Genomic DNA, 47987 nt, shown 5'->3' on the forward strand with positions numbered 1-47987 from the left:
TTATTATCTTTATTATCTTTATTATCTTTATTATCTTTATTATCTTTATTATCTTTATTATCTTTATTATCTTTATTGTCTTTATTGTCTTTATTGTCTTTATTATTCTGCTGTTTCTTTTTCTGCTTTTCCAACTCTTTGGCTATTTCTAGATTACTTTTAGCATCTTCAAAATCTGGTCTTTTTTCAATAGCTTTTTTATAAGTATCAATAGCTTCTTTATACTGACCAAGATGAGTTAAAGCATTACCTTGATTATAAAGACCTTTAGCAGAGCTATCTTTTTTAAACTCTTGATACGCATTTTTATAATCGCCTGACTTATAATATGAAGCTCCTTTCCAATCACTATTTTCAAAAGCTACAGCAGCTTTCTTAGTATTACCACTATCATAGTAGCTCATACCCTGCTGATCTTTAGTCTGCCATAAATCATCCCACTTACTAGCAAAAGAAAAGCTTGGTATTAGTATTAAAATAAATATTAATTTCTTTAACGACATATTCTCTCCAAAACACCTCTTCTAAAGATAAAAACACTCAAAATACTTAATACCCATATAATATAAATACCATCATCTTGCCAGAAAATATTAGTTGAATCCTGTTTTGATTTTTTTGCTCCAACTCCTATTTTTTCTGATAGTAAGCTTTTAATATCTGCATTATTATTCGTCAAAGTTACTAATTTTCCATCTCCTGAATCTGCTAAAGATTTTAATTTCACAAGATTAACACCAAAATATTGAATATTACCCTTATCATCTTTAAGGTAGTTACCTGTTGCATCTTTAGCTATTCCTCCTTTGGGAGTACCTATCGCATACACATCAGTTTTTATACCTTTCTGAGCTAAATCTTTTGCTTCACTTATTGCTTTAGCTGAAGGTGTTGAGTCTGTTACTAAGATTATTTGTCCTTCTGATGCTCCTGCCTGTTCAATAAGTTCAGCTGATTTTTTCAATGCTCTTGTTATATTGTGTCCGTGAACTGGAACAATATTTGAGTTTAATACAGGAACTAAATTCGCAACAGTTTTTGCATCTGAAGTTAATGGAGTAACTACAAAGGGCTCACTAGAAAACACTAACATCCCAACTTGACCTTCTTTTATTCTCTTTAATATATCAAGAATCTTATACTTAGCCCGTTCAAGCCTACTTGGAGATATATCTGCAGTATCCATAGATTGAGAAACATCTAGTGCAATAACCCTTGAGATGTCTTTTTGATAGATAGGAATATCTTTATGTTTATATGTTGGTCCAGCCAGTGCAAATACTGCAATTATCCATAAAAATAAAAATGCTAAAGGAATTAGAGTTTTATTTGTTTTTGAATCTTGACCTATAGTCACATGCTCAAGCAAATGACTATCGCAATACTTACTCCAGCTATTAGATTTTGCTGAATTTTTAAAAAGCAATATCGTCAATATTATAACTGGTATCAAAGCCAGAAGCCACCAAGGTCTTAATAAATGAAAATCCATTTAGTGTCCTCCTCTGCGTTTTAGCCAAATACCAGCAAGTACAAAACTCAAAATCAATGCTAAGCCTAAACTCCAAGGATAAAGATATGTAACTGGCCTAACTATAGTTTTATCTAAATTAATTGGCTCAAGCTTATCTATATCTTTATATATATTTTTTAAATCACTACTATTTTGTGCTCTAAAATACTGACCTCCAGTCATCTTAGCTATTTCCTGCAGAGTCTCCGTAGCTAAATCCTCAGATGTATTTACTAATCTTTTTCCAAAAGCAGTTTGGATAAGCATTTGTCCGCCACCAAGGGCTATCGTGTATATTTTTATCCCATATTGTTTAGCTATCTCAGCTGCTTGAAGTGGTTGTAATAAACCCGCGGTATTATCACCATCTGTAAGCAATATAATAGCTTTTGAATCATTTGGATACGACTCTAGTTTTTTGATAGATAGGCCAAGAGCATCACCTATTGCTGTATTTGGACCTGCTAATGCAATACTAGAGTCATCGAGCATTTTTTTAACTGTGGGAATATCAAATGTCAGTGGAGTTTGTAAATACGCTCGCGTCCCAAATAGTACAAGCCCAACACGATCACCTTTTCGAGTATCTAAAAACTGATTTGCTACTCGCATAACCAGATCAAATCTTGACTCCATTTTTCCATCAGGTTTTTTCATATCTTCTATAGCCATACTTCCTGAAAGATCTATAGCCATCATCAAAGCTCTACCACTTTGTGGCATACTAATCGGCTTACCCAACCATTGTATTCCTGATCCGGAAATAATCAAAAGCAGCCAAATAGCCGCTAAAATATATTTAAAATAGTTAGCTTTTGAAAAATCATGCGCACTGTGTGTACCTAACTGCGATTGCAACTGGTCAAAAAAAGGTGTCTTCAAAGCTGACTGTTGGTTATTTTTAGCTCGAGGAAAAATCCAGTAAATTACTACTGGTAAAATAACTAAAACAAAAAACCAAGGATATTCAATATTTATCATATGACTCTCCTCAACCACTTTTCAGCTACGACCATTATTTCCTCAAAGGTTGCTCTATCTAGCTCTGTAGGTTTATAAGTATTCTCAAGAAGTCTTGCTTTAGTGGTTTCAAAGCTCTTATCTTCTATTTTTGAATCTAGAAACTCTAACCATTTTTCACCATATAATGTCTTTATCTCTTCACTTGGAAATTTCTGCAATGCAACTCTTTTTAGATAAACAGAGATGCTCTCTAAAACATGTGTCGGATTATTTTTGTAAACACTATCTACTTCTTGTTTAAATTCATCTATTATTGAATTTTTATATAAATCTTTCTTTTGCTTTATTCGCAGAATAATTAAACCCAAAATAATTCCTAGAATAATTAAACCCAAAACGATCCACCAACCATATGCTAATGGCCACCATTGCGAAACTCTATCAGGTAAATAGATATCTTTTAATTGCTCTAGTAGACTATTACTTTTCATAATTAGCTACCCCATAATTTATTGTTTTAATCAAATCATCATTTGTAGCAACTTCTATGAAACCTGTTTTATTCTTACGTGAAAAATCCTGTATAGCATCATGCCTACTTTTATAAATATTCGTATAAACTTTATTTTGTTTTTTACTTGCTGAATCTAAAACTACTCTTTGCTTACCATTACTAAAGTAGTAAGTATCTAAACCTGGCAAATCCTTTTCTATAGGATCATAACTAAATACATTAATCACAGAGTTTTTATTGCTCAATAATTTAAGATACCTATTTGCCTCTTCATCAAAACTACTAAAATCACTTATTACGACAACGATACTACTGCTACGAATCTTTGCATAAAGAAATTTTAATGCTTCAGCTAATTTCCGATCAGAAGATATCTGATATTTTTTATCATCATTTGCAACGAAATTGAACATTTTAACCAATGATGATTTATCCTGTTTTGCTGGGTAGAAATTATAGCCATTATCATCAAAGATAATTCCACCTACCTTTTCATGAGCCTCCAATGCTCCAAAACCTATCAAAGCAAGAGTATTTGTAGCTTTGACACTCTTAAAACATTCTCTAGTTCCAAAGTTCATAGTATTGCTTTGATCTAATACAAAGTATAGGCTTCTATCCCTTTCTTCATGGTAAACTTTGGTATAAGGTTTGCCTAATCTTGCAGTAAGAGCCCAATGCATTAAACGAATATCATCACCAGGCTGATAATGTCTAACCTCATCAAAATCCATGCCTCGACCTTTTGCTCGAGAGAGCTTATTACCAGCATTTGTTGAATTTACTCTTTGGTTAGCAAATAGCTTAAGTGCTTTAGTTTGATATCGAAACCTTAAAAGCTCTTGGACATCAGGTCTAACACCTTTAAAACTCTTCATGTAATTACCTTTTTATGGAATAGGAACAACCTTTAATAATTCAGTAATAACATCATCTGTTGTTACACCATCGACTTCAGCTTCAAAAGTTAATAATATCCTATGACGTAACACTTCATAAACAACAGCATGAATATCACTTGGTGAAACATAATCATGTCCTATAAGCCAAGCATGTGCTCTTGCAGCTCTATCTAATGCTATAGTTCCTCTTGGACTAGAGCCAAATGCTATCCATTTTTTAATATTTTTATTATATTTTGAAGGGTCTCTAGTAGCTAATATCAACTGAATAATATACTGCTCCACCGCTTCAGAAATTTTAATATTCAACACTTCTTTTTGAGCTTTAAAAATAGTATCTTGATGGATATTTGGATGTTTAAGCTTATGTCCTAATGCCTCTCCTCTACTTATAGCTAAGATTTTTGCTTCAGTTGCTGGATCTGGATATTCAATCTTAACAAACATCATAAATCTATCTAACTGAGCTTCTGGCAATGGATAAGTACCTTCTTGCTCAATTGGGTTTTGCGTCGCCATTACCATAAACAAATCAGATAAAGGATATGTTTGTTTACCTACTGTGATCTGCTTTTCACCCATAGCTTCAAGTAAAGCTGATTGAACTTTTGCTGGAGCTCTGTTTATCTCATCAGCTAAAAGCAAATTATGAAATAAAGGACCCGATTGGAATTCAAAACGCTGCTGTTGAGGTACATAGATTTCTGTACCTGTTAAATCTGCAGGTAAAAGGTCAGGTGTGAATTGTACCCTATGATATGAGCAATCTATACTTTCTGACAACGTCTTAATCGCTGTTGTTTTTGCTAAACCTGGAGCTCCTTCAACAAGAAGATGTCCACCAGCTAACAATGCTATAAGCAAACGTTTATTTAAGTTTTCTTGTCCTACGACGCGATTATTTAAAAACTCTAATAGCTCTTCAAATTGACTATATACAGACATCGATTTCCTCCCAAATCGTAAAACTCTTGATTAGAAGTATAGGGGCTATTACCGCTTTTTCAAGAGTTTAAACATCATATAGTTAATTTACAAAAAACAAATACTATTATAAAATTCCTATCGAGCTTATGAAAAAGGAGTTAATTAAGATGAAAAAATTTAAACTTTTAATAGCAGTTGCATTTGTTTCTGCTTCACTTGCAAGCTGTTCAAACAATGCTAGCTTATCTAATGACCTTAATAATACAGGCGACTCTATTGTTAGATTTGTAAACGGGACTTTCTCAGCTCAAATAGACAATACTGATGTAAATAGTGTTTATAATGCTACTAAGCTAGCTCTAAACAATAGTAAAATCTATAACATCACAAATAGTTCTATACATGAGAAATCTGCTGATATATCTGGAACTTTTGCAACAGATAAGAATTACTTTAATGAGTCAGGTGTTGACAACTTCAGCGTTAGAATAGTTCAAGATCAAGGTAACATCATTAATATATTTATAAAAATAGGTAAACTTGGTGATAAACAAGCATCTGTTGACCTACTTTCAAACATAAGAACAAATCTAGGTTTATAGTTTAATGTCTTCTAATATACCTCGTGTACTTTCTATACAATCACATGTGGCCTATGGCTACGCTGGAAATAAAGCCGCAGTTTTCCCAATGCAAAAGCTCGGCATAGATGTATCACCCATATACACTGTTCAACTATCAAATCATACTCAATATGATTTTTTTAAAGGATCTTTTTTTAATGCTAACGACATTCAGAATGTAATAGATGGTATGATGGCTAATAACTTTTTATCTAAACAAGATGCTATCTTATCTGGATATATTGGAGATCTTGAAATAGCAAAAGTTATTGCTAATACGGTTGCTGAACTTAAAGAAGAGAGTCCTAGTAGTTTATATTGCTGTGATCCTGTTTTTGGTGACAAGTATGATGATCAAGAGCAAGGTCATATTTTTGCATCTGAAGATCATCCTAGTATTTTTCTAGAACATTTATTGCCACTAGCTGACATTATTACTCCAAATCTATTTGAGCTAAGTGTTCTTGGTAATACTGAAATTAAAGACTATAGCGATATTGCTAAAGCATGTGAAAAACTAATTAAAATAACAAAAAACAATGAACTAGTAATTATTGTAACCAGTGTATCGTTTAGTCACTCAAAAACTGGCATAGCAATATATAACAAAGGAAATTTTTCACATATAGAATCTCCTAAATATAAAGTTCAACCTAAAGTTAGTGGCTCTGGAGATATAACAGCAGCTATGTTTCTAAGCTATTTATTAAAAGGGAAAAGCCTTGATGAAGCATTGAAGTCAGTTACACAATGCTTAGATGGGATCTTTAGAGTGACTCATGAATTAGATACAGATGAGCTAGCTCTCATACAGGCTCAGGAGTATATTAAGTAATGCAACGCTATAGCAAAATCACAGATGTACAAAAGTACAAACGTGAAATTGTACTTCTAAAAAGTCGTCCTTGTGCTTATGGCAAATGCACATTCTGTGACTATATATTAGATAACTCTAAAAATATTGATGAAATTAATAGCATAAATTTTGAAGTCTTAGAAAATATCACTGGTGAGTTTGGTATATTAGAGATCATAAATTCTGGAAATATCTTTGAACTACCATTACAAACAAAAAATCGTATCAAAGAAATTATAAAAGAGAAAAATATCAAACTGCTTTTTGTCGAAGCTCACTGGATGTATAAAGATCATCTACATAAAATCAAAGATACTTTTGAAACTGAAATTTTTATAAAAACTGGGCTTGAAAGCTTTGATTATAATTTTAGAGAAAATCTTTTAAATAAAGGTTTTCATCATGACTCACCAGAGCAGTTAAGCAGGTTATTTGATTCTGTTTGTCTATTAATAGGTGTACAAGGACAAACTAAAGAAATTATTAGGAAAGATATTGAGATAGCAAAAAACCACTTCCAACATACCACTCTTAATCTATATGTTAATAACACAACCAATATCAAAGCTGATGAGAGTTTAAAGGAATGGTTCTTAGATGAATATAAGCATCTCTTTAATGATCCTCAATTTGAAATACTTGTCGATAATACAGATTTTGGTGTCGGTGATTAGTTTCTATATCATAATTTTAAGAAAGATGTTAATCTTAAATAATCTTTTATTAAAAAAATATTAAGTTTTACATGAAATATTCTGTTACAGAAATTTCTCAACAAATAAATGGGAAATTAATAAATCCATCAAATAAAGATGTCTTAATCTCAGGGTTGAACTATGCAACTCTTGCTAAGCAAGATGATTTAACTCTTATAAATAAATATGAGCACATAAGATTATGGGAAAATTCTAATGCCTCTGCGGCAATTGTTAGTGAAGATATAAGTAAAGATCTACTAGATATAAATGATAAACCTTTAATAATTGTAAAAAATGCAGATCTTGCAATGGCTATAACCCTAGAATTATTTTCTGAGCCTAATCCTGAACAAAATGGCATACACGAGAAAGCTGTAATAGATCCAACAGCTCAAATAGGTAAAAATGTATCTATTGGACCAGGAGCCTATATTGGTAAAAATGTATCTATTGGTGATAATACGATAATATACGCTAATGTATGTATTTATGACCAAACTAGTATCGGACAGAATTGCATAATATGGCCAAATGTAACAATTCGGGAAAGAACTGAAATAGGACACTTTTGTAGACTATATTCAAACTGCTCCATTGGGAGTGATGGTTTTGGTTATAGACCATCACAAGATGGTAAAAGTATTGTTAGAATACCCCATATTGGTAATGTAGTAATTGGCAGCTATGTTGATATTGGTTCTGGTACTTGTATAGACCTTGCAAAATACGGCTCTACTATAATTGGTGATTTTACAAAAATAGATAATCTAGTCCAAATAGGTCACAATGTTATCATTGGAAGAGGTTGCATGATCTGTGGCCAAGCAGGAATTAGTGGTTCAGTTACTATTGGCGACGGGGTTGTAATTGCTGGTAATGCTGGTATCAAAGATCATATTAATATCGGTAGTGGTGCTAAAGTTGGTGCTAAAGCTGGTGTTATGTGGGATGTCCCTGCAGGGGAGAGTCAAATGGGCTATCCTGCATACAAAGATAAAGAGCTAGCAAAACAATGGATTGCTATTAGAAAATTACCTGAAACAATGAAAAAGCTTAAAGCAATAGCAAAAAGCTTAAATATAGACTTATAACTCTAAGCTTACTTATCCAAAAGTTAAACAAATCAAAGTAATCACAACTATAGAAAATTTAAATACAGTTTTTGCAAAAACTCTATCTTCATCTTGTATGTATGACTTAGCAGATTTATATAACCAAAAAATCGCTATTAACATACATATAACAAATGATACCCGATCAGCCGTACCTAACATTGTTGGTAAAGCACATGATATTACAAACAAAACCAAATACATAAGCATAATTTTCTTTGTACATACTACACCTTTCACTAATGGTAACATTGGAAGATTAACTTTCTTATAGTCATCCATATATAACATAGCTATAGCAAATGAGTGAGGTATTTGCCAAAAAAATAAAATTAGAAATAATCCCAGAGCATTATAGTCTAAATGATTAACAACTGCTGTATACCCAGCCACTGGAGGAATAGCACCAGAGATACCACCTAAGATAGTAGCATGGATAGTGATACGCTTAGATACTGTATAAATACCCACATACACGATAAAGCCAATTATAATAATCCATAGAGTCAAAAGATTAACAAGATAGTACAAAACAGCACAGCTAAGTATCAACAATATTGAACCATAAATAGTCGCTTGTATAACTGAAATATCTCCAGTAACTAACGGACGATTTTTTGTGCGTACCATAGCACTATCAATATCTTTATCATAGATATTATTAAATACACAGCCTGCTGCAATCATTAAAGCAACGCCCAGCATCACATAAAAAAATAGTGCTAAATGTTCAACACCAATTTCTCTATGCGTTGCCAGTAGAAAGCCTCCAGTAAGAGTAATTAAGTTACCAAAAATAATACCTGGCTTAGTTAACTGGAAATATTTTTTAAAAGACATCATAAAAGAAATTTAATTAAGAATTACATCATCATGTCATACAAGTCAAACATGATCCACATAGTACCTGCAACCACAATTACTACAATAATAGCCGCAAATATAGCACTTATTAAATTCCAGCGCGCCTTAGAATCTGTATTAAGATGAAGGAAATATACTAACTGAATAAAAAGCTGCGCAACAGCTAAGATTGCCACGGCAATACATAATGCAACAGGAGGCAATAAGCTAAATCCAACCAGTACAAAAGCTATTGTTGTCGTTATAATAGATAACACAAAACCCATTATATAGCTTCTATAAGATCCGTATGCAGCACCAGTATCATGGTCATATAAATGTTCTTTAGTCATATTATACTGCTCCTAATAAGTAAACTATTGAGAATACAAATATCCATACGATATCTAAGAAATGCCAGAATAGTCCTAAATAAGTAAGCTTTGTCTTAGCCATCGGATTCATACCGTATTTTTTAAGCTGAAATATCATACTTACAATCCATAAAAGCCCCATTGTTACATGTAACCCATGAGTCCCTACAAGAGTGTAGAAAGATGATAAAAACGCACTTGATGACCAAGTATGACATTCCATTACTAGCTCATAAAACTCATATACTTCCATACATATAAAGCCTAGACCCAGAAAAAAGGTTACCCACAAGAATTTTATAACTTTACCAATATCATTAGAGTTACGGTTAAGCATTGCCAAACCAAATGTAAAGCTACTTACCAATAAAAGCATAGTTTCTACAAATACAAAAGGTAGATTAAAAATCTCGTGTGAAGCTACCCCACCAAAAGTGTGCTCATGAAAAACTGCAAACACTGCAAACAGTGTTGCAAAAAGCACACAGTCACTCATTATATAAATCCAAAAACCAAATACACTCTTAGAACCATCAAAATGATGTTCATGGTGATGATTTTCTACAGTTACTGTACTCATACGCGTAACTCTCCTTGTTGATTATATTTATTTTCAACATCTTTAACTTCATCAGCTTTCACATAGTAATCAATATTATAATCAAATGATCTATATAGAACTGTGCCTATCATACCAACTACACCTACTGCTACTAACCACCAGATATGCCATACTGCAGCAAAACCAAATACAAAACTAAATGCTCCAATGATAACTCCTACTGAGGTATTTTTTGGCATATGGATATCTTCATATTTTTTATCACTAGTCAGTGGTTTATTATCAACACCTAAACCTTTTTCTTTATGATCCCAATAAGCATCACGCTCTTCGACAACTGGATCATGTGAGAAGTTATAAAAAGGTACTGGTGACGGAATACCCCACTCTAAAGTACGTCCATAACCCCAAGCATCTGAACCAACACGATTTTTTTCTCTATCTTTAATACTTACAAGAATTTGTAAAACTTGGAATAAAATACCCAAACCGATAATCATTGCACCAACCCATGCAACAATTAGTAATGACTGATAACCAGTTGATGCTGAGTAATGATATAGTCTTCTTGTCATACCCATCATACCTAATATGTATAAAGGCATAAATGCAACAAAGAAACCTACTAGCCAACACCAAAAAGCATATTTACCTAAGCGCTCATTTAACTTAAAGCCAAATACTTTCGGGAACCAGAATGTAAGGCCTGCAAAAGCTCCAAATACAACACCCCCAATGATAACGTTGTGGAAGTGAGCGATTAAAAATACACTATTATGCATTTGGAAATCAACACCTGGCACTGATAATAATACACCTGTCATACCACCAACAGAGAAAACTATCATAAAACCTATAAGCCACATCATAGGTGTTGCAAATGTTATACGACCTTTATACATAGTAAATAACCAGTTAAAGATCTTAACTCCTGTTGGAATTGCAATAATCATTGTCATAATTCCAAAGAAAGCATTGACATTTGCACTAGCTCCCATTGTAAAGAAATGGTGAAGCCAAACTGTAAATGACAATATAGTAATAGCTATACTTGCCCAAACCATAGTTGTGTACCCAAATAGAGGCTTCTTAGAAAAAGTTGCTGCAACTTCTGAAAATACCCCAAACATAGGTAATACAAGAATATAAACTTCAGGATGTCCCCATATCCAAATAAGGTTTACATACATCATTTGGTCACCACCACCTGAAACTGTAAAGAAGTGCGTGCCAAAATATCTATCTAATGTTAGTAACGTCAAAGTTACTGTTAATACAGGGAATGCTGCTATTACTAAGATAACAGAACAAAGAGATGCCCATGTAAATATTGGCATTTTCATTAAAGTCATGCCTTTACAACGCATTTTGATAATGGTTACAAAGAAGTTAATACCTGTCATTAATGAACCAATACCCGATATCTGTAGCCCCCATATATAATAATCTGTTCCGACGGTTGGACTATAGGTCATTTCAGAAAAAGGTGGATATGCAAGCCATCCAGCATGAGCAAAATCTCCCACTAATAAAGAAACGTTTATTAGCATAGCCCCTACAACAAACAACCAAAAACTTAAAGAGTTCATATATGGGAAAGCTACATCTCTAGCACCAATTTGAAGAGGAATTACCCAATTCATTAATGCAAATACTAAAGGCATGGCCACAAAAAAGATCATAATCACGCCATGAGCTGTGAATATCTGATCAAAATGCTCTGGAATTAAATAACCTGTACTATCACCAGAGGCTAATGCTTGCTGAGTTCTCATCATTGCTGCATCAACAAAACCTCGGAACATCATAACTAATGCTACGATAGTATACATCGTACCTATTTTCTTATGATCGACAGTTGTAAACCACTCTCGCCATAAATAACCCCATTTTTTAAAATAAGTAATGCCTCCTAATAGTGCCACACCTCCAAATACAACACCAATAAACATCACAAGTATAATCAACTGCTGGCTTACTGGCTCGTATAGGTATGGAAACACTAAATGAGGATTACTTAGTTTCCCAATCAATGCTTCTAGCATACTTTTCTCCTATTTATAAACTACTATTTACTAATTACATACCATGGTTATGATGCATAGTGCTATGCATTGCTTGCCCATGATGCATACTATGCATTCCATTAGCCATACTTCCTGGCTCATAATTTGGCATCATATATGACATAACAATATGATTAAATAAATTCTTATCAACATGAGAGTAGTATGCTACTGGATTATTTATAGAATCTTTAACAAGATCTTTCCAGAAATAATCCCATGTCAATGATTGATGCTTACCATCTTTAACTTCTTTAACCCATTTATCAAAGTCTGTTTGGTTAGTCACTTTGGCATAAAACTGCATCTCAGCAAAACCTATACCTGTATAGTTTGCAGAAAAGCCTCTATATTTCCCTTCATGCTCAGCAATTACATGCAATTGAGTCGTCATACCTGTCATCGCATATATTTGCCCTGCAAGCTCCGGAATAAAGAAAGAGTTCATTGGTGCTGCCGATGTTATTTTGAAATTAATTGGACGATCTTTAGGTATTTCAATATAGTTAACTGTTGCTATACCATAATCAGGATAGATAAACATCCATTTCCAATTCAAAGCTACCACATCAATCTCTACAGGTTTCTTATCTGACTCTAAAGGTTTATATGGGCTAAGTGTGTGTGTTGTTTTCCATGTAACAATAGACAATATCAAAATTATTACAAACGGCACACCCCAACAGATTATTTCCAACTTATTACTATGACTCCAAGTAGGTTTATACTCAGAATTTGCTCCATCTCTATATTTCCAAGCAAACCAAAGTGTTAAAATAATAACTGGGATAACCACAAAAAGCATAATGACAGTCGCAAATATTAGCAAATGCTTTTCTTGCGATGTAATAACGCCCATTGGATTCCAAATACCACCTTTACAACTAGATAAAGATAGTACTCCCAATATACTTGCAAATATTAGTAAGTATTTTTTCCAATTCATCAACACATTCCTTTTAAATTATAATTACATATTAATTGTTTTATTTCTAAGCACATACTTTACCAAGTAAGTATAATAATATTACATAACTATGAAAAAAAACTCACTAATTAATAATTTTTTTCAATGTTTTAATATAGGTATATATTCGATATACTCATCAATATTTTATTACAAATAAATATTTTCAATGTATAACAAAGAATTAAGAACCACTATTAATATCTCTCTTATATATAGTTTTAGAATGATTGGACTATTTATTATTTTCCCAATATTTAGCTTGTATATTAATCATTTACAGTATGCAACGCCCTTTTTAATAGGCTTAGCCCTAGGTGTTTATGGACTAAGCCAAGCTATGCTACAGATTATATTAAGCATTTTGTCAGATAAATTTGGTCGTAAGCCTATTATTCTAGTTGGTTTAGTATTTTTTATTATTGGTAGCATTGTCGCAGCCTGCTCAACTACTATTTATGGAATAATAATTGGTCGAGCTATACAAGGTGCTGGGGCGATAGGAAGTACGCTAACTGCATTAGTTGCTGACTCTACAAAAGAAGAAAATCGTCTTAAAGCAATGTCTCTCATCGGAATGTCTATTGGTTTTTCATTCTTAATAGCTATGATGGTAAGTTCGATATTAAATAGCATTGTCGGACTATCTGGCATTTTTTGGCTAACTGCAATATGTGGAGTTATTAGTATATTTATATTAACAAAAATACCCACACCAAAAACACCAAGCTTCCATCATGAAGCAAAGCCTGTTTTAACACTTATTAAGCATATAATAACTGATAAAGAACTTCTTAAACTTAACTATGGCATATTCACTTTACATGCTACGCTTACAGCCTTGTTTATAGTAATTCCTCCTATTCTAACAAATGTATTACAAATATCTTCTGATTATCAGTGGCTTATATATCTTCCCGTATTAATCATCTCTTTCAGTATGATGTTTCCTTTTGTTATGATTGCTGAAACACAACGTAAAATGAGAAAATTCTTTATCCTTGCTGTTTTAATTTTGAGCTGCTGTCTAGGGCTTTTAATTATAGGCTACAAACATACTATAGTTTTAAGCATAGTTCTGACTTTTTTCTTTGCTGCATTTACATTCTTAGAGTCATGTCTACCTTCATGGGTATCAAAGATAGCTCCTGTTGGAAGTAAAGGAACAGCTATGGGTATTTTCTCAAGTTGCCAATTTTTTGGTATATTTATTGGAGGAGTAGCAAGCGGAATAATATTCCATAAATTTCACATATCTGGTGTTTTAACATTCTGTTCAATTTTAGCTCTTCTATGGTTTTTAGTCACATTAGTAATGGCCGAGCCAACTTATTTAAACTCAAAGGTTTATAAACTTGATAAAATAACTCCAGAACTAGAAAAAAAATTAAAAAAAATAATTTCATCTGAAAGTGGAGTATATGAATCTGTAATATGTTTGAAAGAAAATGCAATATACATAAAAATTGATAAAAAAGAGTTTGATGAAAATTTATTTATCAAAAAAATAAATTTTGTCTGTTAGATTAAACCCCTTATTGCATAAATCTGACTTAATTCTAACTCCATCCAGTTATTTCATACCCCTCATCCTTCATACAAAATCTTATAAAAATTTTTCATTTTCTTCTGTATTAGAAAAACTACTAATTGAATCATCATCTGCTATTGACCCAGCATTTGACTTACCGGACAAACCTCTACCCACAATTACTGCCAAATTTAAGGTTTCAAGGTCCAAAACCATTAGATCATTGTCTTTTTCATCACCTATCATGTTATCTTTAGCTTTCTTTTCACATATTTCATAATATTCTTAACAATCCATTTTAAAACGAGTTACTACTAAAAAAAATTTTATTGTTGCAATCATTAAAATACTTCCAAAAACCTTATCATGCATATAAATATTACTTTATCTCTCAACACTCTGTTCAATTGAAACTAAACTATACCATTTTGGTATAGTGAAATCCTTTATTTTCAATGCTTTCAGGCATATTTATTTTTTGATTTGAGCAATTAATATGTTACAATTTACGCGTATAGTTAAAGGTTAGGAAAAAATGACTAACTAATTGCAAGCCAGTTTTTCTTTCCTAATTTCTATTTTTAGAAAAAAGTAACCTTCGTTACTCGAATATCAATAAGGAGAAGCAACATTATGTTACCAACGCTCATGTCTGTTGACTTAGCAAGATTGCAGTTTGGTCTAACAGCATCATTTCACTTCTTATTTGTTCCTTTAACATTAGGACTAACGTGGATTTTATTCACAATGGAACTAATGTATATAAGAACAGGTAAAGAAGTTTATAAAGACATGGTGAAGTTTTGGGGTAAATTACTTGGAATAAACTTCGCTCTAGGAATTATCACTGGTCTAACCATGGAATTTGAATTTGGTACCAACTGGTCATACTACTCGCAGTCAGTAGGTGATATATTTGGTACTCCTCTAGCTATCGAAGGTATGGCAGCATTTATGCTTGAGTCAACTTTTGCTGGTTTATTCTTCTTTGGTTGGGATAAATTATCGAAGAAACAACATTTACTTTCAACATTCTGTTTAGCTATCGGATCTAGCTTCTCAGCATTACTGATTCTTGTTGCAAATGGTTATATGCAGCATCCAGTTGGTTCTGAGTTTGTAGCTTCAACGATGAGAATGGAAACAGTTAGCTTATTAGATGTATTCTTAAACTCTACTGCTCAATCAAACTTTGGGCATGTGATTACAGCGGGATACACTACTGGTGCAACTTTTGTTATAGGTATTAGTGCATACTACCTACTTAAAGGCCGTGATATTGCGTTTGCCAAGAGATCTTTGGCTGTTGGCTTAGGCTTTGGTATCGTAGCTTGTACTATGGCTATATTCTTTGGTGATGCTAATGGACAAGATGCTTGGAAAGTTCAACCATTAAAAATGGCTGCTATTGAAGCTGAATGGGATACTTCCCCAGCTCCAGCAGCATTTAATGCTATAGGATTTCCTGATCAAGAAGCTCAAAAGAATAATTTCAACATAGAAATCCCTATGGCTCTTGGTCTAATAGCTACACATACAACAACTGCCGATGTTCCTGGTGTTAAAGCTATACTGTACGGAGAGATGGTAAATGGTAAAAGAGATCCTAACCTAGCTTACTACAGAAATATCAAAACAGGTGAGACTGCTGATGTTTCCCCAGCTGTAGCTGCTGCTAACCCTCAAAAATATGAGAAAGTTCCTGCTGCTACTGTAATGATTAGAGATGGTGGTCTTGCTTATGCTGATCTTCTAAAATGGAGAGAGTCTGGTCACAAAGGTGATACTCCTGATAGTAGTTATACAAATTATAACAATCCTCAATATCAAAGATATATGGGCTTTGGTAAGCTACTTGTTCAAGTTGCTCAAGAGAAATATGGTAAGGCTGACTCTGCTTCAATCGCTAAATTAGCTAATAATCCAGAAATTGTAGAGCAAGTTGCAACAAATATGGTTCCTGATGTATGGGGTATCTTCTGGACATTTAGAATAATGGTAGGAATTGGTTTCTTACTATTTATACTAATGGTTGTTGGTTTAGTGCTTTTAGCTAGAAACTCTCTTGGCAATACTAAATTCAGTAAACTTTTCTTAAGAGTTATGCCTTGGGTAATTCCACTACCATTTATTGCTTGTGTATGTGGATGGTTTGTAACTGAGCATGGTCGCCAACCTTGGACTGTTTATGATCAGCTACCTACAAGCATAAGTTCATCAGCTTTAACAGCTGGTGATGTTGGTACTTCTATGCTGATATTCTTGCTGATAGATACTTCTCTATTTGCAGTATTACTATTCTTAATGTTTAAGTATGCAAAACTTGGACCTAGCTCACTAGGCTCTGGTAAGTATCACTTTGAACAAAATAACAAAGATAAATAAGGAGAGATAAATGTTATTAGATGTTTTACAAATTATCTCTTGGCTAGTTGTTGGGGTACTTATATTTTTAGTAGCTGCAACAGTTGGTTTTGACTTTGGTATAGGTATTCTTGCTAAATTTGTTGGTAAGAATGACTATGAAAAAAGAGCTATCATAAATACTGTAGGACCTACTTGGGATGGTTCTCAAGTTTGGTTTATTACAGCTGGTGGTGCAATTTTTGCTATTTGGCCACAAGTTTACGCTACAAGTTTTTCTGGTCTATATATAGCTATACTAGTTGTATTATGGGGTCTTTTCTTAAGACCACCTGCTTTTGAATATAGAAAGAAAATTGATAGCGATAAATGGAGAAACTTCTGGGACTGGATGCTTCTTCTAGGCAGTATTATTCCTATAGTTGTAATGGGTGTTGCTGTTGGTAACTTATATCTAGGTTTCCCAATATCTTATGATGACACAGCTAGACTAATTTATGGTACAGTAACTAATGGCCAATACCAGTCTATGTGGTTTACGTTATTAAACCTATTAACACCATTTGCTTTATTATTTGGTGTATTTGCTCTAAATATGGCTTTAATGCATGGCTCTACTTATGGAAAGCTTAGAACTGAAGGTGTGCTAAGAGACAGATTCAAAAGAATCAGTAATGTTACAGCTGTTATATATATAGTATTATTAATAGTTGCTGCGATATGGATATCTTTTATACCAGGCTATCAATACACTACAGATCCTAGCCTTGCATATGCATCAGATGCATTAAACCATGCTTTCACAGCTGGTCAGATAACATCTGCTCATTCATGGTACTACAACTTTAACCATGCTCATGTGTGGATGTGGTTTGCTCCAATCTTAACTTTTGTTGGTGCTATACTTGTTATCGTATTTAACAATAAAGATAAAGATGGCTCTGCATTCTTAGCAAGTTTAGCTTCACTACTTGGTGCAGTTCTAACTGTTGGTTTTGCATTATTCCCATTCATTATGGTATCTAATGTTGGTGACTATAAATATAGCTTAACAGTATTTAATGCTAGTAGTAGTCAACTTTCATTAATAGGTATTCTTGTAGCTGCAGTTATCATACTTCCAATAGTATTTAGCTATACATTCTTTGTATATAAGAAAATGTGGGCGAATGGTCGTAGAATATCTGCTGAAGAAATTAAAGCTCACTCACATGAGATGTACTAAAAAGGAGATTTATTATGTTTTATTTAGTATGGATAATTTCAGCATTTGCTGCCGTTGGCATAGGCTGTTTTGTTGCAGGTAAAATGGATAAAAGAGAAGACTAATACTTACAAATTTTACTATCAAATATTTTTTTCATCTGTTTATTAGTATAAAATCTAATAATCAATAACTTTAAATATAAATTAATTATGAGAAAGCTTTTCTATACAATAATTGTAAGCTTATTTTTTTTCACATTCAGCTATTGTGATATTGTCGTAGGAACTACAGGAGATTATCTTCCTTTTTCCAACTATGATAAAACAACTAATACATTTAATGGTAAAGACATACAGCTTATAAAAGAGTTTGCTAAAACTCAAAAAGAAAATGTTAAGTTTGTTAAAACTTCTTGGAAAACTGCTTCTGATGATCTTAAAGCTAATAAGTTTCAAGTTTTTGTAGGAGGTATGACCATAACTCCACAACGTCAAAAAGACTTTGTATTCTCTACACCATTAGCTACCTCTAGAAAAGCTGCTATGACGGACTGCAAAAATTTAAGTAAATACAAAAATTTTGAAGATATTGATAATTCAAAAACGTTAGTCATTGAAAATAGAGGTGGCACTAATGAAAGTTTCGCATTACAAATACTTAAAAATGCAAACCTTCTAATAATAAATGATAATAAATTAGCGATAAAATCAATAACTAATGGCTTAGGCAATATACATCCTAATATAATGATTACTGATAGTGTAGAAATTGCATATCAACATTCTATTAATCCACAAGTCTGCCAAATACCTGTTCAAATAGATAAAAGTAGTTCCTATAAAGCTTTTATGTTCAACAAAACACCGCAAGATAAGAAGCTAGCGAATCAGTTTAATCAATGGTTAAAAAATAATCCTGATATACTTAAAAAATATAATAAAGATTAATTAGCTTTATTGATATCATTCATTCTTTTTCTATTAAAAACCTAGTTCTTATTATGCGTTAGATAATATCCTAAAGATTAAATAAGGTATTAATATCGTGTGAGCTTAAATTATTTTCTACTTAAAAAAGACTCTAAATTTAAAATTACAGTAGCGATCAAACAAGTAATAAATGCCGGAATACTCCAATCTCCCATAACTATTCCTTGCAGAATAAGAACAATTACAGGCATCGTTGTAACAAAACGAGAGTATAAATAAGGCTTAAGTTTACATAAAGCGATTTGGCTAAATAATGTAGGCAAGATCATTCCAAGCATTGCCATAATAATAAATATTATAATAATATTAATAGAACATATTGAGACAACGGTAGCAACAATATCATTACCAAAAGTCAACCACAATACTAGAGAGATAAACCATAAAAAGAAAAGTCTAACAGAGAGTATCGCTGTGCTAGAAAAATTATGCTTAATAGAAAAATTAAAAGCTGCTATACGATATAACCCCGTAAAAACACCTGTTAATATACCACTTATAACACCAATAACAGAGCGCTCTGGCATAAACACAATACAAAGTATAATTGCAATAAAAGATAAACTAGAGCTTACAAAATTTGATAGAGAGATCTTCCTAGACATAATATTTACGTAAGCAAAAGCTGCAAGAAAATCTATAGTTATACTAAATCGTGCGGATGATTCTACTGTTGCAAGGTAACTAAAAACCCACATAAGTGACACGTATATTGAAACAAGAATAAAATCCTTTCTCTTAGCTCCTAATACAATACGGAAATTTTCTCGTAATCTTCCTCTACAAATTTCAATAAAATTAAAAAAAATTATTGCTATTGTACAGTTAAAAAATAAGACAAAGAATGCATTATAATCTTGTCCTAATTTATAAACTAAGATTTGAGAAGCAATAAAACTAATGATATAGAGATAAACATAGACTATTCCCATACAGCTTCTTTCCCTCATTATATTTTTACTGTGCCTTAATAGTGTTAAATCGCAACTCTATGCACATGACTATAATTAATAATAGATGTATCAATCATATTTAGGATTTATTATACGTAGAAGATTCTGGAACTATAGTTTTTACACAGCAACAATATAAATCTAAGTTTTAAATACTCATAATCAATTACACTATTATTTTTCAGCACATGCTATCATATGTAGATATTCCTAAACTGTATAAATAAACCATGCTTAAAGCATATCGTATCTCTTTGGTTTTTAGTGGTTTAATTGTATTGATAGGCTTAATGTCTATAGACTTTATAAGCCCTTCTTTGCCATATATAGAAAAAGACTTTGCCACATCACAATCAATACTAAAAAATAGTGTTTTAATATACATGCTTATTCTTGGAATCTTTCAATTACCATATGGCTTTTTAAGTGATAGATTCGGGCGCAAAAAGCTTGTTTTAATCTCTCTAAGCATAACAATATTAGGAATAATGATAACCGCATTTTCTCAAGAGATAATTTCTTTTTATATAGGAAGAATAGCAACTGCAATAGGTAGTGCTGGATGTGCTGTAATTAGCAGGTCTATAATTGCTGATGTTTCACACAATCCCAAAAGGTTAAAAAAATCATTCTCGATGTATGCTCTAGCAAGTCAAGTTTCCCCATGTATTGCACCTGTTTTAGGAGCGTTTATACAATCTATTAGTTCATGGAGATTCTCTTTAATTGCATTAATGCTTATAAATATTATAGCTTTTTTACTTATCCTTAGCTTGATGCCAGAAACCCTAAGAGTTATAAAATATAAGATAAACTTAAAAGATACTGTTAACAAATATCTATACTTCTTCAAGAATAAATACTTCTTTATTATGTGCTTATTTTCTGCGCTAGTATATGTCTATTCCATAAGCTTTTATAACATGCTCCCTTTTGTACTACATAACTTGCATATTAATGTTGTAACTAATGGTTTTATAAATAGTATTTATGCATTAAGCCTAGCTACTGGGGCTTTTTGTCTTCAACGTTATTTTTATAAGTATTCATCTGAAAAAATTCTTAGCATATTAATTAAACTATATTTAATTCACTTTATAGTCCTTATTCTAATATTAGAAATATATACAAATATTATCACTATAATAATTTTTGGAGCTGGTACGGCTTTTTTATGTGGTGTCGCAGCACCTTTGATACTATCAATGTGCATGCAAAACTTAACAAAAGATAAAGGCATAGCTAGTGCTACTCAAAGCTCCATAAAAATGTTCTTCACCGGAGTGGGACTGATACTTTTTTCATACATAAAACTTACAAATATGATTCAAATAGCTATTATATTTATCTGTATTGGGATTTTCGCTATTTTCTTATGGTCACTAGCAAAAAAATCTAGCCCAATTCAATAGGATCAATATCAAAATAAACTTTAATATTACTTTTAATGCTACCGCATATATTTTGATTAACCCATTTGATTAATAAGTTTATTTCTCTACGCTTTTTTGACGTAAGTAATAAACTATATCTATAAGTATTATTCTTTTTTAAATGTAGTGCCGGCAGTGGCTTGGAGATTTGAACACATTCATAATCTTTAAGCTTTAGATAAATATCATTTAACAAGTTTAAAACATCTTGTTCTTTTTTTGACTCTGCTATTATCTGAGCTTGATATGAATAAGGTGGATAACACGCATACCTTCTTTGCTCCAAAAGATAATCAAGAAATTTCAGATAATCATTATTTACTACCAAACTCAAAAGCTTATTCTCTGGTTGATAAGTTTGCAACAATATTGTACCAGGCTTATCAGCCCTACCTGCTCTACCTGAAACTTGAACTATCATCTGAGCTGTTCTTTCTATAGCATGAAAATCAGTACTATATAACCCAGCATCAATATTTATTAATCCAACTAATGTAATATTCTCAAAATGATGTCCTTTTGCAATCATCTGAGTACCGACAATAATATCAACCATATTATCATTAATCATCTGATTAATATTATGAAGATCATTAATGGTTTTTATATTTGATCTATCAAAACGGACTATCTTGTTATATGGAAACTTTGCTTCTAAGCGTGACTGAACTTTTTCTGTACCAGTTCCATAAGTAAATAACTCCTGTTCTCCACAACTTGTGCATGCTGTTACTAAAGGCTTACGAGAACCACAGAAATGACATTCTAAATACTGATATGGGTGAGTATGCAATGTATATGGCTTATCACATTTATCACACTCAACAGCTTCACCACAGCTTTTACAAACCAGAGCTTTAGCATAGCCTAGTTTATTTATAAAAACCAAAGATTGTTGATGAGATATGATATTTTGTTCCAAAAGATTAAAAAGCTTGTTACTGATACCATTATCTACAATACTTGATTTTAAATCTAAGAGCTGAATTTGATTTTTATGATTATTTAGAGCCCTATTTTGTAACTTCAGCAACTTATACTTACCAGTCAAACTATTATAATAGCTCTGAATTGACGGTGTTGCACTCCCTAAAATTACAGGAATTCCCAATTGACTAGCCCTAAATATAGCAATATCACGAGCATTATACCTAATTGTACTAGTTTGCTGTTTAAAAGAACTATCATGCTCCTCATCAATTATAACAATTCCTAAGTTTTTAAAATCTGCTAAAACTCCACTTCTAGTTGCAATAACAATATCTGCTTTACCTTGTTTTATCTTCAGCCAATTTGTAAGTCTTGCTTTTTCACTTAACTTAGAGTGTAAAGCAACAATATTTTTATGTGAAAATCTATTTTCAAAGCGTTTTATCGTCTGAGGAGTTAGGTTTATTTCCGGAACCATTATTAGCACTTGTTTTGTGCTATCTAAATATTTTTTTATAGTTTGTAAATAAACCTCTGTTTTTCCACTACCGGTAATACCATATAATAGGAAAACATTAAAACCCTTACTTGATAATATATTCTCTAATACATTACCTTGCTCCTCAGATAAATCTTTAGGCTTATCAACCTCTAAAGGCTTATAAGTTTCTTTTAGTTTATATGACTTTTTAAGAATCTTTTTCTCAAAAAGTTTATTAATAACGTATATAGAGCTTAACTGTTTTAAGTCCTCATACTTAATAGAATCATTTTGTTTAAAAAGATTAATAAAATCTTGTTGCTTAGGAGTTAGCTTATGATTTTCTAGATTTTTAGAATCAATATAGACATAAGTATCTTGCTGAGGCTTAATGATTTCACTTTTCAAAAAATCATTTGGTAATGCTAAGCGTATTGCACTGTATATATCACAGCAGTAATATTGTGAAATCCAAGTTATAAGTTTTTGTACATTTACACTTATAGGATTATCTATAAGCTTAATTATTGGCTTAACTTTCTCAATCTCATAATTAATTTTAATATCTTTGGCAATTATAAAACCTATTAATTGACGTTTACCAACATTAACTACTACCCTATCAAATAATCTAACATTCTCATTTGTGGTGTAATCAAGTTGATATAGTGGAGGAACTGCTAAAGCTACCTTTACGATCATTATGCAGATTCCACAATAGTTTTTGTATTTTTATGCCAAAAATAGAATCCATATACTGCTGTAATAAGAAAAATAAAATTCTGCAAAACTTGACCATATAATTGCTGCTGATACATTACAAAAACAAAATATAAATCAGAAACTATCCAAATTATCCAATTCTCCATGAATTTTTCTATAGTCATAATAATTGCTGTAAATGTAATACCTGTCAACAAACCAGTTGAAATAATATCCTGAGAATCTGTAAAATAATTAAATGCGATACAAAACACACATAAAGCAATAATATAGAGTAAATAACGAAAATAGTCTGATACTTTCATCCATTTTATAACATCATCACTATCAATACCTTGAGTACTCCATTTATACCACCCATAGCTAAAAAATATTACATACACCACCTGGAGTAAGACCAGCGAGTATGTACCTTTCATAGCAAATAAAAAAAGTAATATAACAGCCCCAACAATACCTAAAGACCAGGACCATACTTTTAATCTAGCAAGGTATATCGTGTACAAAACGTTTATTATAAGCGCTGAATAATCAAGAATTTTAAATAACATAAGCTATAACTACCCTTAAAACATTCATATAATTTTATATCAAGAGATTTTCAAATAATATAAGTTACAACTACCAACTTAAAAACACTCATATAATTTTATATCAAGATCTTTATATAAATCAGATTTTATAGTATTGATCTTCCTGATTGTACTGGTTTTAAAGTTAATTGTTGGATTAAATGCCAAATAAACCTTATATAGGCTAAGATCAAAAACATCACAATTTAAATAACAAATATCTTGTGCTGTAATTCTAATAATATTTGCTTTTTCTAAATCATATAAGATTTGCTTTACTTTATCATAATCAGCGACTGCAGCACTCTTATAAATATCAGAAATACTCATACCATTTTTTAATTCTCGCTGAACAATATGTAAATCCCTAAGAATATTAACACTTATGCTTAGATCATCTCTTTTAACTTCTTTTTTGAAATCTAAAGTGATCTTCATATACTGCATAGCTCTAATCATAACTGCGCCTAATAGAGTTATATGCCAAGTAATATAAACCCAAAGAATAAATATTGGAATCAAGGAAAGTGAGCCATAAATAACAGAATATGTAGGAACATAAAACATATATAGTGAAAAGACTTTCTTAGCAACTGAAAAAACTATAGCTACGAGAAATGCTGCAAGTAAAGCAACTCTTGAATTAATCTTTGTATTAGGAAGAATTTTATAAACTACAAAAAAACCACCCGTTAAAAAAATAAGCGACAAGAAATTTAATAAATATTGCTCAATACCAACTCCTTTAAAAAACCATGTCATTGATATAACATAAGTAGTCGATATAAAAACAAAACCCATTAATATAGGTCCCATTGTCATTAAAGCCCAATATACTAATAAACTTTGAATCATAGGTCTCTGTTTATTTACATAGAATATTTTATTTAATGTAATTTCTAACCTCTTAATCATCAAAAAGATTACTACTAATAGAACTATAACCGAAGTAATTGGTAAACTCGTCATCTTATCAGAAAGAGTAGTAATATATTGCTGAACAGTTGTGGCTGTTGCTGGAAGCATATTCTCAAATAAAAAATTCTGTAAACTATCTGAAAGCGAACTAAATGCATTAAAAGCATTCAAAATATTTATTATAATGAAAAAAGCTGGTACGATAGCAAACAAACTTGCAAGCGTTATCGATGCAGCTACTGTTGGGCACTCCTTACGGAGGTATTCCTTAAATACCCAAATCCAATAGTTTTGAAAAATAATTAAATATTTTTTACACAACCGAATATTAAACATAGAATACACAACATGAAAAACATACTAATACTATACTACAGCCAAGGTGGAAGTACAAAGAAAATGGCCCATACAATTGCTCTAGGTGTTGAAGCTTCTGGAGCAACTGCCATAATACGTACAATCCCAAATATCTCTGCTAAAACTGAAAAAGTTGATCCTATAATTCCAGAAGATGGTGACCTATATGCAACAAAAGAAGATCTTGCAAATTGTGATGGTCTTATCGTAGGTAGTCCAGCATATTTTGGTAATATGGCATCTCCACTTAAATACTTTTTAGAAATACATAGTGATTTATGGTTTAAAGGTAGCCTTATTGGCAAACCTGTTGGCTTTTTTACTGCTGCTTCTGGAATGCATGCTGGACATGAAAGCACTCTTCTATCGATGATGATCCCTTTTATGCACCATGGTTGCTTAATAGTGGGTGTCCCATATAGTGAACAAGCTCTAGAGCACACTCGTACTGGTGGAACTCCTTATGGTGCATCTCATCTAAATACTTTTTCTCCTAATAAAACAATGTCTGATGATGAAATAAAGATATGTAAAACTTTAGGCAAAAGGGTTGCTGAAATTGCTACTAAACTTTCAAAATAAGGATTATTTATGAAAAGAGTCTTTTATTTAAGCATTTTTCTAGTTAGTGTGGTCTTAACAAGTTGCTCAGGCACAGAGCCAAGCTATTCTGCAAGTTCTGTAGGCCAAGTTTCTCAAGTAGAGCAGGGTAAAATTCTAGATATTCAGCAAGTTAACGTAAAAGGCTCCAACAATGTTGGTGCTAGAGTTGGAGGACTAGCTGGAGGCCTTGGAGGTGCTCTTGCTGGAAGTGGTAACATATTCACTAGTATTGCTGGATCTATCGGTGGTGCTCTTGTTGGCGGTATCGCTGGTGGTGCAACAGAAGAAGCTGTTACGTCCTCAAAAGGATATCAATTTACCATAAAACTAAATAGTGGAAAAACCTTAGCAATACTACAAGAAAATAATAATAATCTCAAAATAGGTGATCAAGTAACTATCTATATGTCTGGAAATAACACTAGAATAGTTCCTGCTAAATCTAGTAAACCATAGCCAAACAAATAACTATATATTCCATAGCCATTTTATTTTATATATACTAAATCAATGATCTGTTTATTTTCTTTTTTATAGGACTTTTTTTGTATGTATAAACAAAAGGTAACTAAGCTAGGACTAAGTATATGGTTTATCTGCGCTTTCTTTTATGCTTTAGAATATTTTGTAAGATCTTCAACTGGAGCGCTACTTACTGAGTTTACACAAGCACCATATAATTTAACTATAGCATCAACTGCTTTATTTAGCTCATCATTCTATTGGGCATATATGATATCTCAGATACCAGCAGGGATTCTTGTTGATAGATTTGGTGTTAAAAAAGTTATGGTTGTAAGCTCAAGCATTTTTTCTATTGCGATGCTTATTGCTTCAGTCGCACATTCTGAAAAAGCATTAGTTATATATAGAGTTTTTGCTGGTTTTGGCGGTGGGTTTGCTATTTTATGTGCTATTAAATCTATATCAATATGGCTACCAAATAGACTTTTCCCTGCTTTTACAGGTATGACTCAATTTATATTATATATCGGAGCAACCCTTTCTGCTGCTCCTTTAGTATTTTTATCAAGCTTTATGAGTATTTCTGAGATTATGGCTATGATATTTATCATATCTTTTATTGTTTTATTACTAAGTATCTTTGTTATAAAAGTTCACCCAGACTACAAAAAAGAAAATAAATTAAATCAACAAAAAGGCAATGCTCTAAAAGACATAATAACTGTTTTACAAAATAAACAAATATGGCTTAATGGTTTTTATTGCTTCACTATCTATGGTACTACTGTTTTATTTGCTGATTTATGGGGTGTGAGCTACTTAACATTATATGGCTTCTCAAAAGAAACTGCTGGGCTTTGCACTTCTTTAATTTTTATAGGTGTGTGTATAGCTAGCCCACTATGGGGAATTCTAGCTTCTATAAAAGATGGTGAAAAAAGATTCCTAATGGCATCTCCTATAATAGGTTTTTTTGTTGTAACTTATCTAATCTTCTTTAATCATAATGTTACTATAGCTTTTATTTTATGTATTTTATTTGGAGCATCTCAAGCTGTTCATGTACTTAACTACTCAGCTCTTAGAAACACTGTATCTGCAACACAAATAGCCACAGGTCTTGCAATTGTTAATATGTTCCTACCTCTAAGTGGTGGTGTCTTACAACCTCTTACTGGTACTATTATTACTCATTTGAAACAAAACTTTGGATATTCTCCTTTAGAATCATTTCAAATAACTCTAATATTTATACCCATTCTCATGATCCTTTCTTTTATTATTGCTCTATTTATAAAAGATTCTAAGGACTAAAAAATATACTCCTTTACTCCATCTTTTTTTTATTCTATTATTTGTTCTACAATTTTCTAACAAAATAGAAATTCATGAAAAAAATTATCTTAATAATTATTGCTATTGTAGCCATAATTGGCTTACTTATGATGAACTTTGTTCCTAATAAAAAACCTGAAACAACCAAAGGCTCACATGATATAGATGTTGTCGCTGCAGAAAATCAATATGGAAGTGTAGCTCAACTTATAGGTGGTAGTAATGTTAAAGTTACAAATATCATTAATAATGCCGATGGCGACCCTCATACATTTATTTCTTCTGTGAAAAACGCCAAGTTGTTAGCAGATGCTGATGTGATCATATACAATGGTGCAGACTATGATTCATGGATACAGCCTATCCTTAAAAGTAATACTAATGCTGTAGTCATCAAAGTACAAGACCTTGTAGATTATCAAAAAACTTCAAAATTTGGCATAAACCCTCATCTTTGGTACAATCCAAAAACATTTCCTGCTTTAGCTACTAGATTAAAAGATGTATTCATCGAAAAAGATCCTGGTGATAAAAGCTTGTATGAAAAAAATTATGAAAACTTCAATCATAAATACGAAAAAGTATACCAACTAGTCGAGCAAATAAAACAAGATAACAAAGGCACTCCTGTTACGGCAACAGAGCCTCTTTTTGGATATATGGCAAATGCTCTTGGACTTGATATGAAAGGGCTCGCTTTCCAATGGGTAATAATGAATGATTCTGAACCAAGCCCTCAAATGATGATTAATTATCAAAAGCTATTTAATGATAAAGAAATTAAGGTTTTATTTTATAATCAGCAAGTTACAGATAATGTAACTCATAATATTCTAGAGCTAGCAAATAAGAATGAAATTCCTGTAGTAGGTCTCACCGAAACAATGCCAACTACTGATAATGCTATAGACTGGATGATAGATACATTACAGACAACAGCAACTGTTTTAGAACAATCGAAAGAGATAAAATGATTAAATGCTCAAACTTAGTTATTGGATATAATAAACCTATAACTTCACCTCTTAATTTAGAGATCCCAACTAATGCATGGGTTGGTATAGTTGGTAAAAACGGTATTGGAAAATCTACTTTCTTTAAAACTATTTTAGGTAAAATACCAAGTTTATCAGGATCAATAACAATAAATAATGCAAAGATAAATATCGATAATATTAGCTATATCCCTCAAGAAAGAGAAATAAACTTTGAAGAAAAAACATCAGGATATACTCTCATAAAATATAGCTATAGACCTAAATCTTGGGGGCTTCCTTTATTCAATAGCAAATTTAAAGAAAAGTTAAACTACCTTATTGAACTAACTCAGACTCAAGACTATATACATAACCCTTTCAAAAACCTATCTGGTGGACAAAAAAAACGCATCTATCTAATCCAAGCTCTCATAAATGAACCTAAAGTACTTCTCTTAGATGAACCTCTATCAGACCTTGATCCTGATGCAAAACAAAAATTTATAGCATGTCTTAAAGAAATTCATAAAAAAGAAAATGTTACTCTTTTAATAATATCTCATGATATGAAAGAAATAAGTACACAACTAGATGCTTTTATTCACTTTAAAGATGGTAAATGCCACTATTGTAATGAGATGCCATGTCTACAGGAGGATATCTGTGTTTAATTATACTTTTATGATCTATGCTTTCATAGCAGGAACTATAATAGCTATCATCTGTGGAATTATTAGTTTTTTTGTTATTATTAGAAGACTATCTTTTGCGTCACATGCTTTAGGCCATATTAGTCTCACAGGTGCTTCTGGTGCTGTTTTACTTAACCTATCTGCAATGACTGGCCAGCTCTTTATAAATCTAATTGCTGGAACTCTTATGGGTGCCTTTGGTGATAAAATTAAAAAAAATGATATTGCTATAGGTATTGTTTTAACATTTTTTTTAGGCTTAGGGACATACTTTTTATTTTTATATCAAAGTGGATACTCTGGCTCTGTCATGTCAATTTTAGTTGGAGATATTCTAACTGTTAGTCTTGAGCAAATATATATTTTATTTGGCTTAGCTATCTTTACTATAATTGTCCTTACAATAATAGCAAGACCTTTATTTATATCCTCTATCGACCCAGTCTTTGCTGAATCAAAAAAAGTACCTAATAAACTTCTATCTATCCTTCTTTTTATTTGTATTGCTATAACTGTATCAATGGCCTGCCAAGTTGTTGGAATATTACTAGTTTTCTCACTCCTTATCGGACCTGCTGCAATATCAACTCAATGGGTTGATGGTTTTTACAAGCCTATTGCACTTAGTACTATAATCTCTATATTTACCGTTTGGCTAGGAATAATTGCTGCCTACTATATAGATGTACCCATTAGCTTTTTTATAACTACAATAATTTGTTGCTTATACCTAGTAAGTATTATAAAGAATAGATTTATATAAAATATATATTTTATATTATCTCAGAACCCCATTTTCTTTTTACCTTTATATATTTATAATTATGCTAATCTTATAATCTATAAAGTTTCAAAAATGATAATCGCAAAAGAAATTGAATATCGTGGAGATGGGGTAGCCTTAAGAGGCTTTTATGCATACCCAGATAAAGGATCTAATTTACCAGCTATATTAATAGCCCCAACATGGGCAGGAAGAGATAAGTTTGCTTGTGATAAAGCAATTGCCTTAGCAAAAAAAGGTTATCTTGGGTTTGCCTTAGATGTCTATGGCGATGCAAAAGTAGGCTCTTCAAAAGAAGAAAATGCCACCTTGATGAACACTCTATTAGAGGATAAATATGCTCTAATGACAAGACTTAGAGCTGCTTATAGCACTGTAAAAAAACTCCCAAAAGTTGATAAATCAAATATTGCAGCAATGGGGTTTTGCTTTGGTGGTAAATGTGTACTAGATATGGCCAGATCTAATGTGCAATTAAAAGCTGCTATAAGCTTCCATGGGTTACTTGACTCAACTATAGCCAAAGAGCAAAATATTGATGCTAAGATACTTGTATTGCATGGCTATAATGATCCTATGGTAACTCCAGATCAAGTTAATAGATTTCAACAAGAGATGACTAAACGCAAAGCAGACTGGCAATTGCATAGTTTTGGTAATACTTATCATGCATTTACTAATCCAAGTGCTAACGATATTGAGTTTGGCACTGTTTTTAATGCAACATCAAATAAAAGAGCTTGGAAATTAGCTGAAGATTTTCTTAGAGAAGCTTTTATAAGCAACTATCCATTCTAAAGAGTTTAAGAAATTTATTTTATAAGTCCTATATATGGAAGTTCGCGATATTTTTCATCAAAATCTAATCCATATCCAACTATAAATTTATCCTCTATCTCAAAACAAACATAATCAAGATTTACTTCTCTTTCAAGTCTTGCAGGTTTAAATAGCAAAGTGGCAAATTTTAAAGTTTTAGGATTATATTTATTTATACCTTCTTTTAACTTATGATAAGTATGTCCAGTATCAACAATATCTTCAATTATAATAATATTCTTATCTTTAACGAACTCCTCTTTAAGAGATGTTTCTGTCAAAGTTACCTCACCAGAACTTTTTGTCCCTGAACCATAAGATGAAGCTGTAATAAATTGCGTTCTTAAGTCAATTCTTAGCTTTCTCACAAGATCAGCAAAGAACATAAAAGATCCTTTTAAAACACATACAAGAGTAACCTCTTGACCTGAATAATCTTGATTAATCTCTTCAGCTAGTTTAGTAATAGCGTCTTCAAGTTGTTGCGATGTTATATAAACATCAGTATTTTCTGCAGAATAACTCATAATTAAACCTTTTTGAAATAATCTTCAAAGAATAGAATTTGCTCTCTAGATGGACCATATGCTAATGATGAAATAGGAATCCCTATATGATTTTCTATAGTCTTCAAGTATGTTTTAAGAGCAGCTGGCATGTTATCTTTAGTAACTGTTTCATCTATGGAAAAAGGCTCTAAATCTACAAGTATAGGTTCAACTTTATATAAATCTATACCAGGATAAGCACAATATATTTCTTTACCTTCATACTTATAGCCAATACAAATTTTTAGAGTATCCATATCAGACAACACATCAACTTTTGTTAAAGCAATTGAAGTCAAATTAGAACATTTCGCAGAGTATTTCAATAGAGGTAAATCTAACCAACCACAACGACGGATTCTTCCCGTAGTTACACCTATTTCACCACCTTTACTTTGAATAAACTTACCAACATCGTCAAAAAGCTCTGTAGGGAAAGGTCCTTCACCAACTCTTGTTGTATATGCTTTTGTAATGCCAATTACATGATCTAAATTACTACCTGCTGTTGTAGCACCAGAGTAAACACCTGCAACTGAAGTATTTGATGATGTCACAAAAGGATATGTCCCATAATCAACATCTAAAAGTACGCCTTGAGCACCTTCATAAACAATATTTTTACCTTCTGAAATAGCAGAATCTATAATTGAGAAAGTATCTTTTGCATATTGCTTAAGTTTTTTGCCTAGAGAGTAAAGTCTATCAAACTCTTCCTCTATTGATGGATACTCAACCTTATATAAGTCTCTGAATAGAGTCTCTTTCTCAGCTAAAGATATTTCAAGCCTTGCTCTTAATAAATCTTTGTCAAATAAATGTTTGAACTTAATTGCCTTACGAGATACTTTGTCTTCATAAGCAGGTCCAATTCCTTTGCCAGTTGTACCTATTTTTTCAGTAGTACTATTTTCCCTAACCGCATCTAATAATTTATGATAAGAAGTAATAACTGTACAAGACTCTGAAACAAAAAGGTTGTCTGCTGAAATAGTTATCCCTGTATCTTGTAAACGCGTAATCTCACTATCAAGAGCTACAGGATCTAAAACTACACCATGACCAATCACACATTTTGTATGTTTGTGTAGAACACCTGATGGAATAAGATGTAAGAAAGTTTTCTTACCGTCTACCACTAGTGTATGACCAGCATTATTACCACCTTGGTAACGTACAACTAAGTCTGATTTTTCTGCTAGAGTATCTGCTATTTTACCCTTACCTTCATCACCCCATTGAGCACCAACAATTACAATTTTTGACATATTAAAACTAAGACTACGACATTAAAGTTTAGATATATAGTATGGTAATATATTAGTCACAATTTTGCCAGTAAAATATAAATTGACATATTATTTTTAGGGTAGTCTTTTATTATTAATAATTGCTATAATAGCTATTCAAACTATAGTTTTACCAAAAAACAAGGAAGATAATACATGTCAAAAATAAAAAGGGTTCTAATATCTGTTTCAGATAAAACAGGTATTGTTGATTTTGCTAAAGAATTAACTAAATACAATATAGAAATTCTTTCAACAGGAGGAACATCGAAAACCCTAAAAGAAGCTGGTCTTATAGTCAAAGATGTATCAGAACATACTCAATTCCCAGAGATAATGAATGGTCGTGTTAAAACACTTCATCCTCTTATCCATGGAGGCATCTTAGCAGATAGAGATAATTCAGAACATCTTAAAGCTATGCAAGATAACAGCATTGGTCAGATAGATATGGTTGTTGTTAACTTATACCCTTTTGTTAATACTGTAAAATCTGGTGCTGATTTTGATACATGCATTGAGAATATTGATATTGGTGGCCCATCAATGGTTCGCTCATGTGCCAAAAACCACAAGCATACGACAATAGTTACAAATCCTAGTCAATATGATGTTATTGTTAAAGAGATGTTAGAAAATGATGGTCAAACAACTCTAAAAACGCGTAGAGAATTTGCTAAAGAAGCTTTTGCTCATACTGCTGAATATGATAGTCATATAGCAAACTGGTTTAGTAAAGAATTAGATGAAGAATATCCTGAAAAACTTTTCTCAGTAGGGACTCTTAAGCAAGTTTTAAGATACGGTGAAAACCCTCATCAAAAAGCTGCCGTATACTCTACGGATACAGACTGTGTAAGCATCACAAATGCTAAGCAATTACAAGGCAAGGAGCTATCATACAATAATCTAAATGATGCTGATGGTGCCTTTGAAATGGTTTGTGAATATTCTGAACCATCTTGTGCAATTATCAAACATGCCAACCCTTGCGGTATCGCTTCTGGCAAGAACTCTTTTGAAGCCTGGAAAAAAGCTTTAGCTTGCGATCCAATCTCAGCGTTTGGTGGTATTGTTGCATTTAATTGTGAAGTTGATAAAGAATGGGCTGAATCTTTAGGAAAAATGTTTTTAGAAGTAATAATTGCTCCTAGCTATACTCAAGAGGCTTTAGATATCTTGGCTGCTAAGAAAAACTTACGCGTACTAGAGACAGGTAAAGTTTTCGACACAAAATCATCACGCATGATAAGCAAAAATATTCATGGTGGAATCTTATCTCAATCATATGATAATGGCGGTGTTGATGCTAATGACTGTAAAGTTGTTACAGATAGAGTACCTACTGATAAAGAATGGGCTGATTTAATGTTTGCTTGGAAAGCTGTTAAGTATGTAAAATCAAATGCTATCGTATATGCTAGAGATACTCAAACAGTTGGTATTGGTGCTGGACAAATGTCTCGTGTAGATTCGGCTAGAATTGGTGCTGAAAAGGCTCAAGCTCATGAAGGTGCTAAAAACTCTGCTGTTGCATCTGACGCTTTCTTCCCATTTGCTGACGGTCTAGAGGAATGTATCAAAGCTGGCGCAACTGCCGTGATTCAACCAGGTGGATCTAAAAATGATCAAGAAGTTATCAATGCTGCTAATAAAGCTGGAATAGCTATGGTATTCACGGGAATGAGACATTTTAGACATTAATTTTAATCTTTTTAATTCTCTCTATACCTTTAATCAAACTATGTATTTTATCTAATTCTCAGTTTATTTTTATGACAACGCTGATGTTAACAACGGCGATATAACTAAGATAACTCCAATAAATATAATAAAGTAAATACTCTTAGTTCGATACTTCTTCAGTGCAGGCCTTTTAAAAACAATATATGCTGGCACTAAACATCCTAATATTCCGAATATAGGTCCAGATAAAGGTACAAGCTTATATATTGGCGCATCAAAAACTATAGAAAGCCAAGTTAATAAAAAGATAGCTATTACTACTATAGTATTTAAATTTAATAGCCCTTTATTTTCAATAATTAAACTAGTACTTTTAAGTTTTGCTCGCAAGACTCCTCTTAATGATTCTTCCATACCAGCTAAAATACTTAAAAAAGATGTCAAAATTGCACATAAGCTAATAATAATTCCACAAGAATAAAGTACTTGATTAGATAATCCATGGCTCTCGAGTAATATAAAGGCAGACTGATTATTCGCTGTGGCTTCTAAGGCTTGGGACTTTGGAATGACTAATGAAAAAGATAATACATAAAAGCCAATCACTACAACCAAGATAATAAATGCTAAGGTCATAACTCTAAGCGTCTTTTTTAAAACCATATCCTTATCTTGGTTAGCATATTCTTTTCTATAACCAATGACCATAGGACTTAAAGATTGAATAAATAAAATAGAAGTTAATGAGAATGGTAACATTATAATACTTTTAGCTACAAACTCACCACCATCAGATGGCAACACCAAAAGATTATTAACTGACCATAGCGGTATCAAACAAATAGATACAATAACAATTGCTATGATTAGAAGAGCTACTAAAAAAGTAGATATTCTTACAAATATTTTTTGACTTTTCATTCCGATGAAAATCAAAGCTACCATCAAAAAAGCACTATATAAAGCATTTTGCTCAAGATGAGGATTTGTAGTTAAGTTAAACATGTATAAGTATGATGCTAGAGATTTCGCAACAATCTCAGCATAAATTACTGTCCATATTAACATCATAAGCAAATATAAAATTCCTAAAAATACAGACCATTTTTTCCCTAGTAGCTCAGCGACAACTTCTTTATAATCTTTAGGGTGTTTTGATTCAAACAGTGTCTGAATATAAAGTTTTTGAAAAAGATAAATACCTGGATATGCTATCAATATTGATACCATAAAAACCGCAAATCCAACAACTCCAACACTAACTGGGACAAGGACTATACCAGCACCTACCGCCATACCTATACTGACAACCAGCCAACTTAGGTCAAATTTATTAAGTTTATAAGATTGAGACACTAATATCTTAAATAACAGAAAGCATATATGTATTTTACATTTTTTTAAGATGATTAAAATAAAAAATATTTTCTATAAAATTATTGCTTAACCCACACTAACTTATTAGTTTCATAGCCGAGTTCTTTTGCTCTTTTAATAAAATCTTGTTTTACATTTTGAGGTACTGTTTTTGTTCTAGAAAGTAGCCATAGATAATTCTTATTATCTCCTGCAACATAAGCATATTTATAGTTATCATCTAGCTTAAATACAACATATGCTCCATAAAATGGCCTAAAGAAAGAAACTTTTAAATATGCTGTATTCTTATTTTCTACAAATTTTGCTACACCTGTAGCATAACTTCTCTTACCAGTAGAAGGTGTAATCCCACTATTTACTACTTTTATAGATCCATCAGGATTTAAACTATATTGTGCATAAACATTTGTCATACCCTTTTCAAAACTATTATCAAAGCGAGCTATCTCATACCACTTACCTAGGTACTTACTTGCTTGGAAGCTTTTGACAGGCTCTATATTATCTGGCTTCGTTACACATCCTGAAAGCAATAGCATCGACACACTTATTAATATCACAAATAACTTTTTCATATTCAAACCACTTTTTAAATTTTTTAATCTGCATACAATATAGTAAACTAAATACTTGTTATAAGAATAGTTAAATTTTTTTAATATTATGGAACTAAATTACTTTGATTTTCTCAAAAAAAATGATCTTACAAATTATAAGCTATTTATTGTAACGGGAGATGAGCCTTTACAAAGACATAATATTATAGAAAAGATAACCAGCCAATTTAAACAAAAAAACTTTGAAATTTCTTATCATGACCTAAGCGAACAAAATTTAGATGTTTTATATCATGAGACAGATAGTTTAAGCTTATTTTCGATGGATAAGTTTATTCAATTTAATTTTGAAAAGCCTCCTCAAAAAAATTTACAGCATGCTCTGACTGAAAATTTATTAAATGATGATGAGAATGTTTACTTACTTGTTTTTAATGGTATGAAAAAACAAAACATCTCAGCTAAATGGTTTCAAAGTCTTGAAGGTAAAGCTATTCATATAAGAATATTTCAACCAAACTTTACCAATGCTGTTAACATAATAAATAATGAAATATCAAACTTAAATCTTGATATAACTCAACAAGCAGTAGAACTTTTAGCACAAAAAACAGAAGGTAACCTCATAGCTACAAAACAAATATTAAAACTTCTAGCACGACAAAACACTCCTTCTTTTGATGAAAAATCAATACGCCCTTTTCTCCATGAGCATGCAAACTATGATGTTTTTGATCTTTCTGAAGCAATACTTGCTCAGCAAAAAACTAAGGCTCTAAAAATATTGAACAATATTTTAACTGAAAATGATAAGCCTCCTTTAGTATTATGGTGCCTAAAGAAAGAATTAAGAATTCTTTCCCAACTAAAAAACACTCAAATAACATATCATCAAAAAATCTTCAAAGATAATAATATCTGGCAGTCAAAACAGAAGTTCTATACAAGCCTAGCGAATAAAATTAGCTTAGATACAATATCAAAGTGTCTAGAAATGTGTCTTAATACAGATTTATCTATCAAAGGTGCTAAGAAAGCAAACACACGCCTACAACTAAATGAAATAGCTTTTCAACTATTTAGCTAAATTTATGATTGTATTTTACCATAAATTATGTTTTTTTAATTAACTTACTATAGTTATCATTTACTTTTTTTAGACACTTGATATTATTTATACTGAGCCAATAAAAGTTAAAGGAAGCTAAAGTAAATATGAAGACAATGACCGCAGAATATATCTGGATTGATGGTACAGATCCAGTGCCTGAGCTTAGATCAAAAACAAGAGTTTTACCTTTTAAAGAGGTTACAAACCCTCAAGATTTCCCTGAATGGAGTTTTGATGGATCTTCTACAAACCAAGCTACAGGTAGTGATTCAGACTGTATAATTAAACCTGTCAATTTTGTAATTGATCCTTTAAGAGAATGTGGTTATATTGTTTTATGTGAGGTTTACAACCCAGATGGTGAAACACCTCATAAAACAAACAATAGAGCTAAACTAAGAGAAATTTTAGATAATGCTAGTGAGAACCATGAGATGTGGGCTGGTTTTGAACAAGAATATACTATGTTTAAAGATGGTCGTCCTCTAGGCTGGCCAACCACTGGTTTCCCAGGCCCTCAAGGTCCATACTATTGTAGTGCTGGAGCAAATAAAGCTTTTGGTCGTGATTTAGTAGAAGCTCATATGCAAGCATGTTTAGATGCAGGAATATTATTCTATGGTATTAATGCTGAAGTAATGCCTGGTCAATGGGAGTTCCAAATTGGCTATAGAGGTGTTGATGGAGAAGACGCTGGCATATTAAACGTATCAGATCATACTCATATTGCAAGATGGCTATTAGAAAGATTAGGGGAAGAGTTTGATATAACTATTTCTTTTGATAATAAGCCTATCAAAGGTGACTGGAATGGTGCAGGTATGCATACAAACTTCTCAACTAAAGACACTAGAGACCCTCAAAAAGGTAAACAAGCAATCGTAAAAATAGTTAAAAATCTTGAGAAAAATCATTCAAAAGATATTTTAAGCTATGGATTTAATCTTCACGAAAGACTAACAGGTCTTCATGAGACTTGTGATATTAATACATTTAAAGTTGGCGATGCAGATAGAGGATGTTCTATTAGAATACCTAGACCTGTTGCATTAAAAGGATATGGATACTTTGAAGATAGAAGACCTGGTGCAAATTCAGATCCATATTTAGTGGCTATAGCTCTTGCAACAGCTACTATCAACTAATATTTATCCAAAACAAGCTTTATCTACCTATATTAAAACCACTTTTTTCTGTAGAATACACAAACTACTATTATTTTAATAAAAATACAAATAGAGGGATAAAATAATGACAAGTTATTCAACTAGTGAAGATCTTTGTAGAAACATTTTTGATGCTATTTGTGATAAAGATGGGTTTATTACTAAAAGTGATATTCTAGATGCTTTGGATGAGTCTGGCATCGTAACAGATGATCCACGTATTAAAAAACTTATAATAAAACTGGATAATTTCTCACGCATTGATAAGATTGATTTTGAAAAATTTCTAGATTTTAGTTCAGATAGTATTAGTCTTATTGAAAAATCCATTAATAAAGGTTTTATTATTCCTGATTTTAAAGATTTCAAAAAAGAAATTATCGAGATATATAATGAAACTAAAAAAAACACATCTGGTCAAAATGCCAATTATATACCTCAATTAGCAAGAGTTGATCCAGACCTTTTTGCTGTAGCGTTTTGTAGTGTTGATGGGCAAATGATTACCTTAGGAGACTACCTTCATCCTTACTGTGTACAATCTACAGCAAAATCAATAACATACTGTATAGCTACTGAGTTAAATGGCGAAGATAAAGTTCATAAGCATGTAGGTAGAGAACCTAGTGGAATAACTTTTAATGCAATAGCACTAAATAAGCATAATCTTCCTCATAATCCTATGATTAATTCTGGTGCTATTATGACTTGCTCACTAATAAAACCAGAATGGAATCTTGCAGATAGATTCGAATATATCACTCAAGTATGGAAAGATCTTGCTGGCGGTGAGCCAATTGGCTTTGATAATGCTACATACCACTCTGAAAAAGAGACTGCCGATAGAAACTATGCTTTAGCACATTTTATGAAAGAGGTTGGGGCTTTTCCTGAGGGAGCTAATATATATACAGCTTTAGATTTTTATTTCCAAACATGTTCTATACAAGTAAATGCAAAGAAAATGGCAAAAATAATGGCATCAATAGCAAATGGTGGTATATGCCCATTAACTAACAAAAAAATATTTTCTCCTATTACTGTGCGTAACTGCTTATCAATGATGTACTCATGTGGCATGTACGATTTCTCTGGAGAATATGCTTTCTCAGTTGGTCTTCCCGCTAAATCAGGAGTTTCTGGAGCCTTAGTTATAGCGATACCAAACGTTGGTGGATTTGCTATATTTTCACCAAGGTTGGACCCAAACCATAACTCTGCAAGAGGAGTTGAATTTAGTAAAAGATTGATAGATAAATTTAGTTTTCATAATTATGATCATATTGCCTGTAGCGATAAAATTAATCCTATAGAAAATCGTATGATTGCTAAATCAAACTTAACTTTTGAATTAATTTGGGCCGCGAGTACAGGAGATATATCGGAAATCAAAAGAGTTATTGTCTTAGGTGCCGATATCAATAAGGGTGATTATGATAAAAGAACAGCTTTACATTTAGCCGCAGCAGAGGGACATAAAGATGTTGTAAAATATCTTATTAATAAAGGTGCTGATGTTAATGCTAAAGATAAACGAAATAAAAAACCCATTGATGATGCTAAAGCTAATGGCAATAAAGATATAGTTGAGCTACTTGAAGAAGTTGCTGCTCAATAAATCATGAGTATATTTATTTACTTAACATATATATTAATAGTTCTCTCTTTATTTACTATATGGCTGAGAAAACACAAGAAAATAGCAAATATACTTTTTACGATCTCATTATTACTTGCCTTTATTAGTGGAATAATAAGTTATATAGGAATCTTAATAACTATCTTATCAGGTCTATTTATTTATCTAATTTATAAATATAAAGGCAAAAAAATAGCTCTTTTAGCTTTATTTGTCATAACTACCCTTTTCCTGCTACTTAACTATATGCATATTTTACCTGGTTTTCATAATCTATGTATTATCAAAAACATACATATTTCCCTAGATGCAATTCCTTTTACCTTATATTTAAATTACAATTCACTAATACTTACATATTTTATTATATTCTTTTCATCTGAAATCAACCTTTTAGACAAACTAAGTGATTTATCTGCTACTATCAAATTAGGCTTCTTATATGGTCTAATAGCAATACTCATTTTATTACCTATAAGCTACATATTTGGTTTTATAAGATATGACTTCAAGCTAACTAACTATACCTTTGTCTTTATCTTTGTAAATTTAATATTCACTTGTATGCCTGAAGAAATATTCTGGAGAGGTTTTGTCCAAACAAAAATTAAAACGTATACTAGTCCAATTGTAGCTGTACTTATCACATCTTTAATGTTTGCCTTAATACATATAATTTTTGCTGGGATATTTTTTGCAATACTTGCTTTTATTGCAAGTATTATTTATGGTCTAGCGTATATCAAAACTCGAAAAATTGAAGTTAGCATTATTTGTCATTATCTAGTTAATATCGGACAGTTTATCTTTTTCACCTACCCTATTCTATCTAGTGCTTATCCAAGATAATTTTCATTTATTCAAAATAGACTTTTATTGCTTTTAATTTAGTTTTCATATATCTTGATATTTAGAAACTTTAAAATTAAGGGCCATTTAAATGGGGAAATATATAAATAAGTTGTTATCTATTGTTGAAATGTTTATTTTTGGTATTCGTTGGCTTCAAGCACCAATTTATTTACTTCTATCGCTAGTTTTATTTGGCTTTATCTATGAAATATACCATGAGCTATATCATCTATTTACTCATTATCATGCTATTGATGAAGATCAACTTATTATATTAGCCCTGACACTTTGTGATGTGGTACTTGTAGCAAATCTTGTTGTAATAGTGGTAATTAGTGGTTATGAAAATTTTGTAAGTAAAATGAACCTTGAAAAAAAAGGTGGTGGTCAACCTGTTTGGATTAAAAAGCTATCTCCAAATGCAGTTAAACTAAAGATTGCTGGTTCTATCATAGGTATCTCCTCTATCTCTCTTTTAAAAAAGTTTTTAGAAGTATCTCATTCATCAGATAGAGACTTAGCATGGTCAGCAGCTATCCACCTAGTATTTGTAGTATCTGCATTACTAATCGCGTTTACTTCATATATAGAAGGTAAATCTCATAAAGCTAGCTACGATGATGATCATTAGAATATAAACTATTTTTTAATAGCTACTATTGTTGGAAACATTTTCTGACTATCATAAATTATTTCTTTAATATCAAAACCACAGTTAGATAAAATTTGGCTAAACTCATCTTCAGCATGAGTTTTTGTCCAGGTAACATTTAGAATGTCAGCAAAAACTTGTTTACCAAACTTAGCATTATCTAAGTTCTTAATATTAACTTCCTCTAAAGATGCAATAAAGCTAGAAATAAGTATACCATCCTGTTTTAAAGAGTTATTTAATATTTGAAAAAACTTTTGCACCTCATCATTTGTCTTAAGATAAATATTAAGGCCATTACTGATAACTGCATCATAGTGATTTTTAACATTCATTTTAAAAACATCTTTAACAATATAGTTAACATCTTCCAACTTAGCCAAACCACTTTGATCCGCACAGTTACTATCAAGATCATAAGCATCTATCTTAAACTTTTTAGATAAAATCAACTTTTCTGAGAACTCTGGTAAAAGTCCTGCAGGTACAGATAATATTTTTGAGCCATTCGACAAACTTAAAACTTGCTGCTTAAAAATTTGATATCTTTCCTGAGTAGCATTAAATATAGGAGGTATAGTTATAAGCTTAGTTTCAAAATCATTAGTATATCCACCTTTATCCTGAGTTATAACCTTTGTCCAATATGCATTAAGTCCTCTATTTTGAATTAAAAACCTACCTAAAGGACAACTTTCTAACTGGTTTAAAAGCTCCAATAAACTTTCATCATTTGCTATTCTAAGTTTGATTTCATTGTAAGCTTCATCATAATTAATAAATACACCATGACTAATAATTTCTTTAGACATATACTTCCTTTATTAAAATGTTTTAAGAATATTTTTAGAACTTAGACCTATTCAGGCTTCATATGAGGGAATAGTATGACATCTCTAATAGACTGTGAATTTGTCAAATACATTACAAGTCTATCAATGCCAATACCTTGTCCAGCTGTTGGTGGCATACCATATTCAAGAGCACGAATATAGTCCTTATCATATGGCATAGCTTCATCATCACCTGATGATGCTGCTTCAACCTGCTTTCTAAATCTTTCTGCTTGATCTTGAGCATCATTTAGCTCAGAGAAACCATTAGCAATCTCTCGCGCACCTATGAAAAACTCAAATCTATCTGTAAACTCTGGATTACAATCTTGTCTACGTGCTAATGGTGAAACTACTGCTGGGTAATCTGTAATAAATGTTGGCTGAATAAGTTTATGCTCTACAGTCTCTTCAAATATTTCATTTATTAAATGACCTAGCTCATGGAAAGCTTCTACTTTGATTTTTAACCTATCAGCTATTTTCTTAGCCGATTCAAAGTCTGCTAGATCTTGTTTTGAAATATCGTCATTATACTTAACTATCGAATCAACCATTGAGATACGCTCATACTTACCACCAAAGTTAATTTTATATTCTCCATACTCTAGCTCTTGAGTACCTGTAACTTCTTGGACAAGCTTAGATAATAAATCTTCTGTTAAGTCCATTAGATCATTATAGTCCGCATATGCCATATAAAACTCAAGCATTGTAAATTCTGGATTATGACGTGATGATACACCTTCATTTCTGAAATTACGGTTTATCTCATAAACACGCTCAAAACCGCCAACAACTAATCTTTTTAGATATAGCTCTGGAGCTATACGCAGATATAAAGGCATATCTAAAGCATTATGATGTGTTTTAAATGGTTTAGCTGCTGCACCACCTTGCAAAACATGCATCATCGGAGTTTCTACTTCCATAAAACTCATATTATCAAAATAGTTACGAATAAAACTCACTACCTTTGAACGAACTTTAAACACTTCTCTAGCTTTTTCATTTGTAATAAGATCAACATATCTTTGACGATATCTAGTCTCTTGATCAGATAAGCCATGAAACTTATCAGGAAGTGGGCGAATTGCTTTAGTCAAGATCTCAAAGTGATTTGCTTGAATAGATAACTCACCAGTATTTGTCTTAAACATAGTCCCAGAAATACCAACTATATCACCTAAATCACAAAGGTTCTTAAAGGTATCATACTGACCTTCTGGTAAATCGCTTTTTTTCAAATAAACTTGTATTCTTCCTGAGAAGTCTTGCAAAGTAATAAAAGAAGCTTTACCCATTACTCTTCTTAAAACAGCTCTACCTGTTACTTTATAAAGCTCTTTTGGCTCTAACTCTTCTAACTCTTGTTTTGATTTGTCAGAGTATTTTGCTTGTAAGTCTGCAGCAACGATATTTCTTCTAAAACTATTTGGATGGCTAATACCATTATTTTGCTCTGCAAGTGTTTGTAATTTTTCTTTTCTTAATGCCATCTGTGAGCTTTCTTGCATATCTGTAATATGCTTTTTCACAAGGTTAGATATTTTCTCTTTAACTTGCTCATTTATTTCACTAATTTCTCCAAGAGAGTTACTGATCTGCTCTCTTATTTTCCCTCTAACAGCATCTTTAACTGCCATATCATTAGCATCCAAGTATTCTTTGATTGAATTTTTTATTAAATCTTTTAATTTACTGCTCATTTTTTACCCTATTATTATATTACTTTTGCACTTTAACGGTTAGCTTTTGCCAATGATAATGGAAAAGTATCTACAACTATTTGAGCTTACGCGAGTTTTGTAGATACCATTATCATGCAAATAAGCGATAGCAAGTGCTAGGCAGTTTTGCATACTTTTTCTGCCATGAAAAAAGTATGTCGCTATAGCTTACGCTGCAAGTAGCGAAACTTTATTTTATAAAACTATTCATTATAACCCACTTTTTAGGCTAGCCTCAATAAACTTATCCAAATCCCCATCTAAAACTGCTTGAGTATTAGTATTTTCAACACCTGTTCTTAAATCCTTAATTCGAGACTGATCAAGAACATAAGAGCGAATCTGACTACCCCAACCAATATCTGATTTTGAATCTTCTAAAGCATTTTTTTCTGCATTACGCTTTTGTAATTCCATCTCATATAGCTTAGATTTAAGTTGCTTCATGGCACTATCTCTATTCTTATGCTGTGACCTATCACTTTGACTTTGCACAACAATATTCGTAGGAACATGAGTTATTCTAACAGCTGAGTCAGTTTTATTGACATGCTGTCCTCCTGCTCCTGATGCTCTATAAGTATCAACCCTCAAATCAGCAGGATTTATTTCTATATCAATATTATCATCAACTTCGGGCGATATAAAAACTGATGCAAATGAAGTGTGGCGCTTACTATTTGAATCAAAAGGTGATTTTCTAACCAACCTGTGAATACCCGTTTCAGTCCTCAACCAGCCATAAGCATACTCACCTTCAATCTTTAAAGTACACCCTTTGATACCTGCAACATCTCCATCTGATACATCATCAACAGTTACTTTGAAACCATGGCTATCTGCCCAGCGCATATACATACGCATTAACATCTCAGCCCAGTCTTGTGCCTCTGTACCACCTGAGCCCGACTGTATATCTAAAAATGCATTATTAACATCCATCTCACCAGAAAACATACGGCGAAACTCAAGTTTCTCAATTTCAGTCGTAACATCTTGAGTATCTTTTGCAATCTCTTGCATAAGAGAATCATCTTCTTCAGCAAGCTCTAAAAGCTCTGATAAAGTCTCTAATGTTTCTGAAATATGCTCACAGTTATGCACTACACTCTCTAGTTCAACCTTTTGTCTACCTAAATTTTGTGCATACTCGGGATTATCCCAAATAGAGCCATCTTCTAGCTCCATAAGAACTTCTGTTAACTTTTCTTTTTTAACCTCATAGTCAAAGATAGTCCCGTAAAGATTCAATACGGGCCGTTAAATTTTTCAATAAAACTCTATAGTTTATAGATTCCATTTGATAATGTTTATGTTAGCTAAAATTTGTGTATAGATTTTATATTTTTGAGCTCAATATTACAAATAAAGACTCACTAAAGTTATTAAAATAACATCTTATTCTTTTGAGGCAACTCTGCTATCATTTAATATAAGATTTTTAAATACAAATTTGTAAATGTCATATCAAGCATTAGCAAGAAAATATAGACCTCAATCATTTGCTGAAGTTGCTGGTCAGCAACATGCTCTAAATAGTTTAGTACATGCATTAGAAGCACAGAAAGTTCATCATGCGTATCTTTTTACTGGTACCAGAGGAGTCGGCAAAACAACCCTAGGCAGATTACTAGCAAAATGTTTAAACTGTAAAACAGGTGTAACGGCTGACCCATGTAATGAATGCGAGAACTGTGTTGCCATAAATAACAATAGCTTTATTGACCTAATTGAAATTGATGCTGCATCACGTACAGGCGTAGAAGAAACGAAAGAAATTCTTGATAACATCCAATACATGCCCTCTCAAGGTCGCTATAAAGTCTACTTAATAGATGAAGTTCATATGCTGTCTAAGCAGAGTTTTAATGCATTATTAAAGACTCTAGAAGAGCCTCCAGAATATGTAAAGTTTATCTTAGCTACTACTGATTATCATAAAATTCCTGTAACAATACTCTCTAGATGTATACAGCTTCATTTAAAACATATATCTCAATCTGATATAAAAGACCAATTAAAACTGGTTCTTTCTAAAGAGAATATTGAGGCTGATGAACAATCTCTTGATTATATAGCTTATCATGCAAAAGGAAGTCTTAGAGATGCACTAAGCCTACTTGATCAAGCAATTAGTTTTTGTAGTGGCAAGCTTGAACAATCACAAGTTAAACAAATGCTTGGTATTGTTGATAGTGAGGAAATCTATACTTTAATAGATGCTATTATAAATGATACACCTAATAAAATATTGCCTGCAGTTAAGAACCTTACACTATCTGAAGACAATGCTGAAGCTGTGCTTGATAGAATAGCAGAAATTTGGTTTAGCTGTTGTTTATATGGCATAACTGAAAGTTTAGATTCAACAAATCAAATTAATGTCGATTTGATAAACAATATTTTAGAAAAAATAGATATTGAACAAGCCCATTTACTTTATCAACTTACTATCTCAGCAAAAAGAGATCTATCATTAGCTCCAAGCTTTGAAACTGGACTAGCAATGGCTATTCTTAGACTAATAGCTTTCAAAAAAAAAAATTTAAGTAGTAACGCTTTACCCTCTAGTTCTAGCACAAACAACATAACTAAACCTAAAAATAGAGAACTCTCTAATCTCAAAGAAGAGTTTAATAAACCTATTACTGAACCTATAAAAGCTCAAAATTCTAATACTCCAAAGCAAAAAGAACATAATGATCTTGATAAACAGTGGTTTAATACTCTTAGCAAAATAAAACTCAAAGGATTTACAAAAACATTAGCATTCAATAGTCACTTAATTAAAGATAATGGAGATATATATGACATCCAACTTAATGATGATGCTAAGAAAATTTTAGAACTTGATCCTCAAAGCATTACAAAACTACAATCAGCTATTTGTGAATTCTTAAACAACCCAAGTTTTAGACTTGATATTAAGAATCTACCAAATCAAACCACAAGCACTAACAATAAATCCCCAGCAGAAATAAAGCGTGAGAATGCTGTACAAAAAATTCATAATGATGAAAGCGTAAAGTTGATAAGAGATAGTCTAGAGATAAATATCAAAGATGAAAATATAGTTCTAACAGATTAAAAACTTAGGGGCTGTCCTAGATAACTAAGTTATGTTAGGATGGTTTTGATGAGAAAAAGTAGATTAAGTACATACAAGCAAGAGAAATTAATAGAGTTATTTATAGCAGGAAGTACAGCGCGAACTGTATCAGAATTAGTATCACTAAATAAAACTACAGCCAGCTATTATTTTCATAGATTAAGATTATTAATTTATGAAAATAGTGAGCATTTATAAATGTTTACAGGAGAGATTGAAGTAGATGAAAGCTACTTTTGGGGATCTCGTAAAGGTAAACGAGGTAGAGGAGCTAGTGGTAAAGTTCCTGTATTTGGCTTACTCAAAAAGACTGTTGAATTAATATCCCAAATTGTTAGATATATTTTGTAAAATACAGATGTTACAGATATTAGTATTTTAA

Annotated in this window: 47 protein-coding genes and 1 pseudogene; 25 read left to right on the plus strand and 23 right to left on the minus strand. The window is 31.8% G+C overall.

Translation table 11 applies throughout. The annotated features are described in order from the left end of the window. The 6 genes from R8535_RS04415 to R8535_RS04440 all read right to left on the minus strand — a co-directional run. Positions 1–503, minus strand: a 503-nt coding sequence (locus R8535_RS04415) for a tetratricopeptide repeat protein (protein ID WP_329496942.1), incomplete at its 3' end; no start/stop codon positions are given. Beyond that, entirely contained in the window at positions 494–1492 is a 999-nt protein-coding gene (locus R8535_RS04420; protein WP_329496940.1) for a vWA domain-containing protein, read from the minus strand. The genes R8535_RS04415 and R8535_RS04420, both read right to left, overlap by 10 nt. Beyond that, positions 1493–2494: a VWA domain-containing protein gene (locus R8535_RS04425; protein ID WP_329496938.1), complete on the minus strand. Its 1002-nt coding sequence runs from the start codon at positions 2492–2494 to the stop codon at positions 1493–1495. Next, positions 2491–2967, minus strand: coding sequence for a DUF4381 domain-containing protein (locus tag R8535_RS04430; protein WP_329496936.1), 477 nt, complete (start codon positions 2965–2967; stop codon positions 2491–2493). The genes R8535_RS04425 and R8535_RS04430 overlap by 4 nt, the downstream gene beginning before the upstream one ends. Further along, positions 2957–3868: a DUF58 domain-containing protein gene (locus R8535_RS04435; RefSeq protein ID WP_329496934.1), complete on the minus strand. Its 912-nt coding sequence runs from the start codon at positions 3866–3868 to the stop codon at positions 2957–2959. The genes R8535_RS04430 and R8535_RS04435 overlap by 11 nt, the downstream gene beginning before the upstream one ends. 12 nt (positions 3869–3880) lie before the next feature. Then, positions 3881–4837 (minus strand): AAA family ATPase, encoded by a 957-nt coding sequence (locus R8535_RS04440; protein WP_329496932.1) that lies wholly within the window; start codon positions 4835–4837, stop codon positions 3881–3883. Positions 4838–4986: 149 nt separating this feature from the next. On the opposite strand from R8535_RS04440, the gene R8535_RS04445 reads away from it, so the two are divergent. From R8535_RS04445 to lpxD, 4 genes are all read left to right on the plus strand, one after another. After that, complete coding sequence (locus R8535_RS04445) at positions 4987–5421, plus strand: DUF3568 family protein (protein ID WP_329496931.1); 435 nt, start codon at positions 4987–4989, stop codon at positions 5419–5421. 4 nt (positions 5422–5425) lie between these two features. Continuing rightward, positions 5426–6277 carry a pyridoxal kinase gene (gene pdxY / locus R8535_RS04450; RefSeq protein WP_329496929.1) on the plus strand — a complete coding sequence of 284 codons (852 nt, stop codon included), beginning with the start codon at positions 5426–5428 and terminating at the stop codon, positions 6275–6277. Next, positions 6277–6972 carry a radical SAM protein gene (locus tag R8535_RS04455; protein WP_329496927.1) on the plus strand — a complete coding sequence of 232 codons (696 nt, stop codon included), beginning with the start codon at positions 6277–6279 and terminating at the stop codon, positions 6970–6972. The genes pdxY and R8535_RS04455 overlap by 1 nt, the downstream gene beginning before the upstream one ends. Before the next feature lie 71 nt (positions 6973–7043). After that, positions 7044–8087: a UDP-3-O-(3-hydroxymyristoyl)glucosamine N-acyltransferase gene (gene lpxD / locus R8535_RS04460; protein ID WP_329496925.1), complete on the plus strand. Its 1044-nt coding sequence runs from the start codon at positions 7044–7046 to the stop codon at positions 8085–8087. Positions 8088–8099: 12 nt separating this feature from the next. Here lpxD and cyoE read toward each other — a convergent pair whose 3' ends face one another. From cyoE to cyoA, 5 genes are read right to left on the minus strand one after another with little or no spacing between them, the layout of a single operon-like run. Next, a complete protein-coding gene (gene cyoE, locus R8535_RS04465; RefSeq protein WP_329496951.1) occupies positions 8100–8948 on the minus strand; it encodes a heme o synthase in 849 nt (282 codons plus the stop codon). 23 nt (positions 8949–8971) lie between these two features. After that, positions 8972–9304, minus strand: coding sequence for a cytochrome o ubiquinol oxidase subunit IV (gene cyoD / locus R8535_RS04470; protein WP_329496923.1), 333 nt, complete (start codon positions 9302–9304; stop codon positions 8972–8974). Between the two features lies 1 nt (position 9305). Further along, the gene (cyoC, locus tag R8535_RS04475; RefSeq protein ID WP_329496922.1) at positions 9306–9905 is read right to left on the minus strand and encodes a cytochrome o ubiquinol oxidase subunit III; all 600 of its coding nucleotides are present in this window, start codon (positions 9903–9905) and stop codon (positions 9306–9308) included. Further along, on the minus strand, positions 9902–11932 hold the full coding sequence (gene cyoB / locus R8535_RS04480) for a cytochrome o ubiquinol oxidase subunit I (RefSeq protein ID WP_329496921.1): 2031 nt from the start codon (positions 11930–11932) through the stop codon (positions 9902–9904). The genes cyoC and cyoB overlap by 4 nt, the downstream gene beginning before the upstream one ends. Positions 11933–11966: 34 nt before the next feature. Next, positions 11967–12899, minus strand: a complete 933-nt coding sequence (gene cyoA / locus R8535_RS04485) for a ubiquinol oxidase subunit II (protein ID WP_329496920.1) — start codon at positions 12897–12899, stop codon at positions 11967–11969. Positions 12900–13089: 190 nt separating this feature from the next. Here cyoA and R8535_RS04490 point away from each other — a divergent pair, with 190 nt between their 5' ends. After that, positions 13090–14445, plus strand: a complete 1356-nt coding sequence (locus R8535_RS04490) for an MFS transporter (protein WP_329496918.1) — start codon at positions 13090–13092, stop codon at positions 14443–14445. An 81-nt stretch (positions 14446–14526) separates the two neighbouring features. Here R8535_RS04490 and R8535_RS04495 read toward each other — a convergent pair whose 3' ends face one another. Next, positions 14527–14697 (minus strand): hypothetical protein, encoded by a 171-nt coding sequence (locus R8535_RS04495; RefSeq protein ID WP_329496916.1) that lies wholly within the window; start codon positions 14695–14697, stop codon positions 14527–14529. Between the two features lie 387 nt (positions 14698–15084). On the opposite strand from R8535_RS04495, the gene R8535_RS04500 reads away from it, so the two are divergent. From R8535_RS04500 to R8535_RS04515, 4 genes are all read left to right on the plus strand, one after another. Further along, on the plus strand, positions 15085–16836 hold the full coding sequence (locus R8535_RS04500; RefSeq protein WP_329496914.1) for a cytochrome ubiquinol oxidase subunit I: 1752 nt from the start codon (positions 15085–15087) through the stop codon (positions 16834–16836). 10 nt (positions 16837–16846) lie between these two features. Then, positions 16847–18040 carry a cytochrome d ubiquinol oxidase subunit II gene (gene cydB / locus R8535_RS04505; protein ID WP_329496912.1) on the plus strand — a complete coding sequence of 398 codons (1194 nt, stop codon included), beginning with the start codon at positions 16847–16849 and terminating at the stop codon, positions 18038–18040. A gap of 14 nt (positions 18041–18054) precedes the next feature. After that, complete coding sequence (locus R8535_RS04510; RefSeq protein ID WP_072711217.1) at positions 18055–18144, plus strand: cytochrome bd oxidase small subunit, CydX/CbdX family; 90 nt, start codon at positions 18055–18057, stop codon at positions 18142–18144. A gap of 87 nt (positions 18145–18231) precedes the next feature. Next, complete coding sequence (locus R8535_RS04515) at positions 18232–18969, plus strand: transporter substrate-binding domain-containing protein (RefSeq protein ID WP_329496909.1); 738 nt, start codon at positions 18232–18234, stop codon at positions 18967–18969. A gap of 110 nt (positions 18970–19079) precedes the next feature. Here the strand turns inward: R8535_RS04515 and R8535_RS04520 are convergent, their stop codons facing one another. Continuing rightward, the gene (locus tag R8535_RS04520) at positions 19080–19961 is read right to left on the minus strand and encodes a hypothetical protein (protein WP_329496907.1); all 882 of its coding nucleotides are present in this window, start codon (positions 19959–19961) and stop codon (positions 19080–19082) included. 233 nt (positions 19962–20194) lie between these two features. Between R8535_RS04520 and R8535_RS04525 the strand changes: the two genes are divergently transcribed. Continuing rightward, positions 20195–21376 carry an MFS transporter gene (locus R8535_RS04525; protein ID WP_329496905.1) on the plus strand — a complete coding sequence of 394 codons (1182 nt, stop codon included), beginning with the start codon at positions 20195–20197 and terminating at the stop codon, positions 21374–21376. Here the strand turns inward: R8535_RS04525 and priA are convergent. The 3 genes from priA to R8535_RS04540 all read right to left on the minus strand — a co-directional run bounded on the left by priA (position 21360) and on the right by R8535_RS04540 (position 25357). Then, positions 21360–23510 carry a replication restart helicase PriA gene (gene priA / locus R8535_RS04530; protein ID WP_329496903.1) on the minus strand — a complete coding sequence of 717 codons (2151 nt, stop codon included), beginning with the start codon at positions 23508–23510 and terminating at the stop codon, positions 21360–21362. The genes R8535_RS04525 and priA overlap by 17 nt on opposite strands. Continuing rightward, a complete protein-coding gene (gene pnuC / locus R8535_RS04535; RefSeq protein ID WP_329496901.1) occupies positions 23510–24082 on the minus strand; it encodes a nicotinamide riboside transporter PnuC in 573 nt (190 codons plus the stop codon). The genes priA and pnuC overlap by 1 nt, the downstream gene beginning before the upstream one ends. A 78-nt stretch (positions 24083–24160) precedes the next feature. Further along, positions 24161–25357, minus strand: coding sequence for a YihY family inner membrane protein (locus tag R8535_RS04540; RefSeq protein WP_329496899.1), 1197 nt, complete (start codon positions 25355–25357; stop codon positions 24161–24163). 12 nt (positions 25358–25369) lie between these two features. On the opposite strand from R8535_RS04540, the gene wrbA reads away from it, so the two are divergent. The 7 genes from wrbA to R8535_RS04575 all read left to right on the plus strand — a co-directional run bounded on the left by wrbA (position 25370) and on the right by R8535_RS04575 (position 31032). Then, positions 25370–25960, plus strand: coding sequence for an NAD(P)H:quinone oxidoreductase (gene wrbA / locus R8535_RS04545; RefSeq protein WP_329496898.1), 591 nt, complete (start codon positions 25370–25372; stop codon positions 25958–25960). Positions 25961–25969: 9 nt separating this feature from the next. Further along, on the plus strand, positions 25970–26437 hold the full coding sequence (locus R8535_RS04550; protein WP_329496896.1) for a hypothetical protein: 468 nt from the start codon (positions 25970–25972) through the stop codon (positions 26435–26437). A gap of 93 nt (positions 26438–26530) precedes the next feature. Then, positions 26531–27760 carry an MFS transporter gene (locus R8535_RS04555; protein WP_329496894.1) on the plus strand — a complete coding sequence of 410 codons (1230 nt, stop codon included), beginning with the start codon at positions 26531–26533 and terminating at the stop codon, positions 27758–27760. Between the two features lie 74 nt (positions 27761–27834). After that, positions 27835–28755, plus strand: a complete 921-nt coding sequence (locus R8535_RS04560; protein ID WP_329496892.1) for a metal ABC transporter solute-binding protein, Zn/Mn family — start codon at positions 27835–27837, stop codon at positions 28753–28755. Next, on the plus strand, positions 28752–29429 hold the full coding sequence (locus tag R8535_RS04565; protein WP_329496890.1) for a metal ABC transporter ATP-binding protein: 678 nt from the start codon (positions 28752–28754) through the stop codon (positions 29427–29429). Before R8535_RS04560 ends, R8535_RS04565 begins: the two co-directional genes overlap by 4 nt. Then, positions 29371–30213 carry a metal ABC transporter permease gene (locus R8535_RS04570; RefSeq protein ID WP_329496949.1) on the plus strand — a complete coding sequence of 281 codons (843 nt, stop codon included), beginning with the start codon at positions 29371–29373 and terminating at the stop codon, positions 30211–30213. Before R8535_RS04565 ends, R8535_RS04570 begins: the two co-directional genes overlap by 59 nt. A gap of 93 nt (positions 30214–30306) precedes the next feature. Next, positions 30307–31032 carry a dienelactone hydrolase family protein gene (locus R8535_RS04575; RefSeq protein WP_329496888.1) on the plus strand — a complete coding sequence of 242 codons (726 nt, stop codon included), beginning with the start codon at positions 30307–30309 and terminating at the stop codon, positions 31030–31032. Between the two features lie 14 nt (positions 31033–31046). Here R8535_RS04575 and hpt read toward each other — a convergent pair whose 3' ends face one another. Together hpt and R8535_RS04585 are read right to left on the minus strand one after the other, a co-directional pair. Beyond that, on the minus strand, positions 31047–31580 hold the full coding sequence (gene hpt / locus R8535_RS04580) for a hypoxanthine phosphoribosyltransferase (RefSeq protein WP_329496886.1): 534 nt from the start codon (positions 31578–31580) through the stop codon (positions 31047–31049). A gap of 2 nt (positions 31581–31582) precedes the next feature. Next, positions 31583–32869 (minus strand): adenylosuccinate synthase, encoded by a 1287-nt coding sequence (locus R8535_RS04585; RefSeq protein ID WP_329496884.1) that lies wholly within the window; start codon positions 32867–32869, stop codon positions 31583–31585. Positions 32870–33046: 177 nt separating this feature from the next. Between R8535_RS04585 and purH the strand changes: the two genes are divergently transcribed. Continuing rightward, positions 33047–34594, plus strand: a complete 1548-nt coding sequence (purH, locus tag R8535_RS04590) for a bifunctional phosphoribosylaminoimidazolecarboxamide formyltransferase/IMP cyclohydrolase (RefSeq protein WP_329496882.1) — start codon at positions 33047–33049, stop codon at positions 34592–34594. Between the two features lie 69 nt (positions 34595–34663). Here the strand turns inward: purH and R8535_RS04595 are convergent, their stop codons facing one another. Together R8535_RS04595 and R8535_RS04600 are read right to left on the minus strand one after the other, a co-directional pair. Beyond that, complete coding sequence (locus tag R8535_RS04595) at positions 34664–35872, minus strand: aromatic amino acid transport family protein (protein WP_329496946.1); 1209 nt, start codon at positions 35870–35872, stop codon at positions 34664–34666. A 140-nt stretch (positions 35873–36012) separates the two neighbouring features. Next, positions 36013–36531: a lipocalin family protein gene (locus tag R8535_RS04600; protein WP_329496880.1), complete on the minus strand. Its 519-nt coding sequence runs from the start codon at positions 36529–36531 to the stop codon at positions 36013–36015. An 88-nt stretch (positions 36532–36619) separates the two neighbouring features. On the opposite strand from R8535_RS04600, the gene holA reads away from it, so the two are divergent. From holA to R8535_RS04625, 5 genes are all read left to right on the plus strand, one after another. Further along, entirely contained in the window at positions 36620–37600 is a 981-nt protein-coding gene (gene holA / locus R8535_RS04605; protein WP_329496879.1) for a DNA polymerase III subunit delta, read from the plus strand. 128 nt (positions 37601–37728) lie between these two features. Then, positions 37729–38769 carry a glutamine synthetase beta-grasp domain-containing protein gene (locus R8535_RS04610; protein WP_329496877.1) on the plus strand — a complete coding sequence of 347 codons (1041 nt, stop codon included), beginning with the start codon at positions 37729–37731 and terminating at the stop codon, positions 38767–38769. 106 nt (positions 38770–38875) lie between these two features. Continuing rightward, entirely contained in the window at positions 38876–40408 is a 1533-nt protein-coding gene (glsA, locus tag R8535_RS04615; protein WP_329496875.1) for a glutaminase A, read from the plus strand. A gap of 3 nt (positions 40409–40411) precedes the next feature. After that, positions 40412–41278, plus strand: a complete 867-nt coding sequence (locus R8535_RS04620; RefSeq protein ID WP_329496874.1) for a CPBP family intramembrane glutamic endopeptidase — start codon at positions 40412–40414, stop codon at positions 41276–41278. A gap of 91 nt (positions 41279–41369) precedes the next feature. Next, positions 41370–41912: a TIGR00645 family protein gene (locus R8535_RS04625; RefSeq protein ID WP_329496873.1), complete on the plus strand. Its 543-nt coding sequence runs from the start codon at positions 41370–41372 to the stop codon at positions 41910–41912. A gap of 8 nt (positions 41913–41920) precedes the next feature. Here R8535_RS04625 and R8535_RS04630 read toward each other — a convergent pair whose 3' ends face one another. From R8535_RS04630 to prfB, 3 genes are all read right to left on the minus strand, one after another. Next, entirely contained in the window at positions 41921–42745 is an 825-nt protein-coding gene (locus R8535_RS04630) for a hypothetical protein (protein WP_329496871.1), read from the minus strand. 47 nt (positions 42746–42792) lie between these two features. Further along, positions 42793–44475, minus strand: coding sequence for a lysine--tRNA ligase (gene lysS / locus R8535_RS04635; protein ID WP_442902160.1), 1683 nt, complete (start codon positions 44473–44475; stop codon positions 42793–42795). A gap of 231 nt (positions 44476–44706) precedes the next feature. Beyond that, positions 44707–45796, minus strand: a protein-coding gene (prfB, locus tag R8535_RS04640; RefSeq protein ID WP_329496869.1) for a peptide chain release factor 2 whose coding sequence is annotated in 2 segments (ribosomal slippage) — positions 44707–45723 and positions 45725–45796 — 1089 coding nt in all. Because the reading frame shifts where the segments join, the coding sequence is not laid out codon by codon here. A 159-nt stretch (positions 45797–45955) separates the two neighbouring features. Here prfB and dnaX point away from each other — a divergent pair. Both dnaX and R8535_RS04650 read left to right on the plus strand, forming a co-directional pair. Then, entirely contained in the window at positions 45956–47584 is a 1629-nt protein-coding gene (gene dnaX, locus R8535_RS04645; protein WP_329496867.1) for a DNA polymerase III subunit gamma/tau, read from the plus strand. A 48-nt stretch (positions 47585–47632) separates the two neighbouring features. Further along, positions 47633–47941, plus strand: a pseudogene (locus R8535_RS04650) (IS1595 family transposase); the annotation flags it as partial. Positions 47942–47987 lie beyond the last annotated feature (46 nt).

The organism is Francisella sp. 19S2-4, from assembly GCF_036281795.1.
In the GTDB taxonomy this organism is placed as follows: Bacteria; Pseudomonadota; Gammaproteobacteria; order Francisellales; family Francisellaceae; genus Francisella.

Bases quoted from the DNA above. Each gene is read 5' to 3' on its own strand.
- R8535_RS04420 (WP_329496940.1), bottom strand. From the start codon at position 1,492: ATGGATTTTCATTTATTAAGACCTTGGTGGCTTCTGGCTTTGATACCA.
- R8535_RS04425 (WP_329496938.1), bottom strand. From the start codon at position 2,494: ATGATAAATATTGAATATCCTTGGTTTTTTGTTTTAGTTATTTTACCA.
- R8535_RS04430 (WP_329496936.1), bottom strand. From the start codon at position 2,967: ATGAAAAGTAATAGTCTACTAGAGCAATTAAAAGATATCTATTTACCT.
- R8535_RS04435 (WP_329496934.1), bottom strand. From the start codon at position 3,868: ATGAAGAGTTTTAAAGGTGTTAGACCTGATGTCCAAGAGCTTTTAAGG.
- R8535_RS04440 (WP_329496932.1), bottom strand. From the start codon at position 4,837: ATGTCTGTATATAGTCAATTTGAAGAGCTATTAGAGTTTTTAAATAAT.
- R8535_RS04445 (WP_329496931.1), top strand. From the start codon at position 4,987: ATGAAAAAATTTAAACTTTTAATAGCAGTTGCATTTGTTTCTGCTTCA.
- pdxY (WP_329496929.1), top strand. From the start codon at position 5,426: ATGTCTTCTAATATACCTCGTGTACTTTCTATACAATCACATGTGGCC.
- R8535_RS04455 (WP_329496927.1), top strand. From the start codon at position 6,277: ATGCAACGCTATAGCAAAATCACAGATGTACAAAAGTACAAACGTGAA.
- lpxD (WP_329496925.1), top strand. From the start codon at position 7,044: ATGAAATATTCTGTTACAGAAATTTCTCAACAAATAAATGGGAAATTA.
- cyoE (WP_329496951.1), bottom strand. From the start codon at position 8,948: ATGTCTTTTAAAAAATATTTCCAGTTAACTAAGCCAGGTATTATTTTT.
- cyoD (WP_329496923.1), bottom strand. From the start codon at position 9,304: ATGACTAAAGAACATTTATATGACCATGATACTGGTGCTGCATACGGA.
- cyoC (WP_329496922.1), bottom strand. From the start codon at position 9,905: ATGAGTACAGTAACTGTAGAAAATCATCACCATGAACATCATTTTGAT.
- cyoB (WP_329496921.1), bottom strand. From the start codon at position 11,932: ATGCTAGAAGCATTGATTGGGAAACTAAGTAATCCTCATTTAGTGTTT.
- cyoA (WP_329496920.1), bottom strand. From the start codon at position 12,899: ATGAATTGGAAAAAATACTTACTAATATTTGCAAGTATATTGGGAGTA.
- R8535_RS04490 (WP_329496918.1), top strand. From the start codon at position 13,090: ATGTATAACAAAGAATTAAGAACCACTATTAATATCTCTCTTATATAT.
- R8535_RS04495 (WP_329496916.1), bottom strand. From the start codon at position 14,697: ATGATAGGTGATGAAAAAGACAATGATCTAATGGTTTTGGACCTTGAA.
- R8535_RS04500 (WP_329496914.1), top strand. From the start codon at position 15,085: ATGTTACCAACGCTCATGTCTGTTGACTTAGCAAGATTGCAGTTTGGT.
- cydB (WP_329496912.1), top strand. From the start codon at position 16,847: ATGTTATTAGATGTTTTACAAATTATCTCTTGGCTAGTTGTTGGGGTA.
- R8535_RS04510 (WP_072711217.1), top strand. From the start codon at position 18,055: ATGTTTTATTTAGTATGGATAATTTCAGCATTTGCTGCCGTTGGCATA.
- R8535_RS04515 (WP_329496909.1), top strand. From the start codon at position 18,232: ATGAGAAAGCTTTTCTATACAATAATTGTAAGCTTATTTTTTTTCACA.
- R8535_RS04520 (WP_329496907.1), bottom strand. From the start codon at position 19,961: ATGAGGGAAAGAAGCTGTATGGGAATAGTCTATGTTTATCTCTATATC.
- R8535_RS04525 (WP_329496905.1), top strand. From the start codon at position 20,195: ATGCTTAAAGCATATCGTATCTCTTTGGTTTTTAGTGGTTTAATTGTA.
- priA (WP_329496903.1), bottom strand. From the start codon at position 23,510: ATGATCGTAAAGGTAGCTTTAGCAGTTCCTCCACTATATCAACTTGAT.
- pnuC (WP_329496901.1), bottom strand. From the start codon at position 24,082: ATGTTATTTAAAATTCTTGATTATTCAGCGCTTATAATAAACGTTTTG.
- R8535_RS04540 (WP_329496899.1), bottom strand. From the start codon at position 25,357: ATGTTTAATATTCGGTTGTGTAAAAAATATTTAATTATTTTTCAAAAC.
- wrbA (WP_329496898.1), top strand. From the start codon at position 25,370: ATGAAAAACATACTAATACTATACTACAGCCAAGGTGGAAGTACAAAG.
- R8535_RS04550 (WP_329496896.1), top strand. From the start codon at position 25,970: ATGAAAAGAGTCTTTTATTTAAGCATTTTTCTAGTTAGTGTGGTCTTA.
- R8535_RS04555 (WP_329496894.1), top strand. From the start codon at position 26,531: ATGTATAAACAAAAGGTAACTAAGCTAGGACTAAGTATATGGTTTATC.
- R8535_RS04560 (WP_329496892.1), top strand. From the start codon at position 27,835: ATGAAAAAAATTATCTTAATAATTATTGCTATTGTAGCCATAATTGGC.
- R8535_RS04565 (WP_329496890.1), top strand. From the start codon at position 28,752: ATGATTAAATGCTCAAACTTAGTTATTGGATATAATAAACCTATAACT.
- R8535_RS04570 (WP_329496949.1), top strand. From the start codon at position 29,371: ATGGTAAATGCCACTATTGTAATGAGATGCCATGTCTACAGGAGGATA.
- R8535_RS04575 (WP_329496888.1), top strand. From the start codon at position 30,307: ATGATAATCGCAAAAGAAATTGAATATCGTGGAGATGGGGTAGCCTTA.
- hpt (WP_329496886.1), bottom strand. From the start codon at position 31,580: ATGAGTTATTCTGCAGAAAATACTGATGTTTATATAACATCGCAACAA.
- R8535_RS04585 (WP_329496884.1), bottom strand. From the start codon at position 32,869: ATGTCAAAAATTGTAATTGTTGGTGCTCAATGGGGTGATGAAGGTAAG.
- purH (WP_329496882.1), top strand. From the start codon at position 33,047: ATGTCAAAAATAAAAAGGGTTCTAATATCTGTTTCAGATAAAACAGGT.
- R8535_RS04595 (WP_329496946.1), bottom strand. From the start codon at position 35,872: ATGGCGGTAGGTGCTGGTATAGTCCTTGTCCCAGTTAGTGTTGGAGTT.
- R8535_RS04600 (WP_329496880.1), bottom strand. From the start codon at position 36,531: ATGAAAAAGTTATTTGTGATATTAATAAGTGTGTCGATGCTATTGCTT.
- holA (WP_329496879.1), top strand. From the start codon at position 36,620: ATGGAACTAAATTACTTTGATTTTCTCAAAAAAAATGATCTTACAAAT.
- R8535_RS04610 (WP_329496877.1), top strand. From the start codon at position 37,729: ATGAAGACAATGACCGCAGAATATATCTGGATTGATGGTACAGATCCA.
- glsA (WP_329496875.1), top strand. From the start codon at position 38,876: ATGACAAGTTATTCAACTAGTGAAGATCTTTGTAGAAACATTTTTGAT.
- R8535_RS04620 (WP_329496874.1), top strand. From the start codon at position 40,412: ATGAGTATATTTATTTACTTAACATATATATTAATAGTTCTCTCTTTA.
- R8535_RS04625 (WP_329496873.1), top strand. From the start codon at position 41,370: ATGGGGAAATATATAAATAAGTTGTTATCTATTGTTGAAATGTTTATT.
- R8535_RS04630 (WP_329496871.1), bottom strand. From the start codon at position 42,745: ATGTCTAAAGAAATTATTAGTCATGGTGTATTTATTAATTATGATGAA.
- lysS (WP_442902160.1), bottom strand. From the start codon at position 44,475: ATGAGCAGTAAATTAAAAGATTTAATAAAAAATTCAATCAAAGAATAC.
- dnaX (WP_329496867.1), top strand. From the start codon at position 45,956: ATGTCATATCAAGCATTAGCAAGAAAATATAGACCTCAATCATTTGCT.